Annotated in this window: 35 protein-coding genes, 3 rRNA genes, 3 pseudogenes and 1 riboswitch; of the genes and pseudogenes, 26 read left to right on the forward strand and 15 right to left on the reverse strand. The window is 69.2% G+C overall.

What is annotated here, in order from left to right:
* Positions 1-262, reverse strand: a 262-nt coding sequence (locus FRZ03_RS05075) for a DUF397 domain-containing protein (protein WP_146463925.1), incomplete at its 3' end; no start/stop codon positions are given.
* Between the two features lie 269 nt (positions 263-531).
* On the opposite strand from FRZ03_RS05075, the gene rpsO reads away from it, so the two are divergent.
* The 5 genes from rpsO to FRZ03_RS05100 all read left to right on the forward strand — a co-directional run bounded on the left by rpsO (position 532) and on the right by FRZ03_RS05100 (position 5981).
* Positions 532-819 carry a 30S ribosomal protein S15 gene (gene rpsO / locus FRZ03_RS05080; protein ID WP_003997419.1) on the forward strand — a complete coding sequence of 96 codons (288 nt, stop codon included), beginning with the start codon at positions 532-534 and terminating at the stop codon, positions 817-819.
* Positions 820-1115: 296 nt separating this feature from the next.
* Positions 1116-3332: a polyribonucleotide nucleotidyltransferase gene (locus tag FRZ03_RS05085; RefSeq protein ID WP_146463926.1), complete on the forward strand. Its 2217-nt coding sequence runs from the start codon at positions 1116-1118 to the stop codon at positions 3330-3332.
* Positions 3329-4708 (forward strand): M16 family metallopeptidase, encoded by a 1380-nt coding sequence (locus tag FRZ03_RS05090; RefSeq protein ID WP_146463927.1) that lies wholly within the window; start codon positions 3329-3331, stop codon positions 4706-4708. The genes FRZ03_RS05085 and FRZ03_RS05090 overlap by 4 nt, the downstream gene beginning before the upstream one ends.
* A 51-nt stretch (positions 4709-4759) precedes the next feature.
* Positions 4760-5512 (forward strand): 4-hydroxy-tetrahydrodipicolinate reductase, encoded by a 753-nt coding sequence (gene dapB, locus FRZ03_RS05095; protein ID WP_146463928.1) that lies wholly within the window; start codon positions 4760-4762, stop codon positions 5510-5512.
* A 13-nt stretch (positions 5513-5525) separates the two neighbouring features.
* Positions 5526-5981, forward strand: a complete 456-nt coding sequence (locus FRZ03_RS05100) for a tetratricopeptide repeat protein (RefSeq protein ID WP_146463929.1) — start codon at positions 5526-5528, stop codon at positions 5979-5981.
* A gap of 112 nt (positions 5982-6093) precedes the next feature.
* Here the strand turns inward: FRZ03_RS05100 and FRZ03_RS05105 are convergent, their stop codons facing one another.
* Positions 6094-6651, reverse strand: coding sequence for a PH domain-containing protein (locus FRZ03_RS05105; protein WP_146463930.1), 558 nt, complete (start codon positions 6649-6651; stop codon positions 6094-6096).
* Between the two features lie 90 nt (positions 6652-6741).
* Positions 6742-6981 carry a hypothetical protein gene (locus tag FRZ03_RS05110; RefSeq protein ID WP_146463931.1) on the reverse strand — a complete coding sequence of 80 codons (240 nt, stop codon included), beginning with the start codon at positions 6979-6981 and terminating at the stop codon, positions 6742-6744.
* 174 nt (positions 6982-7155) lie between these two features.
* On the opposite strand from FRZ03_RS05110, the gene thyX reads away from it, so the two are divergent.
* The 16 genes and pseudogenes from thyX to FRZ03_RS05195 all read left to right on the forward strand — a co-directional run bounded on the left by thyX (position 7156) and on the right by FRZ03_RS05195 (position 26958).
* Complete coding sequence (thyX, locus tag FRZ03_RS05115; protein WP_146463932.1) at positions 7156-7905, forward strand: FAD-dependent thymidylate synthase; 750 nt, start codon at positions 7156-7158, stop codon at positions 7903-7905.
* Between the two features lie 211 nt (positions 7906-8116).
* The gene (gene dapA / locus FRZ03_RS05120; protein WP_146463933.1) at positions 8117-9016 is read left to right on the forward strand and encodes a 4-hydroxy-tetrahydrodipicolinate synthase; all 900 of its coding nucleotides are present in this window, start codon (positions 8117-8119) and stop codon (positions 9014-9016) included.
* A gap of 194 nt (positions 9017-9210) precedes the next feature.
* Complete coding sequence (locus tag FRZ03_RS05125; RefSeq protein WP_146463934.1) at positions 9211-10896, forward strand: ribonuclease J; 1686 nt, start codon at positions 9211-9213, stop codon at positions 10894-10896.
* Positions 10897-11395: 499 nt separating this feature from the next.
* Positions 11396-12920, forward strand: a 16S ribosomal RNA gene (locus tag FRZ03_RS05135).
* A gap of 305 nt (positions 12921-13225) precedes the next feature.
* A 23S ribosomal RNA gene (locus FRZ03_RS05140) occupies positions 13226-16346 on the forward strand.
* 72 nt (positions 16347-16418) lie between these two features.
* A 5S ribosomal RNA gene (gene rrf, locus FRZ03_RS05145) occupies positions 16419-16535 on the forward strand.
* The 16S, 23S and 5S rRNA genes sit together here, the layout of an rRNA operon.
* A gap of 108 nt (positions 16536-16643) precedes the next feature.
* Complete coding sequence (locus FRZ03_RS05150) at positions 16644-17252, forward strand: CDP-alcohol phosphatidyltransferase family protein (protein WP_146463935.1); 609 nt, start codon at positions 16644-16646, stop codon at positions 17250-17252.
* A gap of 114 nt (positions 17253-17366) precedes the next feature.
* A complete protein-coding gene (locus FRZ03_RS05155) occupies positions 17367-19862 on the forward strand; it encodes a mannose-1-phosphate guanyltransferase (RefSeq protein WP_146463936.1) in 2496 nt (831 codons plus the stop codon).
* A 176-nt stretch (positions 19863-20038) separates the two neighbouring features.
* Entirely contained in the window at positions 20039-20974 is a 936-nt protein-coding gene (locus tag FRZ03_RS05160; protein ID WP_261398568.1) for a DUF881 domain-containing protein, read from the forward strand.
* Entirely contained in the window at positions 20971-21303 is a 333-nt protein-coding gene (locus FRZ03_RS05165) for a small basic family protein (RefSeq protein ID WP_003988855.1), read from the forward strand. The genes FRZ03_RS05160 and FRZ03_RS05165 overlap by 4 nt, the downstream gene beginning before the upstream one ends.
* 4 nt (positions 21304-21307) lie before the next feature.
* On the forward strand, positions 21308-22216 hold the full coding sequence (locus FRZ03_RS05170; protein ID WP_146463956.1) for a DUF881 domain-containing protein: 909 nt from the start codon (positions 21308-21310) through the stop codon (positions 22214-22216).
* A gap of 190 nt (positions 22217-22406) precedes the next feature.
* On the forward strand, positions 22407-23237 hold the full coding sequence (locus FRZ03_RS05175; RefSeq protein ID WP_186785263.1) for an FHA domain-containing protein: 831 nt from the start codon (positions 22407-22409) through the stop codon (positions 23235-23237).
* A 42-nt stretch (positions 23238-23279) separates the two neighbouring features.
* Positions 23280-24017, forward strand: a complete 738-nt coding sequence (ftsR, locus tag FRZ03_RS05180; RefSeq protein WP_146463939.1) for a transcriptional regulator FtsR — start codon at positions 23280-23282, stop codon at positions 24015-24017.
* An 85-nt stretch (positions 24018-24102) separates the two neighbouring features.
* The gene (locus FRZ03_RS05185) at positions 24103-24576 is read left to right on the forward strand and encodes a bifunctional nuclease family protein (RefSeq protein WP_070028357.1); all 474 of its coding nucleotides are present in this window, start codon (positions 24103-24105) and stop codon (positions 24574-24576) included.
* A 260-nt stretch (positions 24577-24836) separates the two neighbouring features.
* On the forward strand, positions 24837-25481 hold the full coding sequence (locus FRZ03_RS05190; RefSeq protein WP_146463940.1) for a MerR family transcriptional regulator: 645 nt from the start codon (positions 24837-24839) through the stop codon (positions 25479-25481).
* A gap of 54 nt (positions 25482-25535) precedes the next feature.
* A pseudogene (locus tag FRZ03_RS05195) lies at positions 25536-26958 on the forward strand (DNA polymerase IV).
* Between the two features lie 134 nt (positions 26959-27092).
* Here the strand turns inward: FRZ03_RS05195 and FRZ03_RS41125 are convergent.
* A pseudogene (locus tag FRZ03_RS41125) lies at positions 27093-27251 on the reverse strand (PRC-barrel domain-containing protein); the annotation flags it as partial.
* Between the two features lie 118 nt (positions 27252-27369).
* Positions 27370-27464, forward strand: a riboswitch (glycine riboswitch).
* A 173-nt stretch (positions 27465-27637) separates the two neighbouring features.
* On the opposite strand from FRZ03_RS41125, the gene gcvP reads away from it, so the two are divergent.
* A complete protein-coding gene (gene gcvP, locus FRZ03_RS05205) occupies positions 27638-30523 on the forward strand; it encodes an aminomethyl-transferring glycine dehydrogenase (RefSeq protein WP_146463942.1) in 2886 nt (961 codons plus the stop codon).
* Between the two features lie 68 nt (positions 30524-30591).
* Here the strand turns inward: gcvP and FRZ03_RS05210 are convergent, their stop codons facing one another.
* The 4 genes from FRZ03_RS05210 to modA are packed head-to-tail and all read right to left on the reverse strand — an operon-like array spanning position 30592 to position 33883.
* Positions 30592-31011, reverse strand: coding sequence for a TOBE domain-containing protein (locus tag FRZ03_RS05210; RefSeq protein ID WP_146463943.1), 420 nt, complete (start codon positions 31009-31011; stop codon positions 30592-30594).
* Positions 31012-31038: 27 nt separating this feature from the next.
* On the reverse strand, positions 31039-32118 hold the full coding sequence (locus FRZ03_RS05215; RefSeq protein WP_146463944.1) for an ABC transporter ATP-binding protein: 1080 nt from the start codon (positions 32116-32118) through the stop codon (positions 31039-31041).
* Between the two features lie 59 nt (positions 32119-32177).
* Positions 32178-33068 (reverse strand): molybdate ABC transporter permease subunit, encoded by an 891-nt coding sequence (modB, locus tag FRZ03_RS05220; RefSeq protein ID WP_146463945.1) that lies wholly within the window; start codon positions 33066-33068, stop codon positions 32178-32180.
* A complete protein-coding gene (gene modA, locus FRZ03_RS05225; protein WP_146463946.1) occupies positions 33065-33883 on the reverse strand; it encodes a molybdate ABC transporter substrate-binding protein in 819 nt (272 codons plus the stop codon). Before modA ends, modB begins: the two co-directional genes overlap by 4 nt.
* Before the next feature lie 207 nt (positions 33884-34090).
* Here modA and FRZ03_RS05230 point away from each other — a divergent pair, with 207 nt between their 5' ends.
* On the forward strand, positions 34091-34570 hold the full coding sequence (locus tag FRZ03_RS05230) for a molybdopterin-dependent oxidoreductase (protein WP_261398569.1): 480 nt from the start codon (positions 34091-34093) through the stop codon (positions 34568-34570).
* A 13-nt stretch (positions 34571-34583) separates the two neighbouring features.
* Here the strand turns inward: FRZ03_RS05230 and FRZ03_RS05235 are convergent, their stop codons facing one another.
* The 5 genes from FRZ03_RS05235 to FRZ03_RS05255 all read right to left on the reverse strand — a co-directional run bounded on the left by FRZ03_RS05235 (position 34584) and on the right by FRZ03_RS05255 (position 39017).
* Positions 34584-34979: a TOBE domain-containing protein gene (locus FRZ03_RS05235; protein ID WP_146463948.1), complete on the reverse strand. Its 396-nt coding sequence runs from the start codon at positions 34977-34979 to the stop codon at positions 34584-34586.
* A 22-nt stretch (positions 34980-35001) separates the two neighbouring features.
* Complete coding sequence (locus FRZ03_RS05240; RefSeq protein WP_146463949.1) at positions 35002-36960, reverse strand: APC family permease; 1959 nt, start codon at positions 36958-36960, stop codon at positions 35002-35004.
* Between the two features lie 270 nt (positions 36961-37230).
* Complete coding sequence (locus FRZ03_RS05245) at positions 37231-37785, reverse strand: hypothetical protein (protein WP_146463950.1); 555 nt, start codon at positions 37783-37785, stop codon at positions 37231-37233.
* 163 nt (positions 37786-37948) lie between these two features.
* Complete coding sequence (locus FRZ03_RS05250; RefSeq protein WP_070028338.1) at positions 37949-38155, reverse strand: DUF5999 family protein; 207 nt, start codon at positions 38153-38155, stop codon at positions 37949-37951.
* 274 nt (positions 38156-38429) lie between these two features.
* Positions 38430-39017 (reverse strand): hypothetical protein, encoded by a 588-nt coding sequence (locus FRZ03_RS05255; RefSeq protein ID WP_146463951.1) that lies wholly within the window; start codon positions 39015-39017, stop codon positions 38430-38432.
* Between the two features lie 559 nt (positions 39018-39576).
* On the opposite strand from FRZ03_RS05255, the gene FRZ03_RS05260 reads away from it, so the two are divergent.
* Together FRZ03_RS05260 and FRZ03_RS05265 are read left to right on the forward strand one after the other, a co-directional pair.
* Entirely contained in the window at positions 39577-41094 is a 1518-nt protein-coding gene (locus tag FRZ03_RS05260) for a glutamate-cysteine ligase family protein (protein WP_146463952.1), read from the forward strand.
* 96 nt (positions 41095-41190) lie between these two features.
* Positions 41191-41991: a CPBP family intramembrane glutamic endopeptidase gene (locus FRZ03_RS05265; protein WP_146463953.1), complete on the forward strand. Its 801-nt coding sequence runs from the start codon at positions 41191-41193 to the stop codon at positions 41989-41991.
* Between the two features lie 11 nt (positions 41992-42002).
* Here FRZ03_RS05265 and FRZ03_RS05270 read toward each other — a convergent pair whose 3' ends face one another.
* Positions 42003-42815: a PhzF family phenazine biosynthesis protein gene (locus FRZ03_RS05270; RefSeq protein ID WP_146463954.1), complete on the reverse strand. Its 813-nt coding sequence runs from the start codon at positions 42813-42815 to the stop codon at positions 42003-42005.
* 81 nt (positions 42816-42896) lie between these two features.
* Positions 42897-43286 carry a VOC family protein gene (locus FRZ03_RS05275; RefSeq protein ID WP_146463955.1) on the reverse strand — a complete coding sequence of 130 codons (390 nt, stop codon included), beginning with the start codon at positions 43284-43286 and terminating at the stop codon, positions 42897-42899.
* Between the two features lie 113 nt (positions 43287-43399).
* Here FRZ03_RS05275 and FRZ03_RS40055 point away from each other — a divergent pair.
* Positions 43400-43590: pseudogene (locus FRZ03_RS40055) on the forward strand (hypothetical protein); the annotation flags it as partial.

Consider the following 43590-nt stretch of genomic DNA (forward strand, 5'->3'; position numbering starts at 1 on the left):
GGGGCTTCAGGTCGAACTCCCCGTCCCGCGCCCCCAGCACGAACGCCCGCCACTCCGCCTCCGTGTAGCGGAGCACCGTGTCCGGGTCGAGGGAGGAACGCATCGCGACGGCCCCTTCGGGGAGGTACGCGATCTCCACGCGCTCCTCGTGCTCCTCGGTGCCCGGGGCGCAGTGCCACTCGACGTCCGAGATGTCGAGCGCGTACAGCTCGTCGCGCTCGCGCTCCTTGCGTGCCTTGATCTCCGCTTCCGTCTCCGCCATGGTGCGGCGACCCCTTCCCGACGTTTACGTACGGTCCCGGCGCTCACCCTAGTGGCCGTGGGCCGGCCCGCGGAGACGCTCGGCGACCGGGGGAAAGAGGCCTGCCGCCGCCTGGTACCCTGAGTGACGGCCGTTCGTGTACGCACCTTCCGGAGCCCTGTGCCCTGGAGGCCGCGCGCAGCGGATCCCCGCCTCCCGAGTAACGGAAGCTCTCCCGAGATGTAGACCGGGGGCACTCGGTGGCTCTCAACAGACTATGAGGAGTACGCGTGTCGCTCGACGCCGCTACGAAGAAGCAGATCATCGCCGAGTTCGGTACCAAGGAGGGTGACACCGGCTCCCCCGAGGTCCAGGTCGCTCTGCTGTCGCGTCGGATCTCCGACCTGACCGAGCACCTCAAGACCCACAAGCACGACCACCACAGCCGTCGTGGCCTGCTGATCCTGGTCGGTCAGCGCCGTCGCCTGCTGCAGTACCTGGCGAAGAAGGACATCCAGCGCTTCCGTGCGCTGGTGGACCGCCTCGGCATCCGCCGCGGTGCGGCGGGCGCCAAGTAAGGACGCCGTGAGGGGAGCGGTTCCCGGCAGGACTCGGGAGCCGCTCCCTTTGCTGTACGTGCGGAAACGTGCGCGGTGTCACTCACGCTTTGTAGTGTGGTAGCACAACGCATAACGCACGACACAGAACGAGGAGAAGCGCACCACGCCGCCGCCGGTCCTCGGTAGTGGCCCCCGGGGGGAAGCGAGCCCCGGGTGCTTCGATCGAAGACCGGCCCGCACCGCAGGCGCGCTTCTCCACCACCGTCCCCCTGCCACACGGGCAGTCCCGGGACGAAGACGAGGAGAAAACGCTAGTGGAGAACGAGACCCACTACGCCGAGGCCGTCATCGACAATGGCGCCTTCGGTACCCGCACCATCCGTTTCGAGACGGGCCGCCTGGCCAAGCAGGCCGCCGGCTCCGCCGTGGCGTACCTGGACGACGACACCATGGTGCTGTCGGCCACCACCGCCTCCAAGAACCCCAAGGACCAGCTCGACTTCTTCCCCCTCACGGTGGACGTCGAGGAGCGGATGTACGCCGCCGGCAAGATCCCCGGCAGCTTCTTCCGCCGTGAGGGCCGGCCGAGCGAGGACGCGATCCTCACCTGCCGCCTGATCGACCGTCCGCTGCGCCCGTCCTTCAAGAAGGGCCTGCGCAACGAGATCCAGGTCGTCTGCACCGTCATGGCGCTCAACCCCGACCACCTGTACGACGTCGTCGCGATCAACGCCGCGTCCGCGTCCACCCAGCTGGCCGGTCTGCCCTTCTCCGGCCCGATCGGCGGCGTCCGCGTCGCGCTGATCCGCGGTCAGTGGGTGGCCTTCCCGACGCACACCGAGCTCGAGGACGCCGTCTTCGACATGGTCGTCGCGGGCCGCGTCCTGGAGGACGGCGACGTCGCGATCATGATGGTCGAGGCCGAGGCCACCGAGAAGACCATCACGCTGGTCGAGGGTGGCGTCGAGGCGCCGACCGAGGAGGTCGTCGCCGCCGGCCTGGAGGCCGCGAAGCCGTTCATCAAGGTCCTGTGCCGCGCCCAGTCCGACCTCGCCGCCAAGGCCGCCAAGCCGACCGGCGAGTTCCCGATCTTCCTGGACTACCAGGACGACGTCCTGGAGGCGCTGACCGCCGCGGTCAAGCCCGAGCTGGCCCAGGCGCTCACCATCGCCGGCAAGCAGGAGCGCGAGGCCGAGCTGGACCGCGTCAAGGGTCTGGCCGCCGAGAAGCTGCTGCCGGAGTTCGAGGGCCGCGAGAAGGAGATCTCCGCCGCGTACCGCTCGCTGACCAAGACCCTGGTCCGTGAGCGCGTCATCAAGGAGAAGAAGCGCATCGACGGCCGCGGTGTCACCGACATCCGCACCCTGGCCGCCGAGGTCGAGGCCATCCCGCGGGTGCACGGCTCCGCGCTGTTCGAGCGTGGCGAGACCCAGATCCTGGGCGTCACCACCCTCAACATGCTCCGCATGGAGCAGCAGCTGGACACCCTCTCCCCGGTGACCCGCAAGCGCTACATGCACAACTACAACTTCCCGCCGTACTCCACCGGTGAGACCGGCCGCGTCGGCTCCCCGAAGCGGCGCGAGATCGGCCACGGCGCCCTCGCCGAGCGCGCCCTCGTGCCGGTGCTGCCGACCCGCGAGGAGTTCCCCTACGCGATCCGCCAGGTGTCCGAGGCCCTCGGCTCCAACGGCTCGACGTCCATGGGCTCGGTCTGCGCCTCCACCATGTCGCTGCTGAACGCCGGTGTCCCGCTGAAGGCCCCGGTCGCCGGTATCGCCATGGGTCTGATCTCCCAGGAGATCGACGGCGAGACGCACTACGTCACCCTCACCGACATCCTCGGTGCGGAGGACGCCTTCGGCGACATGGACTTCAAGGTCGCCGGCACCAAGGACTTCGTGACCGCCCTCCAGCTCGACACCAAGCTGGACGGCATCCCGGCCTCCGTCCTGGCCGCGGCCCTCAAGCAGGCCCGCGACGCCCGCCTGCACATCCTCGACGTGATGATGGAGGCCATCGACCGGCCCGACGAGATGAGCCCGCACGCCCCGCGGATCATCACCGTCAAGATCCCGGTCGACAAGATCGGTGAGGTCATCGGCCCCAAGGGCAAGATGATCAACCAGATCCAGGAGGACACGGGCGCCGAGATCACCATCGAGGACGATGGCACGATCTACATCGGTGCCGCCGACGGCCCCTCCGCCGAGGCCGCCCGCGCCACGATCAACGGCATCGCCAACCCGACGATGCCCGAGGTCGGGGAGCGCTACCTCGGTACGGTCGTCAAGACGACCACCTTCGGTGCGTTCGTCTCCCTGCTGCCCGGCAAGGACGGTCTGCTGCACATCTCGCAGATCCGCAAGCTCGCCGGCGGCAAGCGCGTGGAGAACGTCGAGGACGTCCTCGGCGTGGGCCAGAAGGTCCAGGTCGAGATCGCCGAGATCGACTCCCGCGGCAAGCTGTCCCTCGTCCCGGTGATCGAGGGCGAGGACGGCGACGAGGCGAAGGACGACGCCGAGCAGTGACGTCCCGTGGCTCGAAGGTGACGGCCCGCTCCTCCTCGGAGGCGCGGGCCGTCGCCCGTACCCAAACCCTGATCAAGGGCACCGGCGGCATCGGCACCGTCCGCAAGACCACCCTCCCCGGGGGCCTGCGCGTCGTCACCGAAACCCTGCCGTCGGTGCGCTCGGCCACCTTCGGCATCTGGGCGCACGTCGGCTCCCGTGACGAGACCCCCGCCCTGAACGGCGCGACGCACTACCTGGAGCACCTGCTCTTCAAGGGCACCGAGCGCCGCTCCGCGCTGGACATCTCCGCCGCCATCGACGCCGTCGGCGGCGAGATGAACGCGTTCACGGCCAAGGAGTACACGTGCTACTACGCACGGGTGCTCGACACCGACCTGCCGCTGGCCATCGACGTCGTCTGCGACATGCTGACCGGCTCGCTCATCGTCGAGGAGGACGTCGACGTCGAACGCGGCGCCATCCTCGAAGAGATCGCGATGACCGAGGACGACCCCGGCGACTGTGTGCACGACCTGTTCGCGCACACCATGTTCGGCGACAACGCCCTGGGCCGCCCCGTCCTCGGCACCGTCGACACCGTCAACGCCCTCACCGCCGACCGCATCCGCCGCTTCTACCGCAAGCACTACGACCCCACCCACCTGGTGGTCGCCTGCGCCGGCAACGTCGACCACAACAAGGTCGTACGGCAGGTCCGCGCGGCCTTCGAGAAGGCGGGCGCGCTGAAGAACCCGGAGGCGCAGCCCATCGCCCCGCGCGGCGGCAGCCGTACGATCCGGACCTTCGGCAAGGTCGAACTGCTCGGCCGCAAGACCGAGCAGGCGCACGTCGTGCTCGGCATGCCCGGCCTCGCCCGCACCGACGAGCGCCGCTGGGCCATGGGCGTCCTCAACACCGCCCTGGGCGGCGGGATGTCCTCCCGGCTCTTCCAGGAGGTCCGGGAGAAGCGCGGCCTCGCCTACAGCGTGTACTCGTACACGTCCGGCTTCGCCGACTGCGGCCTGTTCGGCGTCTACGCCGGCTGCCGGCCCAGCCAGGTGCACGACGTGCTGCGGATCTGCCGCGACGAACTCGACCACGTCGCCGCCAACGGGCTGACCGACGACGAGATCGCCCGCGCCATCGGCCAGCTGCGGGGCTCCACCGTTCTCGGCCTGGAGGACACCGGCGCGCTGATGAACCGTATCGGCAAGAGCGAGCTGTGCTGGGGCGAGCAGATGTCGGTGGACGACATGCTGGCGAAGATAGCCGCGGTCACCCCGGACGAGGTCCGCTCGGTCGCCCGCGACATCCTGGGCAGGCGTCCGTCGCTGTCGGTCATCGGCCCGCTGAAGGACAAACAGGCCGCGCGACTGCACGACGCCGTCGCCTGACCATCGGAATCGACAAGTCGGCAAGTCAGCAAGGATCGTGAGGAAGCAAGGATGAGCAAGCTGCGCGTGGCGGTCCTCGGCGCCAAGGGCCGGATCGGCTCCGAGGCGGTCAGGGCGGTCGAGGCCGCCGAGGACATGGAGCTGGTCGCCGCCCTCGGCCGGGGCGACAAGCTGGAGACGCTGGCGGAGACCGGTGCCCAGGTCGCCGTCGAACTGACCACCCCCGCCTCGGTCATGGGCAACCTCGACTTCTGCGTGCGCCACGGCATCCACGCCGTCGTCGGCACGACCGGCTGGACCGAGGACCGCCTCGCGCAGCTGACGGGCTGGCTCGGCCAGTCCCCGCAGACCGGCGTGCTCATCGCCCCGAACTTCTCCATCGGGGCCGTGCTGACCATGAAGTTCGCACAGCTCGCGGCGCCGTACTTCGAGTCGGTCGAGGTGGTCGAGCTGCACCACCCCAACAAGGTGGACGCGCCGTCCGGCACGGCCACCCGCACCGCCCAGCTCATCGCCGAGGCCCGCCGGGCGGCCGGCACGGCCCCGGCGCCGGACGCCACGGTCACCGCGCTGGACGGCGCCCGGGGCGCGAGCGTGGACGGCGTCCCCGTGCACGCCGTACGGCTGCGCGGCCTCCTGGCCCACCAGGAGGTGCTGCTCGGCGCCGAGGGCGAGACCCTCACCATCCGCCACGACTCCCTGCACCACAGCAGCTTCATGCCGGGCATCCTGCTCGGCGCCCGCCGCGTGGTGACCACTCCGGGCCTGACCTTCGGCCTGGAGCACTTCCTCGACCTGAGCTGAGACGGTCCCTGCGATGCGCGCGAAGATCAACTACCTCATCACGGCCGCCGTCCTGGTCTTCTACTTCGTCCTGGTCGGCAGCCGCGGTGTGCTGCTCATCGAGACCGGTACGGTCCTCACCGTGACCTTCGGGGTCGCGGTGCTGGTCCTGCCGGTCATCGGCCTGTGGTTCCTGTGGAAGAACACCCAGTTCGTCCGCCGGGCCAACCAGCTCGCCGCCGAACTCGACGCGGAGGGCGGCCTGCCCGTGGACGAGCTGCGGCGCACCCCCGGCGGCCGGATCGACCGGGACTCGGCCGACGAGGTCTTCGCCAGGCGCAAGGCCGAGACGGAGTCCTCCCCGGACGACTGGCGCTGCTGGTTCCGCCTGGCCGTGGCCTACCACGACGCCCGCGACACCCCCCGCGCCCGCAAGGCCATGCAACGGGCGATCACCCTGCACGCGGGCCGCACCCCCACGGACGCCTGACGCGCGACAGCCGCGGCCCGGCCGGAGATGACCGGCGGGCCGGCCGCACCGCCGCATTCCGCCGGGCCGGGGGAGCGCCCCGGCGCCCGGGCCGGCGGTCACGCCCCGGGACTCAGTGGCCCCGGCCCGCCTCCGCCGCCCACGCCTCCACTACGTCCGCCGCCCGCTCGAAGGCCGCCGGACGCCCCACGAAGTCCAGGTTGTGCGTGGTCAGCAGCGCCGGGGTCCCGGCGGCCGGACGGTCCTTGCGCGACAGCGTCAGCGCCTGGCCCTGCACCGTCCTCGGCAGCCCCAGCCACCGCACCGGCTGCTGCACCGTCCGCACGGCCACCACCCGTGCCCACGGCACCGTACGCGTCCTCAGGAAGCCCACCTGACGCAGTCCGCGCGAGCTCACCCACACGCCCATGCGCAGCAGCCGCAGCGCACCCGCGATCACCAGCAGACCCAGGCCGAGGACCACTCCGGCGGAGGACGCCGAGCCGGTCAGCGCGATCAGCACGGCCGCGAACAGCACGAACGAGGCGACCATCAGCACCAGCGCGGCCACCCCCACCCGCCAGGGGCCGGGCCGGTAGGGACGCCGCCAGCGGTCCCGGTCGTCGTACGGCAGCGCGCTCTCGGAGGCCGACTCGAAGGTGCGGTCGGCCGTCAGGAAGGGCAGGGGCACGGCTGGTCCTCACTCGGTCCTCACGGGGGCTGTGCCCGGTGAGGCTATCCGGCCCGACCTCCGCTCACCAGCCTGGAGCCGCCGTAAGGGTCAGGGGTGGCCCTGGGACGCCTGGGACTGGGGTGCCGGCGGACCCGACGGAGTGGACAGCGCCGGCATGCCGAGGAGCAGGGAGCCCACCAGTCCGGCCACGACGGTCAGACCCAGCAGCCAGCGCCCGGCTATCTCGCCGAAGGACCCCCGCTGCCGCGGCGGGGGAGTCACATTGCTGCGGAACGTGTCGCCTTCGGCGAGGAAGGCGAAGGGGACGGGCTCGCTCCGACGGGACATCGCGGTGCCACTCCTTTCCCAATTCGTGTCGAACGTGCAGGACTCACCGGTACAGACGATCGAGTACGGCAAAAGGTGCCCATGTCCGAAAAAATCGTCGGTGGGTTTTTCGGGGTGAGGTCCCGCACGGGCCCCGCCGGGTGCCCCGTAAGGTGGGCGCGAACCACTGAAGTGATGGGAAGGACCCCAACCCCCGTGACCACCCCCGAGTCGCTCACGTTCCGCAGCGATGTCACCGTCGAGCTGGTGAAGTCCAGCGCTTCGGACGCCGACGTCCTCTTCGCCGCCCGAGTCTCCACCGCGGGCGAGCAGTCCCTGGACGAGCTGAAGAAGGACCCCGAGCGCTCCAAGGGCCTGATCAACTACCTGATGCGCGACCGGCACGGCAGCCCGTTCGAGCACAACTCGATGACCTTCTTCATCAGCGCCCCGATCTTCGTCTTCCGCGAGTTCATGCGGCACCGGGTCGGCTGGTCGTACAACGAGGAGTCCGGCCGCTACCGGGAGCTCCAGCCCGTCTTCTACGTCCCGGACACCGCCCGCAAGCTCGTGCAGCAGGGTCGCCCCGGCAAGTACGTCTTCGTGGAGGGCACCCCGGAGCAGCACGCCACGGTGAGCGGCACCCTGGAGGAGTCGTACCGGCAGGCCTACGCGTCCTACCAGAAGCTGCTCGACGAGGGCGTCGCCCGCGAGGTCGCCCGCGCGGTGCTCCCCGTCGGCCTGTTCTCCTCGATGTACGCCACCTGCAACGCGCGCTCCCTGATGCACTTCCTCGGCCTGCGCACCCAGCACGAGCTGGCCAAGGTGCCGTCCTTCCCGCAGCGGGAGATCGAGATGGTGGGCGAGAAGATGGAGGCGGAGTGGGCGAAGCTCATGCCGCTGACGTACGCCGCCTACAACGCGAACGGCCGCGTGGCCCCCTGACCCGGTCCCGTTCCGGCGCGCGGAACGGATGTACGGGTCAGCCTCCTGAAGTGTCCGTATTGCGGCATTTGGAGAAGTTCATCTAGCCTGATCAAACGGACCCGGCACTGCTTGAACCCCCGAGCAGGCAGTGCCGGGTTCCATATTTGTCCTGACTTACCCGGCACCCCAAGGGCAGACCGCGCATGGCGCACCGAGTAGCGTGTTACCCATGGCTCCGACCTCGACTCCGCAGACCCCCTTCGGGCGGGTCCTCACCGCCATGGTCACGCCCTTCACGGCGGACGGCGCACTCGACCTCGACGGCGCGCAGCGGCTCGCCGCCCACCTGGTGGACGCAGGCAACGACGGCCTGATCGTCAACGGCACCACCGGCGAGTCCCCCACCACCAGCGACGCGGAGAAAGCGGACCTCGTACGAGCCGTACTGGAGGCGGTCGGCGACCGCGCCCACGTGGTGGCGGGTGTCGGCACCAACGACACCCACCACAGCGTCGAGCTGGCCCGCGAGGCCGAGCGCATCGGCGCCCACGGCCTCCTGGTCGTCACGCCGTACTACAACAAGCCCCCGCAGGAGGGCCTGTACCGGCACTTCACGGCCGTCGCCGACGCCACCGGGCTGCCGAACATGCTCTACGACATCCCCGGCCGCAGCGGCGTCCCGATCAACACCGAGACCCTCGTCCGGCTCGCCGAGCACCCGCGGATCGTCGCCAACAAGGACGCCAAGGGCGACCTCGGCCGCGCCAGCTGGGCCATCGCCCAGTCCGGACTCGCCTGGTACTCCGGCGACGACATGCTGAACCTGCCGCTGCTCTCCGTGGGCGCGGTCGGCTTCGTCTCGGTCGTCGGCCACTTGGTCACCCCCGATCTGCGTGCACTGGTCGAGGCGTACACCTCCGGCGACGTCGTCAAGGCCACCGAGATCCACCAGAAGCTGCTCCCGGTCTACACCGGCATGTTCCGCACCCAGGGCGTCATGACCACCAAGGCCGCGCTCGCCCTGCTCGGACTGCCCGGCGGCCCTCTGCGCTCGCCCATGGTCGAGTGCTCGCCCGAGGAGATCGCGCAGCTCAAGATCGATCTTGCCGCCGGCGGGGTACAGCTCTAGCAACAGACTTCGCACGACCCGGACCCAGGCGGTCCAGAAGCCTCCTGGCTTCACAACCGAAGAGACAACCGAACAGACAACCGCATACGCGGGCCACCGGTGCCCGTATTCCACAACGACAACTGCTTCGCACGAACGTCATGCGCGCCACGTGCCGTACCGGTACGTGGCGCGCATGGTTTGAGGAGAGTCTTTTGAGTCATCCGCACCCTGAACTCGGCCCGCCCCCGCCGCTCCCCGAAGGTGGCCTGCGGGTCACCCCGCTCGGCGGTCTCGGCGAGATCGGCCGGAACATGACGGTCTTCGAGTACGGCGGCCGCCTGCTGATCGTCGACTGCGGAGTGCTCTTCCCCGAGGAGGAGCAGCCCGGAATCGACCTGATCCTGCCGGACTTCTCGTCCATCCGGGACCGCCTCGACGACATCGAGGGCATCGTCCTCACCCATGGCCACGAGGACCACATCGGCGGTGTCCCCTTCCTGCTCCGCGAGAAGCCGGACATCCCGCTGATCGGCTCCAAGCTGACCCTCGCCCTGATCGAGGCCAAGCTCCAGGAGCACCGCATCCGGCCGTACACGCTGGAGGTGGCGGAGGGCAACCGCGAGCGCATCGGCCCCTTCGACTGCGAGTTCATCGCCGTCAACCACTCCATCCCGGACGCCCTGGCCGTCGCCATCCGCACCCCCGCCGGCATGGCGGTGCACACCGGCGACTTCAAGATGGACCAGCTTCCGCTGGACAACCGCCTCACCGACATGCACGCGTTCGCGCGGCTCAGCGAGGAGGGCATCGACCTCCTGCTGACCGACTCCACGAACGCCGAGGTCCCCGGCTTCACGCCGCACGAGCGCGACATCTCGAGCGTGCTGCGCCAGGTGTTCGCCGGCGCCCGCAAGCGGATCATCGTGGCGAGCTTCGCCAGCCACGTCCACCGCATCCAGCAGATCCTGGACGCCGCGCACGAGTACGGCCGCAGGGTCGCGTTCGTCGGCCGCTCCATGGTCCGCAACATGGGCATCGCCCGCGACCTCGGCTACCTGAAGGTCCCGCCGGGTCTGGTGGTCGACGTCAAGACGCTCGACGATCTGCCCGACCACGAGGTGGTCCTCGTCTGCACGGGCTCCCAGGGCGAGCCGATGGCGGCCCTGTCCCGGATGGCCAACCGCGACCACCAGATCCGCATCGTCGACGGCGACACGGTCATCCTGGCCTCGTCGCTGATCCCCGGGAACGAGAACGCGGTCTACCGCGTGATCAACGGCCTGACCCGCTGGGGCGCCCACGTCGTCCACAAGGGCAATGCCAAGGTGCACGTTTCCGGCCACGCCTCCGCGGGCGAGCTGCTGTACTTCTACAACATCTGCCGCCCCAGGAACCTGATGCCGGTGCACGGCGAGTGGCGTCATCTGCGCGCCAACGCCGAGCTGGGAGCGCTCACGGGCGTTCCGCACGACCGGATCGTCATCGCCGAGGACGGCGTGGTGGTCGACATGGTCGAGGGCAAGGCCAAGATCTCCGGCAAGGTGCAGGCGGGGTACGTCTACGTCGACGGCCTCTCCGTCGGCGACGTCGGAGAGCCGGCGCTCAAGGACCGCAAGATCCTCGGCGACGAGGGCATCATCTCGGTCTTCGTGGTGGTGGACTCCTCCACCGGCAAGATCACGGGTGGTCCGCACATCCAGGCTCGCGGTTCGGGCATCGAGGACTCGGCCTTCGCCGGCGTCGTCCCGAAGATCAACGACGCCCTGGAGCGGTCCGCCCAGGACGGCGTCGTGGAGCCCCACCAGCTCCAGCAGCTGATCCGCCGCACCCTCGGCAAGTGGGTCTCGGACACCTATCGCCGCAGGCCGATGATCCTCCCTGTGGTCGTGGAGGTCTGACGCACCGTCGGCTGTGACCTGGAGCGGGGCGCCTCGATTTGCATCGCGGCGCCCCGCTCCAGTACGTTTACGACCCCGCCCGGTTGGGAACCCCAGCACTTCACGCGCTGGACGCAGGTGCCCCGGACCGGATGGGAAAACCGACTCAGAACTTCTGATAAAGTCGGAACCGCCGGAAAGGGAAACGCGGAAGCGGGAACCTGGAAAGCACCGAGGAAATCGGATCGAGAAAAGATCTGATAGAGTCGGAAACACCGAAGGGAAGCGCCGGAGGAAAGCCCGAGAGGGTGAGTACAAAGGAAGCGACCGTTCCTTGAGAACTCAACAGCGTGCCAAAAGTCAACGCCAGATATGTTGATACCCCGTCCATCGGATCACCGATGGTCGAGGTTCCTTTGAAAAAACACAGCGAGGACGCTGTGAACGATCGGACTATTCCTCCGATCGTTCCGCTCTCGTGATGTGTCACCGGCTGAAATGTTTTTCGGCCGAGTAAACATTCACGGAGAGTTTGATCCTGGCTCAGGACGAACGCTGGCGGCGTGCTTAACACATGCAAGTCGAACGATGAAGCCCTTCGGGGTGGATTAGTGGCGAACGGGTGAGTAACACGTGGGCAATCTGCCCTGCACTCTGGGACAAGCCCTGGAAACGGGGTCTAATACCGGATATGACCATCTTGGGCATCCTTGATGGTGTAAAGCTCCGGCGGTGCAGGATGAGCCCGCGGCCTATCAGCTTGTTGGTGAGGTAATGGCTCACCAAGGCGACGACGGGTAGCCGGCCTGAGAGGGCGACCGGCCACACTGGGACTGAGACACGGCCCAGACTCCTACGGGAGGCAGCAGTGGGGAATATTGCACAATGGGCGAAAGCCTGATGCAGCGACGCCGCGTGAGGGATGACGGCCTTCGGGTTGTAAACCTCTTTCAGCAGGGAAGAAGCGAAAGTGACGGTACCTGCAGAAGAAGCGCCGGCTAACTACGTGCCAGCAGCCGCGGTAATACGTAGGGCGCAAGCGTTGTCCGGAATTATTGGGCGTAAAGAGCTCGTAGGCGGCTTGTCACGTCGGTTGTGAAAGCCCGGGGCTTAACCCCGGGTCTGCAGTCGATACGGGCAGGCTAGAGTTCGGTAGGGGAGATCGGAATTCCTGGTGTAGCGGTGAAATGCGCAGATATCAGGAGGAACACCGGTGGCGAAGGCGGATCTCTGGGCCGATACTGACGCTGAGGAGCGAAAGCGTGGGGAGCGAACAGGATTAGATACCCTGGTAGTCCACGCCGTAAACGGTGGGCACTAGGTGTGGGCAACATTCCACGTTGTCCGTGCCGCAGCTAACGCATTAAGTGCCCCGCCTGGGGAGTACGGCCGCAAGGCTAAAACTCAAAGGAATTGACGGGGGCCCGCACAAGCGGCGGAGCATGTGGCTTAATTCGACGCAACGCGAAGAACCTTACCAAGGCTTGACATACACCGGAAAGCATTAGAGATAGTGCCCCCCTTGTGGTCGGTGTACAGGTGGTGCATGGCTGTCGTCAGCTCGTGTCGTGAGATGTTGGGTTAAGTCCCGCAACGAGCGCAACCCTTGTCCCGTGTTGCCAGCAGGCCCTTGTGGTGCTGGGGACTCACGGGAGACCGCCGGGGTCAACTCGGAGGAAGGTGGGGACGACGTCAAGTCATCATGCCCCTTATGTCTTGGGCTGCACACGTGCTACAATGGCCGGTACAATGAGCTGCGATACCGTGAGGTGGAGCGAATCTCAAAAAGCCGGTCTCAGTTCGGATTGGGGTCTGCAACTCGACCCCATGAAGTCGGAGTCGCTAGTAATCGCAGATCAGCATTGCTGCGGTGAATACGTTCCCGGGCCTTGTACACACCGCCCGTCACGTCACGAAAGTCGGTAACACCCGAAGCCGGTGGCCCAACCCCTTGTGGGAGGGAGCTGTCGAAGGTGGGACTGGCGATTGGGACGAAGTCGTAACAAGGTAGCCGTACCGGAAGGTGCGGCTGGATCACCTCCTTTCTAAGGAGCACTTCTTACCGGGCTTGCCCGGTCAGAGGCCAGTACATCAGCGAATGTCTGATGCTGGTTGCTCATGGGTGGAACGTTGACTACTCGGCACGGTCCAGGATGGACCAGGCGCTAGTACTGCTCTTCGGGGCGTGGAACGCTGATCTGGTTGGCTGGTCGTGTCGGGCACGCTGTTGGGTGTCTGAGGGAATGAACTTCTCCTCAGTCGCCGGCCCCAGTGCACTCGGACCTTTGGGTTCGGGGTGATGGGTGGCTGGTCGTTGTTTGAGAACTGCACAGTGGACGCGAGCATCTGTGGCCAAGTTTTTAAGGGCGCACGGTGGATGCCTTGGCACCAGGAACCGATGAAGGACGTGGGAGGCCGCGATAGTCCCCGGGGAGTCGTCAACCAGGCTTTGATCCGGGGGTTTCCGAATGGGGAAACCCGGCAGTCGTCATGGGCTGTCACCCTTGCCTGAACACATAGGGCAAGTGGAGGGAACGAGGGGAAGTGAAACATCTCAGTACCCTCAGGAAGAGAAAACAACCGTGATTCCGGGAGTAGTGGCGAGCGAAACCGGATGAGGCCAAACCGTATGCGTGTGAGACCCGGCAGGGGTTGCGTGTGCGGGGTTGTGGGATCTCTCTTCTGCGGTCTGCCGGCCGTAGGGCGAGTCAGAAACCGTTGATGTAGACGAAGGACATGCGAAAGGTCCGGCGTAGAGGGTAAGACCCCCGTAGTCGAAATGTCAGCGGCTTGCTTGAGAGACACCCAAGTAGCACGGGGCCCGAGAAATCCCGTGTGAATCTGGCGGGACCACCCGCTAAGCCTAAATATTCCCTGGTGACCGATAGCGGATAGTACCGTGAGGGAATGGTGAAAAGTACCCCGGGAGGGGAGTGAAATAGTACCTGAAACCGTGTGCCTACAAGCCGTGGGAGCGTCGGAATGGAGCTTGCTCTGTTCTCGTGACTGCGTGCCTTTTGAAGAATGAGCCTGCGAGTTTGCGGTGTGTTGCGAGGTTAACCCGGGTGGGGAAGCCGTAGCGAAAGCGAGTCCGAATAGGGCGACTCAGTAGCACGCTCAAGACCCGAAGCGGAGTGATCTAGCCATGGGCAGGTTGAAGCGGAGGTAAGACTTCGTGGAGGACCGAACCCACCAGGGTTGAAAACCTGGGGGATGACCTGTGGTTAGGGGTGAAAGGCCAATCAAACTCCGTGATAGCTGGTTCTCCCCGAAATGCATTTAGGTGCAGCGTCGTGTGTTTCTTGCCGGAGGTAGAGCACTGGATAGGCGATGGGCCCTACCGGGTTACTGACCTTAGCCAAACTCCGAATGCCGGTAAGTGAGAGCGCGGCAGTGAGACTGTGGGGGATAAGCTCCATGGTCGAGAGGGAAACAGCCCAGAGCATCGACTAAGGCCCCTAAGCGTACGCTAAGTGGGAAAGGATGTGGAGTCGCACAGACAACCAGGAGGTTGGCTTAGAAGCAGCCACCCTTGAAAGAGTGCGTAATAGCTCACTGGTCTAGTGATTCCGCGCCGACAATGTAGCGGGGCTCAAGCGTACCGCCGAAGTCGTGTCATTGCAGCATAAGGGCCAACGCCTGTTGTGATGGGTAGGGGAGCGTCGTCTGCCGGGTGAAGCAGCACCGGAAGGTAGTTGTGGACGGTTGACGAGTGAGAATGCAGGCATGAGTAGCGATTCACACGTGAGAAACGTGTGCGCCGATTGACTAAGGGTTCCTGGGTCAAGCTGATCTGCCCAGGGTAAGTCGGGACCTAAGGCGAGGCCGACAGGCGTAGTCGATGGATAACCGGTTGATATTCCGGTACCCGCTGTGAAGCGTCAAACATCGAGCATCGTGATGCTAAGGCCGTGAAGCCGCCCTGGAGCCTTCGGGCAAAGGGGAGTGGTGGAGCCGCTGAACCAAGCGGTTAGTAGGTGAGTGATGGGGTGACGCAGGAAGGTAGTCCATCCCGGGCGGTGGTTGTCCCGGGGTAAGGGTGTAGCCCGAGTGGTAGGTAAATCCGCCACTCATGCAGGGTGAGACCTGATGCCGAGCCGATTGTGGTGAAGTGGATGATCCTATGCTGTCGAGAAAAGCCTCTAGCGAGTTTCATGGCGGCCCGTACCCTAAACCGACTCAGGTGGTCAGGTAGAGAATACCGAGGCGTTCGGGTGAACTATGGTTAAGGAACTCGGCAAAATGCCCCCGTAACTTCGGGAGAAGGGGGGCCACACCTGGTGATGATCTTTACGGTCTGAGCTGGGGGTGGCCGCAGAGACCAGCGAGAAGCGACTGTTTACTAAAAACACAGGTCCGTGCGAAGCCGTAAGGCGATGTATACGGACTGACGCCTGCCCGGTGCTGGAACGTTAAGGGGACCGGTTAGCTTCACTTCGGTGGGGCGAAGCTGAGAACTTAAGCGCCAGTAAACGGCGGTGGTAACTATAACCATCCTAAGGTAGCGAAATTCCTTGTCGGGTAAGTTCCGACCTGCACGAATGGCGTAACGACTTCTCGACTGTCTCAACCATAGGCCCGGTGAAATTGCACTACGAGTAAAGATGCTCGTTTCGCGCAGCAGGACGGAAAGACCCCGGGACCTTTACTACAGTTTGATATTGGTGTTCGGTTCGGCTTGTGTAGGATAGCTGGGAGACTTTGAAGCGGCCACGCCAGTGGTTGTGGAGTCGTCGTTGAAATACCAGTCTGGTCGTGCTGGATGTCTAACCTGGGTCCGTGATCCGGATCAGGGACAGTGTCTGATGGGTAGTTTAACTGGGGCGGTTGCCTCCTAAAGGGTAACGGAGGCGCCCAAAGGTTCCCTCAGCCTGGTTGGCAATCAGGTGTTGAGTGTAAGTGCACAAGGGAGCTTGACTGTGAGACCGACGGGTCGAGCAGGGACGAAAGTCGGGACTAGTGATCCGGCGGTGGCTTGTGGAAGCGCCGTCGCTCAACGGATAAAAGGTACCCCGGGGATAACAGGCTGATCTTCCCCAAGAGTCCATATCGACGGGATGGTTTGGCACCTCGATGTCGGCTCGTCGCATCCTGGGGCTGGAGTCGGTCCCAAGGGTTGGGCTGTTCGCCCATTAAAGCGGTACGCGAGCTGGGTTTAGAACGTCGTGAGACAGTTCGGTCCCTATCCGCTGTGCGCGTAGGAGTCTTGAGAAGGGCTGTCCCTAGTACGAGAGGACCGGGACGGACGAACCTCTGGTGTGCCAGTTGTTCTGCCAAGGGCATGGCTGGTTGGCTACGTTCGGGAGGGATAACCGCTGAAAGCATCTAAGCGGGAAGCCTGCTTCGAGATGAGGACTCCCACCCACTTGATGGGGTAAGGCTCCCAGTAGACGACTGGGTTGATAGGCCGGATCTGGAAGCCAGGTAACTGGTGGAGGTGACCGGTACTAATAGGCCGAGGGCTTGTCCTCAGTTGCTCGCGTCCACTGTGTTGGTTCTGAAACCACGAACAACCATTGTGCTGGTTGTCAGTTTCATAGTGTTTCGGTGGTTATAGCGTGAGGGAAACGCCCGGTTACATTTCGAACCCGGAAGCTAAGCCTCACAGCGCCGATGGTACTGCAGGGGGGACCCTGTGGGAGAGTAGGACGCCGCCGAACTCCTTTTGAAGCTCCGGCTCTTGGGCACCAGCCCGAGAGCCGGAGCTTTTTTGCGTTGGGGTAAAGTCAGGGAGCATCGTTGGCTCGTTTCCCACAGGAGGCCCCCGGGTGGAGGTCCAGGAGACCCGTGTCCAGACGGACCGGGTCCTCACCATCCCCAACATCCTCAGCATGGCGCGGCTCGTCGGCGTACCCCTGTTCCTGTGGTTGATCCTCAGGCCGGAGTTCGGCGGGCCCAAGAGCGATGGATGGGCTCTCCTCGTGCTGGCGCTCAGCGGAGTCAGCGACTACCTGGACGGCAAACTCGCCCGGCGCTGGAACCAGATCAGCAGCCTGGGCCGGCTCCTCGACCCGGCAGCCGACCGGCTCTACGTACTGTCCACGCTGGTCGGCCTCACCTGGCGGGAGATCCTCCCGCTCTGGCTGACCGCGCTGCTGCTGGCGCGGGAACTGATGCTCCTGGTGATGGTGGGAATCCTCCGCCGGCACGGGTACCCGCCGCCGCAGGTCAACTTCCTCGGGAAGGCCGCCACGTTCAACCTCATGTACGCCTTCCCGCTCCTGCTCCTCAGTGACGGAAGTGGTTGGATCGCGTCACTGGCCGCTGTTTTCGGATGGGCGTTCGCCGGATGGGGTACAACCCTCTATTGGTGGGCAGGAGTGCTCTACGTGGTGCAAGTCCGCCGATTGGTGCGTGCGGACACCATGGCCGATTGAGCTCGGCGATTGTCCTGACGTAACGCCTCGATGGCCCGCTGTGGAAAAGTGCGGGACAATCTGGACGGGTGAAGTCGGCTAGACCGTCGTCTCTTCAAGGAGGACGCTTCCGACATGAAGGCCGTCGTGATGGCCGGGGGCGAAGGCACGCGCCTGCGCCCCATGACCTCAAGCATGCCCAAGCCGCTCCTGCCCGTGGCGAACCGCCCGATCATGGAGCACGTGCTACGGCTGCTCAAAAGGCACGGGCTCACCGAGACCGTGGTCACCGTGCAGTTCCTTGCCTCGCTCGTCAAGAACTACTTCGGTGACGGCGAAGAGCTCGGGATGGAGCTCACCTACGCCAATGAGGAGAAGCCACTCGGTACCGCCGGAAGCGTCAAGAACGCCGAAGAGGCATTGAAGGACGATGCCTTCCTCGTCATCTCCGGTGACGCCCTGACCGACTTCGACCTCACTGAGCTGATCAATTTCCACAAGGAGAAGGGCGCGCTCGTCACGGTCTGCCTGACCCGGGTGCCCAACCCCCTCGAATTCGGCATCACCATCGTCGACGAGGAGGGCAAGGTCGAGCGCTTCCTGGAGAAGCCGACCTGGGGACAGGTCTTCTCCGACACCGTCAACACGGGCATCTACGTCATGGAGCCCGAGGTCTTCGACTACGTAGAACCCGATGTTCCGGTCGACTGGTCCGGCGATGTCTTCCCCCAGCTGATGAAGGAGGGCAAGCCGATCTACGGCTATGTGGCCGAGGGCTACTGGGAGGACGTCGGCACGCACGAGAGCTACGTCAAGGCCCAGGCCGACGTGCTCGAAGGCAAGGTCGATGTCGACATCGACGGCTTCGAGATCTCCCCGGGCGTGTGGGTGGCCGAGGGCGCCGAGGTGCACCCCGACGCCGTCCTGCGCGGGCCGCTGTACATCGGCGACTACGCGAAGGTCGAGTCCGGCGCCGAGATCCGCGAGCACACCGTGGTCGGCTCCAACGTCGTCGTCAAGAGCGGCGCCTTCCTGCACAGGGCAGTCGTCCACGACAACGTGTACGTCGGCCAGCACAGCAATCTCCGGGGCTGTGTCGTCGGCAAGAACACGGACATCATGCGGGCCGCCCGGATCGAGGACGGCGCCGTCATCGGGGACGAGTGCCTGATCGGTGAAGAATCGATCGTGCAGGGCAATGTCCGCGTCTACCCGTTCAAGACCATCGAGGCCGGCGCCTTCGTCAATACCTCGGTGATCTGGGAGTCCAGGGGCCAGGCGCACCTCTTCGGCGCCCGCGGGGTCTCCGGCATCCTGAACGTGGAGATCACGCCCGAGCTGGCCGTACGCCTCGCCGGTGCCTACGCGACCACGCTCAAGAAGGGCTCCACGGTCACCACCGCCCGCGACCACTCCCGCGGCGCCCGGGCGCTCAAGCGGGCGGTCATCTCCGCGCTCCAGGCCAGCGCGATCGACGTACGCGACCTCGAGAACGTGCCGCTGCCGGTGGCCCGGCAGCAGACCGCGCGGGGCAGCGCCGGCGGCATCATGATCCGTACCACGCCCGGTGTCCCGGACTCCGTCGACATCATGTTCTTCGACGGGCAGGGCGCCGACCTGTCGCAGGCCGGGCAGCGGAAGCTGGACCGGGTGTTCGCGCGCCAGGAGTACCGGCGGGCGTTCCCGGGCGAGATCGGCGACCTGTACTTCCCGTCCAGCGTCTTCGACTCGTACACCGGCTCCCTGCTGCGCAACGTCGACACCACCGGGATCGCCGAGTCCGGGCTGAAGGTCGTCGTGGACGCCTCCAACGGCAGCGCGGGCCTGGTGCTGCCCAGCCTGCTGGGCAAGCTCGGGGTGGACTCCCTGACCATCAACCCGGGTCTCGACGAGTCCCGGCCCACCGAGACCGCCGAGATGCGGCGCAGCGGCCTGGTACGCCTCGGGGAGATAGTCGCCTCCTCGGGTGCCGCGTTCGGCGTGCGCTTCGACCCCGTCGGCGAGCGACTGTCGCTCGTGGACGAGAAGGGCCGGATCATCGAGGACGACCGGGCGCTGCTGGTGATGCTGGACCTGGTCGCCGCGGAGCGGCGCAGCGGCCGGGTGGCGCTGCCCGTCACCACGACCCGGATCGCCGAGCAGGTGGCCGCGTACCACGGCACCCAGGTCGAGTGGACGACCACGTCGCCGGACGACCTCACGCGCGTCGGCGGCGCGGAGGGCACCATCTTCGGCGGTGACGGCAAGGGCGGGTTCATCGTCCCCGAGTTCGGCAGCGTGTTCGACGGCACGGCGGCCTTCGTCCGGCTGATCGGGCTCGTGGCGCGCACCCAGCTCACCCTGAGCCAGATCGACGCCCGGATCCCGCGGGCGCACGTCCTCAAGCGGGACCTGGCCACGCCGTGGGCCGTGAAGGGACTGGTGATGCGCCGGGTGGTCGAGGCGGCCGGGGACCGTTCCGTGGACACCACCGACGGGGTGCGGGTCGTGGAGACCGACGGGCGCTGGGTGATGGTGCTGCCCGACCCGGCCGAGGCCGTCACCCATCTGTGGGCGGAGGGACCCGACGACGCCTCCGCGCAGGCCCTCCTGGACGAGTGGTCGGCCGTCGTGGACAGCGCCGGACGGTGACGCCGGCAAGGGCCTGAGAAGGCTCTGACCTGGCCCTGACCGCGTGCCGTGCGGCGGGCGGGGCCGCAAAGGGTGCCGCACGCGTGCGTGCCGGACATGTGTCCCCAAGGGGGCCTGTCCGGCACGCCGGTGGGGCCATTCGGAGGTATCGCGCGCGACGTGCGACGATGTGCGGCATGCCGCAGCAACCCCCCGTTCGGAGCAGCCCCGCGCGGCCGCGCCGCCCGGACGCCTCCATGTCGTTGATCACCAACGTCATGGACCACAGCCTCGACGACGGCTACGCAGAGGCCGCCGCCCGGAAGAAGTCCCAGGGCGAGGGCGGCCTGCCGAAGACCCTCAGGGCGAAGCTGGGCCTCGCCGGCGGCCTGGTGCTCGCGGCGCTGGTCGTGACCGTCGGGGCGGCCCAGGCGCGCGTGGCGGCGCCCGTGGTGGCCAAGGAGCGCCAGGAGCTGATCGACCGCGTCGACAAGGAGACCGCGGACGCGGACAAGCTCCAGGGCAGCGTCGACAAACTCCGTGACGACGTCAGCGCGCGCCAGCGGGCCGCGCTGCGGTCGAGCGGCGGCAGCGCCGAGGCGGACCTGGTGGGCATGCTGTCGGGCGCCACCGAGGTGCACGGTCCGGGCGTCAAGCTGGTCGTGAACGACGCCAAGGAGGCCAGCTCCGGTGGTGACGGCTCCAACCCCAGGGAGACGGCGGGGTTCTCCGACACCGGCCGGGTGCGCGACCGTGACCTCCAGCGCGTCGTCAACGGGCTGTGGCAGGCCGGCGCCGAGGCCGTCTCCGTCAACGGGCAGCGGCTGACCGCCCTGTCGGCGATCCGGGCCGCCGGAGACGCGATACTGGTGGACAACAGGCCGCTGGTACCGCCGTACACCGTGCTGGCGGTGGGGGACGGGCCCCGGCTGAGCAGTGACTTCCAGAACGGTGCGGACGGCCTGTATCTGCATGCCCTGGAACAGAACTACGGCATCCGCGCGACCATCTCCACCCAGCGCGATGTCCGGCTGCCCGCGGCGCCGAGTGTGATCGTGCGCACGGCGAAGCCGGACACCGGGGACAGCGGCAAGACCGAGAACACCGACAAGACGAAGAAGGGCACATCGTGATCGCCGTACTGGGCCTCGTCGTGGGAGTCGTGGCCGGCCTGTTGGTCCGGCCCGAGGTTCCGGCGGTCGTCGAGCCTTACCTGCCGATCGCCGTCGTGGCGGCGCTCGACGCCGTCTTCGGTGGTCTGCGGGCCATGCTGGACGGCATCTTCGACGACAAGGTCTTCGTGGTGTCGTTCCTGTCGAACGTGGTCGTGGCGGCCCTGATCGTCTTCCTCGGCGACAAGTTGGGCGTGGGCGCGCAGCTGTCCACGGGTGTCGTGGTCGTCCTCGGCATCCGGATCTTCTCCAACGCCGCGGCGATCCGGCGGCATGTCTTCCGGGCGTGAGGCGATGAGCGACCAGTACGACCGCGAGGACGAGAACGGCCGCGGACGGCGCGGCGACCACGGGGAGCCCAACGGTCCCGAGGAACAGGGCGAGCGACCCCGGAGCCCGCTGCGCAAGGAGCTGCCGGCCGAGGTGCCCGCGCCGCCCCCCGGGGCCGGTCAGGCACCGGGCCCGCGCCCGGACGAGCCGCTGACCGGCCGTCAGCGGCTGGTCAAGGGACTGTGGCCGCCGCGCCTCACCCGGCCCCAACTCATAGTGGCGCTCCTGCTGTTCGGCCTCGGCTTCGGTCTGGCCGTCCAGGTGGCGTCCAACAGCGACACCGACAGCGCGCTGCGCGGCGCGCGCCAGGAAGATCTTGTCCGCATCCTCGATGAACTGGATTCGCGTACTCAGCGTCTTGAAGACGAGAGGCAGGGACTCGAGAAGCAGCGTCAGGAGCTCCAGAGCAGCTCCGACCAGGCCGCGGAGGCGCGCCGGCAGACCGCCGAGAAGGAGAGGCAACTCGGCATCCTGGCGGGCACCGTGGCGGCTCAGGGTCCCGGCATCACCATGACGATCGAGGACACGAAGGGGACGGTCCAGTCCGACATGCTGCTCGACGCGATCCAGGAGCTGCGCGCGGCCGGCGCGGAGGCGATCCAGGTCAACGGCGTCCGTGTGGTGGCGAACACCTACTTCGCGGACGCGGGCCGGAGCGTGAGCGTGGACGGGAACAAGATCAACGCCCCTTATCGTTTCAAGGTCATCGGCAAACCGCAGGACCTCGAGCCGGCGCTGAACATCCCGGGAGGCGTGGTGCAGACTCTGGAGAAGGAGCAGGCCACGGTCTCCGTCGCGCAGTCGGGCAAGATCGTCGTGGACGCCTTGCGGCAGGCGAAGCAGCCTGACTACGCTCGGTCGTCCTCCCAGTGAACCGGTGGTGCATGGGGGCCTTCCGGCAGGGGCATGAGGTTGCGGGGGGTCGGCGCACCGACGAGGTGGCGCGTGGTGGAAACTGTCTGGTGGGCACGGACGTTGTGAGGGTGTCCGGGTCGGCCGGTGTCGGCAATCAGGGTTCGTCCTGCCCCACGGGCGGGTCTGTTTCGGTCAAGGGGAATCGCCCGTGAAGTTGTTTGCGAAGTGGTTCGGCAAGAGCGCGCGAGAGGGCGGCGACAACGCGACCGCTCGTCATCGCGCACAGCCTGACGCACAGGGTCAGCGGCCGCTGTTCCGGGACCAGGTGGCTGGTCCGGGCGGTGACATTTCGGAAGGCCAGGGCGCGCGGTCAGTTGACCCTGCCCAGTCCGGCGGCATAGGTTTCGGGCAACCGTCAACCTCAAGTACGGGTGGAGACTTTGCTCCGGGCCCGTACGCGTCCAACGCCTCGGCAGGACAGCCGCGGCAGGAGGATCCGTCCATGTCGGCCCTGGTGTGTACGAGGTGCGGTAACCGCAACGCGGAGAACGCCCGCTTCTGTTCCAACTGCGGTGCGCCGCTGCGTCCCGGAGCCGTGCCCGAGCGCGCCTCCGAGACGACGTCCACGATCTCGATCTCCGGCCTCGAGGCGTACGACGCGGAGGCGACCGGCCAGACGCCGATCCCGATGCTGTCGCCGGAGGCGCAGGCCGCGGTGGAGGCGCTGCCGGCGGGCTCGGCCCTGCTGGTGGTGCGCCGTGGCCCGAACTCGGGCAGCCGCTTCCTGCTGGACGGCGACCTGACGACGGCCGGCCGTCACCCGCAGAGCGACATCTTCCTGGACGACGTGACCGTCTCGCGTCGCCACGTGGAGTTCCGCCGCTCTCCGGACGGCTCGTTCACCGTCGCCGACGTGGGCAGCCTGAACGGGACCTACGTCAACCGCGAGCCGATCGACCAGGTCGCCCTGCAGAGCGGTGACGAGGTGCAGATCGGCAAGTACCGGCTGGTGTTCTACGCGAGCCGGCAGGGCATCTGACCCGCCCCCGGACACGTTCCGGGGGTAACCCAGGGAAGGTCCATGCTTCAAACACCGAGCGGCGGTGCCGGAAGCGGTACCGCCGCCAGGGACAGTGGGCTGATGAGCATCGGCACGGTGCTGAACGTGCTGCGCGAGGAGTTCCCCGAAGTCACCATCTCCAAGATTCGTTTCCTGGAGGCGGAGGGGCTCATCGAGCCGCAGCGGACCCCTTCGGGGTACCGCAAGTTCAGCGCCGGTGACGTCGAGCGCCTCGGACACGTCCTGAGAATGCAGCGGGACCACTACCTGCCGCTCAAGGTGATCCGTGAGCACCTGGACGCCATGGAGCGGGGCGAGGCCGTCCCGCTGCCCGTCGTCGGGCGCCAGCGCGGCGGGGAGGACGCCCTGGAGGTGCTGGAGGGGCCCACGGTGGCCAGGGTCGGCCGGGCGGAGTTGCTGGCGGCCGCGGACATCGGCGAGGCCGAGCTGGCGGAGTGGGAGTCGTACGGGCTCCTGGTGCCGCTGGCGGACGGGTCGTACGACGCGGAGGCCGTCACCGTGGCGACCCTCGTCGCCGAGCTGGGGCGCTTCGGGATCGAGCCCCGCCATCTGCGGGTGATGAAGGCGGCCGCCGACCGGGAGGCCGGGCTGGTCGACCAGGTGGTGGCCCCGCTCAAGCGCCACCGCAACCCGCAGACCAGGGCGCTCGCCGAGGCCCGCACGAAGGAGCTGGCGGCGCTCACCATGAAGCTGCACGCATCCCTGGTGAAGGCCGCCCTCGGGCTGCGTCTGCCCTGATCCGGGGGTGTCCGAGGGGGCCGGATCGGGCTGCTGTGCCCGGCCCGACTACCCAAACGTCCCGGGCACGGCCTAGGGTTGCTGTGTGAACGAGCTCGATGTCGTAGGTGTCCGGGTCGAAATGCCCTCCAACCAACCGATCGTGCTCCTGCGCGAAGTGGGGGGCGACCGTTACCTCCCCATCTGGATCGGGCCGGGGGAGGCGACGGCGATCGCCTTCGCCCAGCAGGGCATGGCCCCGGCCAGGCCGCTGACCCATGACCTGTTCAAGGACGTGCTGGAGGCCCTCGGTCAGGAGCTGACCGAGGTACGCATCACCGACCTGCGGGAAGGTGTCTTCTACGCGGAGCTGGTCTTCGCCAGCGGAGTCGAGGTCAGCGCCCGCCCCTCCGATGCCATAGCGCTGGCCCTGCGCACCGGGACGCCGATCTACGGCAGTGACACGGTGCTGGACGACGCGGGCATCGCCATTCCGGACGAGCAGGAGGACGAGGTGGAGAAGTTCCGCGAGTTCCTCGACCAGATCTCGCCCGAGGACTTCGGCACCAGCAACCAGTGAGGGGTTCCGGGGCCGGGCGGCCGGGGCGATCCGGCGGCCGGTCCGGGGCCCGTCGCCGTCCGCTCCCGCGGCAATTGCCACCGGCGTTTGAGAGCGTCCTACGGGTCCCCGCGAGGGCATTCGGCTAGCCTTTCCCCGCGGTGGGACACGGGAAACCACTCCTTGGGTGATTATCACTCGGCGTGCCGAGTGTGGCGATCGTTGACGCACCCCTGGTGACTGCCTACCGTCGAGAAGGCAGGTCAAGGACGGAGGTCGGCGTGAGAACCAGCGGCGACGGTACGGCTGGGGGTGCTCCCGTGCGCGGTTTCGGGGAGAGCGGTCCGTACCCGGTTCACAGCAGCGCGGTGGATCACGCTCCGCAGCGGCCGACGGCGGTGCCGAGCGGCGGAGGGGCGGCGTCCATGACGTCCGAAGAGATCGGCTACCGGGGGCCCACGGCCTGTGCGGCGGCCGGCATCACCTATCGACAGCTCGACTACTGGGCGCGCACCGGCCTGGTCGAGCCGAGCGTGCGGCCCGCGTACGGGTCGGGCACGCAGCGTCTGTACAGCTTCCGGGACGTCGTCGTCCTGAAGATCGTCAAGCGGTTCCTGGACACCGGGGTCTCGCTGCAGAACATCCGCTCGGCGGTGCAGCACCTCAGGGAGCGCGGTTTCCGCGACCTGGAGCGGATGACGCTGATGAGCGACGGCGCCACCGTCTACGAGTGCGGCTCGCCGGACGAGGTCCACGCCCTGCTCCAGGGCGGCCAGGGCATCTTCGGGATCGCGGTCGGCGTGGTGTGGCGGGACGTGGAGAGCGCCCTGTCCCAGCTGCACGGCGAGCGCATCGACACCGGCGAGACGCTGGTCGGGCACAACCCGGCGGACGAACTGGCGCGGCGCCGCAACCGGGCGGTCTGACCGGCCCCTTGCGGCACATGGGCATTGTCAGTGCCGTGGTGCAGCATCGGAGATGTGAGAAACGCGCCCACGATCCTGCATCTCGACATGGATGCCTTCTACGCCTCGGTGGAGCAGGCGTCCAAGCCGAGCCTGCGCGGGAAGGCGGTCGTGGTGGGCGGGCTCGGGCCGCGCGGAGTGGTGGCCACCGCCTCCTACGAGGCACGGGTCTTCGGGGTGCACTCGGCGATGCCGATGGCGCAGGCGCGCCGGCTGGCGCCCAACGCCGCGTACCTGGTGCCGCGCTTCTCCCTCTACCGGGCGGTCAGCGACCAGGTGATGGCGCTGCTGCGGGAGCTGTCGCCGCTGGTGGAACCGCTGAGCCTGGACGAGGCGTTCGTGGACCTGGCGGCCGGGGGGACGGCGTGGGACGCGGAGTCGGCGCGGCAGACCGGCCTCAGACTGCGCGAGGACATCCGCGCGGCCACCGGGCTCGCCGGATCGGTGGGGCTCGCCGCCTCCAAGATGCTCGCGAAGATCGCGTCCGAGGAGGCCAAGCCGGACGGCCTGGTGCTCATCGAGCCGGGCACCGAGCGGGCGCTGCTGGGGCCCATGCCGGTGCGCACCCTGCCGGGGGTGGGTCCGGCCACCGGGGACCATCTGCGGCGGGCCGGGATCACCACGGTCGAGGAGCTGGCCGAGGCGGGCGAGGCCGAACTCGTACGGCTGCTCGGCAAGGCGCACGGACAGGCCCTGTACGCCATGGCCCTGGCCCGGGACGAGCGGCCGGTGGTGGCCGAGCGGGAGGCCAAGTCGGTGTCGGTCGAGGACACCTACGACGTGGACATCCACGACCGGCCGCGGATCGGGTTCGAGGTGCGGCGGCTCGCCGACCGCTGTGTGCGGCGGCTGCGCGAGGCGGGCCTGTCCGGGCGGACGATCGTCCTGAAGGTGCGGCGGTACGACTTCTCGACGCTGACCCGCTCCGAGACGCTGCGGGGCCCCACGGACGATCCGGAGGTCGTGCGGGAGGCCGCCGGACGGCTGCTGGACTCCGTGGACACCACGGGCGGGGTGCGACTGCTCGGTGTGGGCGTCTCCGGGCTCGCCGACTACACCCAGGAGGACCTGTTCGCGCAGGCGGCGAAGCCCTCGCGGGAGGAGTCGCCCGAGGAGCCGGTGGCCGAGTCGGCGGCGGCGCCCGAGCCCGCCGCACCGCACTGGCGGGCCGGCCAGGACGTACGGCATGACGAGTTCGGCCACGGGTGGGTGCAGGGCAGCGGCGTGGGCCGGGTGACGGTGCGGTTCGAGACCCCGCAGTCGGGCCCCGGCCGGGTGCGGACCTTTCTCGTCACCGACCCCGCGCTGCGGCCGGCCGATCCCTTGCCCCTGGTGCCGGTGCCCGCCGGGCAGCCGGGGTCAGGTCTCCTCTGAGCCGGCCAGTTTGCCGAAGTCGTGGTCCGGGGCCGCCGTCGGCGGGGGCACGTCCAGGCCGTAGTGGTGGTAGAGCTGGAGTTCCTGTTCGGGGGAGAGGTGGCGGCCCACGCCGAAGTCGGGGGCGTCCTTGATCAGGGACCGGTCGAAGGGGACGTGCAGGGTGCCGTCGACGAGTTCGCTGGGTTCCAGGGGGACGAAGGCGTCCCGGGAGAAGAGGCCGGTGCGTATGGCCGCCCACTCGGGCACGCCGGTCGCATCGTCCAGATACACCTCGTCGATCGTGCCGATCTTCGTGCCGGTGCGGTCGAACGCCTTGCGGCCGATCAGGTTGCGTGGATCGATGTCGGTCTGCACGGTCCCTCTCCCTTCACTGGTCGCAACTCATCCGTAAGCACTACGAAAGAGCACTTTCACCGCGGCGGCCACTTGAGGAACCGGCCGTTGACCTCGCTGGTAGGCTGATTGCGGCTGCTGACCCCGTGCGGGAGAGTCCTCCGACCACCTCGGAGGCGCCGAAGGAGCAAATCCTCCCCGGAATCTCTCAGGCTCACGTACCGCACGGACGAGGTCACTCTGGAAAGCAGGGCGGGTGTCGACGGCTTCCGCTCTCACCGACGGTGAAAGCCGGCGCCCTGGGCGTCCGGTGAAGCTCTCAGGTCGAGATGACAGAGGGGGAGGCCGTTGGGGCACCCGCGCCGTGGTGCCCTTCGAAGGTCGCGTCAGACCAGGAGGCCTCCGCAATGACCGCCCATCGCATTCCGCTCTCCGAGCTCGAAGCGGGCATCCCCTTCGAACAGCGCCACATCGGCCCCGATCACGAGGCGCGGGCCAAGATGCTCGCGCAGGTCGGTTACGGCTCCCTGGACGAGCTGACCGCCGCCGCGGTCCCGGATGTGATCAAGAACGCCGACGCGCTCGACCTGCCCGGCGCCCGCACCGAGGCCGAGGTGCTGGCCGAACTGCGCTCGCTCGCCGACCGCAACCAGGTCCTCGGCTCCATGATCGGCCTCGGCTACTACGGCACCTTCACCCCGCCGGTCATCCTGCGCAACGTCATGGAGAACCCGTCCTGGTACACGGCCTACACGCCGTACCAGCCGGAGATCTCCCAGGGCCGCCTGGAGGCCCTGCTGAACTTCCAGACCATGGTCGCCGACCTCACCGGCCTGCCCACCTCCGGCGCCTCCCTGCTGGACGAGGGCACGGCCGCCGCCGAGGCCATGGCGCTGTCCCGGCGCATGGGCAAGAACAAGAAGGGCCTGTTCCTGGTCGACGCGGACGCCCTGCCGCAGACCGTCGCCGTGATCCAGACCCGCGCCGAGCCGACCGGTGTCGAGGTCGTCGTCGCCGACCTGAGCGAGGGCATCCCGGCCGACATCGCCGCCCGGGACATCAACGGCGTGCTGGTCCAGTACCCGGGCGCCTCCGGTGCCGTACGCGACCTCAAGCCGCTGATCGAGCAGGCCCACGAGCTGGGTGCCCTGGTCACCGTCGCCGCCGACCTGCTCGCCCTCACCCTGCTGACTTCTCCGGGCGAGCTGGGCGCGGACATCGCCGTCGGCACCACCCAGCGCTTCGGCGTCCCGATGGGCTTCGGCGGGCCGCACGCGGGCTACATGGCGGTGCACGAGAAGTTCGCCCGCAGCCTGCCCGGCCGACTGGTCGGCGTCTCCGTCGACGCCGACGGCAACAAGGCCTACCGGCTGGCCCTCCAGACCCGCGAGCAGCACATCCGCCGCGAGAAGGCCACCAGCAACATCTGTACCGCGCAGGTGCTGCTCGCCGTCATGGCCGGCATGTACGCCGTCTACCACGGCCCGGAGGGCCTGCGCACGATCGCCCGGCGCACCCACCGGTACGCCGCGATCCTCGCCGAGGGCCTGCGGGCCGGCGGCGTGGAGCCGGCGCACGACGCGTTCTTCGACACCGTCACCGCGCGGGTGCCCGGCAAGGCCGCCGAGATCGTCGCCGCCGCCCGGGACAACGGCGTCAACCTGCGCCTGGTCGACGCGGACCACGTCTCCGTGGCCTGCGACGAGACCACCACGCGGGCGCACCTGGCCACCGTCTGGTCCGCCTTCGGCGTCGAGGCCGACATCGAGGCGCTGGACGCGAGCGCCGCCGACGCGCTGCCCGAGGCGCTGCTGCGCGACGCCGACTACCTCACCCACCCGGTCTTCCACCAGCACCGCTCCGAGACCGCGATGCTGCGCTACCTGCGCAGGCTGGCCGACCGCGACTACGCGCTCGACCGCGGCATGATCCCGCTGGGCTCCTGCACCATGAAGCTCAACGCGACCACCGAGATGGAGCCGGTCACCTGGCCCGAGTTCGGCGCGCTGCACCCCTTCGCGCCCGCCGAGCAGGCCGAGGGCTACCTCACGCTCATCCGCGAGCTGGAGGACCGGCTCGCCGAGGTCACCGGCTACGACAAGGTCTCCCTCCAGCCGAACGCCGGCTCCCAGGGCGAGCTGGCCGGTCTGCTGGCGGTCCGCGGCTACCACCGCGCCAACGGCGACGAGGGCCGCACGGTCTGCCTCATCCCGTCCTCCGCGCACGGCACCAACGCCGCCAGCGCCACGATGGCCGGCATGAAGGTCGTCGTCGTCAAGACCGCCGAGGACGGCGAGATCGACGTCGAGGACCTGCGCGCCAAGATCGAGCAGTACCGCGACGAGCTGGCGGTGCTGATGATCACCTACCCGTCCACCCACGGGGTGTTCGAGGAGCACGTCGCCGACATCTGCGCCCGGGTGCACGAGGCCGGCGGCCAGGTGTACGTCGACGGTGCCAACCTCAACGCCCTGGTGGGCCTCGCCAAGCCGGGCCACTTCGGCGGCGACGTCTCGCACCTCAACCTGCACAAGACCTTCTGCATCCCGCACGGCGGCGGCGGTCCCGGTGTCGGCCCGGTGGCGGTCCGCTCGCACCTGGCGCCGTACCTGCCCAACCACCCGTTGCAGCCGGCGGCGGGCCCGGAGACGGGCGTCGGTCCCATCTCGGCGGCGCCGTGGGGCTCGGCGGGCATCCTGCCGATCTCCTGGGCCTACGTCCGCCTGATGGGCGGCGAGGGCCTCAAGCGGGCCACCCAGGTGGCCGTGCTGTCCGCGAACTACATCGCCAAGCGCCTGGAGCCGCACTACCCGGTGCTCTACACCGGCCCGGGCGGCCTGGTCGCGCACGAGTGCATCATCGACCTGCGCCCGCTGACCAAGGCGACCGGCGTGAGCGTGGACGACGTGGCCAAGCGCCTGATCGACTACGGCTTCCACGCGCCGACCATGTCCTTCCCGGTGGCCGGCACGCTGATGATCGAGCCCACCGAGTCCGAGGACATCACCGAGCTGGACCGGTTCTGCGACGCGATGATCGCGATCCGCGCGGAGATCGACAAGGTCGGCTCCGGCGTCTGGCCGGCGGAGGACAACCCGCTGCACAACGCGCCGCACACCGCGGGCGCGCTCGGCGGCGAGTGGACGCACGCCTACAGCCGCGAGGAGGCCGTCTTCCCGGCCGGTGTGTCGGTGGCCGACAAGTACTGGCCGCCGGTGCGCCGCATCGACCAGGCCTTCGGCGACCGCAACCTGGTCTGCTCCTGCCCGCCGCTGGACGCGTACGAGGACTGACCGGTCCGCGGTGAACCGCGCCCCGAGGGCCCCGTCCGGACGTTCGGACGGGGCCCTCGCCCTGTGCCCTACGTGGTCGCCAGTGCCACTTCGGTCGCCTTGACCAGCGCCACCACGTCCGAGCCCACGAACAGGCCGAGGTCGGCGGCCGCCTCCTTGGTCACGGCCGCGGTCAGCTCGCCGCCGGGGACGGCGATCCGCACGGTGGCCATGACGGCGCCGGTGGTCAGCCGGGTGATGGCGCCGGGGAGCTGGTTGCGGATCGACAGGCCCTCCACGCGGTGCGTGGCGAGGGAGACCTCGGTCGACTTCACCAGGGCGCGCACCGGCGTGCCGGGCGCGAGGGCCAGGTCCTCGGCGGCGTCCCGGGTGATCGCCGCGGTCAGGTCCTGCCCGCCGTCCAGACGGACCTCGACGATGGCCATCGCCTCGCCGGGGTGCACCGCCGTGACGGTGCCGGGGAGCTGGTTGCGGATGCTCAGGGTCATGGTCACCCACCGTAGGCGCCCGGGGGATCAGGCCGGGTACGCGTGGGTCTGCGTCGCCTCGACTGTCGCCCAGACCGGTGCACCGGGGCGCAGCTCCAGCTCGGCGGCGGCCATCGTGGTGAGGTCGGCGGCGAGGGGGAGTTCACCGGTGAGGCCGGCGCGGATCCGGTCGCCGTGGGTTTCGAGGCCGGCCACCTCGCAGCGCCACAGATTGCGGGCGCCGGCGCCGGTGGGCCGGTCCCGGTGGAGGGTCACGGCGGACGGCGGGAAGGCGACGAAGGCCGGGCCGGACAGCTCCTCGGTGGTGGTGATCTCCGGCCCGGCGTCCAGTCGTACGGTGTGGCCCCCCGCCTCGCCCCGGTAGAGGTTCAGGCCGACGAGCTGGGCGATGTAGTCCGTGCGCGGGCGGCGGGCGATGTCGGCGGGGGCGCCCTCCTGGACGACCCGGCCGTGCTCCACGACCACCAGCCGGTCCGCGAGCACCATGGCGTCCAGCGGGTCGTGCGTGACGAGGACGGCGACCGCCTCGAACTCGGCGAGATGGTGCCGCAGCCGGGCCCTGACCTCCAGCCGGGTGCGGGCGTCGAGGGCGGCCAGCGGCTCGTCCAGCAGGAGCAGCCGGGGCCGGGTGGCGAGCGCGCGGGCGAGGGCCACGCGCTGGGCCTGGCCGCCCGAGAGCCGGCGCGGCTTGGCGCCCGCGTGTTCGGCGAGCCCCATGCGCTCCAGCCAGGCCGCGGCCACCGCCCGGGCCTCCGCCTTGCCCAGGCCCTGGCAGCGCGGCCCGAACGCCACGTTGTCCAGCGCGGACAGGTGCGGGAAGAGCAGATAGTCCTGGAAGACCACGCCGACCGGCCGCGACTCCGGCGGGACGCGTTCCAGGGGGGCGCCGTCCAGCCGCAGATGGCCCTCGGTCAGGGGGACCAGACCGGCCAGCACGCGCAGCGCGGTGGTCTTGCCCGCGCCATTGGGGCCCAGCAGCGCGATCACGTCCCCGGGCGCGGCGCTCAGCGCCATGTCGAGGCGGAAGGAGCCGCGGTCCACGACGAGCCGCGCGTCGAGCCCCTGCCGGTCCGTCCGCGGCAGCCGCGGGGCGTCGGCGCCGGTCATCGGTGCGGCGTCCTCCGCCGCGGGGTTCGTGGGTGCCGTCCGCCGTCCTGTCGGCATGATCACACCCCTGTCAGCCATCGGTCGCGCAGCCCCGCCAGCACCGCGACGGAGACGGCCAGCAGCACCAGGCTCAGCGCGATCGCGGCCTCGGGGTCGTTCTGCAGGGCGAGGTAGACCGCGAGGGGCATGGTCTGGGTACGGCCGGGGAAGTTGCCCGCGAAGGTGATCGTGGCGCCGAACTCGCCGAGGGCGCGCGCCCAGGCCAGCACCGCGCCCGCCGCGATGCCGGGCGCGATCAGCGGCAGCGTGACCCGGCGGAACGCGGTGAAGCGGGAGGCGCCCAGGGTGGTCGCGGCCTCCTCGAAGCGGGGGTCCGCGGCGCGCAGGGTGCCCTCGACGCTGATGACGAGGAACGGCATCGCGACGAACGCCTCCGCGAGCACCACCCCGGCGGTGGTGAACGGCAGCGTGATCCCGAACCAGGAGTCCAGCCACTGGCCGACGACGCCGTTGCGGCCCAGGGCGAGCAGCAGGGCCACACCGCCGACGACCGGCGGCAGTACGAGCGGCAGGGTCACCAGCGCCCGTACGAAGCCGCGTCCCGGGAAGTCGGTGCGGGCCAGCAGCCAGGCCAGCGGAACGCCGAGGACCAGGCTGACGGCGGTCGCCGCGGTGGCGCTGACCAGTGACAGCTGGAGCGCCTGCCACACCTCGGCGCTGGTCAGCCGGTCCGGCAGGGAGCGCCAGGGCGCGCGCACCAGCAGCGCGAGCAGCGGCACCAGCAGGAAGGCCAGGGCCAGCACGCCGGGGAGCAGAAGGGGCAGCGGCGCGCCGTGGCGGCCCGGTGTGCCGGTGCGGCGGACGCTCGCGCTCCCCGCGGGGGTACGGCGGCGCCGCGGCCGGCCCGTGCGGGGGCCGGTCGCGGCGCCGGGCTCACGGGGCGGGGTCACGGCGTGAGGAACCCGGCCCGGCCCAGCACCTTCTGGCCCTCGGCGGAGCGCACGAGGGCGATGAACGCCTTGGCGGCCTCGGGGTTCCCGGCGTTCTTCAGCAGGGCGATCGGGTAGTCGTTGACGGCCTTGGCGGACTCGGGGAACTCCACGCCCTCCACCTTGTCACCCGCGGTGTGCACATCGGTCTTGTACACCACCGCCGCGTCGGCCTCCTTCAGCTCCACCTTGTTCAGGGCGCTCTTGACGTCCTGCTCGTAGGAGACGGGGGTGAGCTCGAGGTGGCCCGCGGCCAGGGCCTTCTGCGCGGCGGCGCCGCAGGGCACGGTCCTGTCGCACAGGACGACCTTGAGGCCGGGCCTGGTGAGGTCCTTGAGGGAGGCGATCTTGTCGGGATTGCCGGGGAGGGTGGCGATCTCCAGCTGGTTGCGGACGAAGGTGGCCGGGGCGCCGGCCGCGTCCTCGGCGTCCGTGACGGTCGCCATGGTCTTGGGGCTGGCGGCGGCGAACACGTCGGCCGGGGCGCCGCCGGTGATGCTCGCGGCGAGGGTGTCGCTGCCGCCGAAGCTGAACCTGACCTTGGTGCCGGGGTGCTGCTGCTCGAACTCCTTGCCCAGGGCGGTGAAGCTCTCCTGGAGCGAGGCAGCGGCGAACACGGTGACCGTGCCGGACAGCTTCGGGGAGGCCTTGCCGGACGTGTCCGAGGCGGCAGCCGACGAGTCCGACGAGGAGGAGCAGGCGGCGAGGGCCAGCAGGGCGGCGGCTCCCGTGCCGGCCAGCAGCACTCGCCGGGTCCGGCGCACGGAACGGGTCATCACGGATCTACTCCTCGGATCGACGGAACGACGGTCGCGCCCTGGCACGGCCGCGACGATCAGGCCGTGCCGTGATGATACTGCCGCATCTGCCAGGTGTAAGTCCCTTGTTGCTTCGCATGAGCCATGATCTTTCACGGAGTGGCTTGCATGTGCGTTTGTACGGCGCTCCGTGGCGGGTACCGTCCAGCCGGGAGGTGGTCGCAGGTGACGCTCGCCCGGCTCGCCCTGACCGGCGATCTCGTACGACCCGCCCGGCTGACCGTGCCGGACCTGCTGTCCTGGCCGCAGCACCGGGTGGCCGTCCGCTTCGAGTGCGCGACCAGCGGCCTGCGGCACCACCGGTTCACCGGGCCGCGGCTGTACGACGTCCTGGCCGACGCGGGGCCCGGCTTCGACCCGGGCCGCCGCAAGGACCGGCTGCGCTTCCTGATCGCCGTCACCGGCACCGACGGCCACCACGCGCTGCTGTCCTGGGCCGAGATCGATCCGGACTTCGCCGACGCGCCGGTGCTGCTCGGCGTGAGCATCGACGACACCCCGCTGGACGCCGCCGGACCCCAGCTGGTGCTGCCCCAGGACCGCTGCGGCGCCCGGCACATCAGCGGGATCACGGCGATCCGGGTGGACGGGGGGTACGGGGGCGCCGGCCCGGCACCGGCCGCCGCGCACGCTCCGGCGCGGTGAGGGGCGGGGTGGGTCAGGCGCGGTCGATGTGCACGTTGGTCGACTTCACCCGGGCCGTGGCCTCCATGCCGACCTCCAGGCCCAGTTCCTCGACGGCCTCGCGGGTCAGCAGGGACACCAGCCGGTGCGGGCCCGCCTGGATCTCCACCTGGGCGGCCACGTCGCCGAGCTTGATCGCGGTGACGATGCCGGGGAAGGCGTTGCGCACGGAGGTGTAGGAGGTCTCCTCCTCGCCGCTGCCGCCCTTGGCCAGTTCCACGGAGAACGCGGCCAGGTCCCGGCCGTCGATGAGCCGCCGCCCCGCCTCGTCGCGGTGGGTGGCCACCCGGCCCGCGTCGGCCCAGCGGCGGGCGGTGTCCGGGCTGACGCCGAGCAGCCGTGCCGCCTGGCCGATGGTGTAGTCCTGCATGGCGATCACGATAGGGCCGGGCTCAGCCCGTGTGCACCCGCGGCCGGCGGGTCCGGTCCGGCTCCGCCTCGCGCAGCACCTCGCGGGTGACCGGGGCGACCTCGCCCTGCCCGAAGAGGAAGAAGCGCAGGAAGTTGGCGAACGGGCTGCCCTCGGTCCACTCGAAGTAGATGTGCGGGGTGCAGCCGGTGACGTCGCGGACGTGCAGCAGCAGCGCCGCCAGGGCGTTGGGGATGGAGGCCGACTCCAGGGTCAGCACCCGGTAGCGCTCGTGCAGGACCTCGCCGCGCACGGTCAGGCTCGCCTCGAACTCCGACGGGTCGGTGACCGTGACCTCGACGAAGACGAAGTCCTCCTGCTCCGGCATGTCGTTGTCGGCGCGGATCTGCTCGATCTTGTCCCGGTACTCGGCCTTGTCGCGATGGCCCGGTTCGTTGGCGATGAACCGCATCTTCCGGCTGGCCATGTCCCGGATGAAACGTTCCGCCAGTGGATCGAGCGTCACGCTGGTCACGCGCAGCTCGAAGGCGCGGGCCAGCCGGGACAGCAGCGAGACCAGGATGATGCCGACGATGAAGCAGGCACCGATCTTCACGCCGTCCGGCCGCTCGATCACGTTGACCACCGTGGTGTACAGGAACACCACCGAGATCACCGCGAAGCCGATCGTCCAGCGGCGCTGGCGCGCCTTGCGGGCGGCGATGGTCACCGCGATCGCGGCGGAGCTGATCAGCACCAGCACACCGGTGGCGTAGGCACCGCCCTGTTTGTCGACGTTGGCGTCGAAGATCCACGTCACCAGGAACGCGATCAGCGTGAAGACGATGACCATCGGGCGCACCGCCCGCGCCCAGTGCGGGGCCATGCCGTACCGGGGCAGATAGCGCGGCATCAGGTTGAGCAGGCCCGCCATGGCGGACGCGCCGGCGAACCACAGGATGGCGATGGTCGAGACGTCGTAGACCGTGCCGAAGGCGCCGCCGAGGTACTGGTGCGCGAGGTAGGCGAGGGCACGGCCGTTGGCCTGACCGCCCGGCTTGAACTCCTTCTCCGGGATCAGCAGGGTGGTGATGAAGCTGCTGGTGATCAGGAAGCAGCTCATGATGACGGCGGCGGTGGTCAGCAGCTTCTTGGCGTCCCGGATCCGCCCGGTCGGGCGCTCCTCGGTGTCGCCCGGGTCGCCCTTGACGTGCGGCATGACGGCCACACCGGTCTCGAAGCCGGACAGGCCGAGGGCGAGTTTCGGGAAGACGATCAGCGCCACGCCGATCATCACGAAGACGTTGCCGTGTTGCGTGGTGAGGGCGTTGGTCCAGTCGGTGACCACGTGCTCGGCGGTGAGGACGTGCCACAGGCCCACGATCACGACGACCAGGTTGAGCGCCAGATAGACGCCCACCAGGGTGACCGCGACCCCGATCGCCTCCAGGAAGCCCTTGAGGAACACCGCGCCGAGCAGCGCCACCAGCAGCAGGGTGATCAGCATCTGCCGGCCGTGCAGGGCGTGGGTCAGATGCGGGTTCTCCACCAGGTGGGTGGAGGCGTCGGCGGCGGACAGGGTGATGGTGATCAGGAAATCCGTGGCCGCGAATCCCAGCAGCGTGAGGACGAACAGCTTGCCCTTCCAGAAGGAGAGCAGCCGCTCCAGCATCGCGATGGAGCCCTCGCCGTGCGGGCTCTCCTCGGCCACCCGGCGGTAGACCGGCAGGGCGCCGGCCAGGGTGACCAGCACCAGCACGATGGTCGCCAGCGGGGAGACCAGACCGGCGGCCAGGGCCGCGATGCCCGGCTGATAGCCGAGGGTGGAGAAGTAGTCGACACCGGTCAGGCACATCACACGCCACCAGCGCTGGCCCTTGTGCGGGGGCTCGGGCTGGGCGTGCGGTCCGGTGTGGCCACCGCTCTTGCCCATGTCGGACAGGCCCTCCAGCATCCAGGCGCGCAGGCGTCCGGTACTGGGAGGGCGCTCGGTCGTGGCCATTCGGTGTGCTCCTGAGGTGGGGCTCAGCTCTTTTCGGCCATCCCACGGACGGCGGGCACCAGCGTAAGCAGAGAGTGACGCCGTGGCCCCCGGATCAAGGGCCGGGAGGGCGTCAATCTTGCGTTAAGAATGGCCCGGTGACGCGCGAGGCGCATCAAGAGGGAGCGGAGCCGGGGCTGGGGCGAGGGGCGCCTCCGAGAGTGGGGAGCGGATGCCGAGTGTCATCCGGGGGAGCGGGAAGCGGCCGTTCGGGACGCTTGTCCGGCGGGCTCACTCCAGACCGGACGCCCGGAACACGGCCAGGGCGGTCTCCCGGTCCATGCGGCGGGCGAGCCGGTGCAGCGCGGGCGCGCCGCAGCGCAGGGTGCCGGAGGCCTCGGCCCGCCGGGCGCCCTCGTCGAGCCGGTACCACAGACCGGGATTGCGGACGAGTACCTCCGGGTCGATCTCCATCCGGTTCCCCAGGGCATCGCGCAGCATCAGCCGCCGGGTGACGCCGTCCAGCGGTTGCACCACCGCGAGCAGATCGGTGCGGACCCGGCGGGTGCGCAGCAGCCGCCTGCTGGCCAGCCAGCCGTCACCGGCGGTGATCCTGGCCGGGTGGAGGACGAGGCCCAGCAGCGCGGCCAGCGCGCCCCACAGCAGACCGCGCCACCAGGTGAGGGAGCCGGCGGCGGCGTCGATGCACAGCAGCAGCACGAGCAGGGCGAGGGCACAGCGCACCGCGGTGCGCACCTCACCGGCCCAGCCCCGGTCGTACGCGATCGGTCCGGCGGGCGGGGCGGGGCTCGTCACCCGGGGCCGGAGGTCGTCGCTGCGCTTCATGACTCAAACGGTAGACAGCCCCGGGCCCGACGGCACAACGCCTTGACGACGCCCTGACGGCGGGAGCGGGTTTCTTGACGGGGCGCGAACGCGGACCCCACGTCGGGGCCGGTCGCACCGGGTGGGTGCGGCCGGCCCCGCCGTCCTCGGGTCGGCGCCCTGTTCAGGCGGCCGTCATCACCTCGCCCGCGCCGAGCGGGCGGTGCGGGGCGATGACGCGGCCGTCGGGCAGCAGCTCACCGGTGTCCTCGAAGAGCAGGACGCCGTTGCACAGCAGGCTCCAGCCCTGTTCCGGGTGGTGCGCCACGAGACGGGCGGACTCCCGGTCGGCGGACTCGGCCGGCGGGCACGGTGGCTGGTGCTTGCACATGGGTGGGATCTCTCGCTCTGTGGTGGTCATGGCCGTCCCCCCGTGAGTAGTCGGTCGGAACCCAGTGTTGCCCTCGGGGCGTGGTTCCGCAGGGATTTCGAGGCAGCGCTTCCCACAGGTTGAGGACGCTTCACCCGGGCGGGCGGTTCAGCCCAACTGCACTGTCAATTCGGGTGGTTCGCTGTGGCCGAGGCGGACTAGTCCGTCGGTGGCCCGGGCGCGGTCACCACCGTACCCCGCCGCCTCGGGGCCGCGGGGTACGAGTGGGCGGGGGTCAGGCCGCGGGAGAGCCGAGCAGCGGAAGGCGGCTGGCGCGCAGGGCCAGCACCGGGAGCAGATCGGCCACCCGGTGCGGCAGATGGGCCGCTATGCCGGGCGGTGCCGGGGCGAGCGGTACCAGCAGATCGGTGTCGGCGGGGCGTCCCTCGGTGCCGTCGCAGGTGGTGTCGCCGTGCAGCCACAAGGCGAGCATGTAGAGGCCGGGTATCGACAACAGTCTCGGCTGGAAGGGCTGTTGAAGCGTCTCCGCCTGCTGGAGGGCGAGTTCGGTGGAGGCGACGTAGGGACCCTCGAAGAAGTGCGAGAAGGTCCAGCCGTCGGGGGTGAGCATGGTCTCCGCCGCGGCCACCGCACGGTCGCCGCAGCGGATCAGAAAGCGCCAGCCGGTCAGCCGAGTGGTGGCCGGGCCCGGTGCGGTGAGTCCTTCCAACACGTGGACGGGCAAAGGGAGTTCGGGCGTGGTGGGGCCCTGCGCGGCACGCAGGGCCGGCGTGCGTGCCTCACGGACCGCGGTGGGCGAACCGAGGGCGGCGAGGACGGAACGCAGGGCGGGCGCGGGGGCAGGAGGGACGTGCAGCGGCATGGTGGGTCGCCTCTCGTTCGACAGGCGCGGCGGCGCGAGGGAGGTGGGGCGGACGGCGCTGTCTGCTCACGGAAGGCCGGAGAGGTGGGGGCCGGGTCGGTGAAGAACGAGGGTGCGGCTCGCCCCGCCGTCCGTCAGGAATGCGGCAGGACCAGGACCGAGGGCGCCACCCTCCCGCCTTGTGGACGAAGTTTATACGACCTGTGTTCAAGCGGAGTTTCAGCTATCGGATTCCGGCGGAGGCCGCAAGGCGAAATCAGGCCGTCGATATGCGGAAATTCTCCCGTTTTCCGGGCCGGTCACACACCGTTGACCTCGGCGTACGCTCCGGTAGCGGACGGCCGAATGGCATCGGCGTTTTTCACCAGGCGTTCGGGGCACCCGGAGGTGCGGGCTGCGGCATGCCCCGTGAATGTGCCGCGGGGAACATTCCGACAGCGTAGCGGGGGTCCGGGTCGCGTGTGACGTTATCGATCGCTTTCACTGGGCATTACTCCACCTGACCCGCCAGCCCCGGCGGCCGGAACGCCGGCCCGCCCATTCGAGGAGGGAAACTTCGATGGGGGAGAAGGTCGTGGCAGGGCAGTTCGACCTGTCCGATCGCCAGCGCTACCGCGAAAAGCTCCAGAAGTGCCTGACGGGGCTGGAGCGGCTACTGGTCGAGAAGCGATTCGACCGCCCGAAGAACCTCATGGGCGTCGAGATCGAATTGAATCTCGCCGGTCCGGACGGCATGCCGAAAATGTTGAACGGCCAAGTGCTCGAACGGATCGCGAGCCGTGACTTCCAGACGGAACTCGCGATGTTCAACCTGGAGGTGAACATCGCGCCGCACCGGCTGGGCGGCCGGGTCTTCGACCGGCTCGCCGAGGAGTTGCGCACCTCGCTCGCCTATGCCGACCGCAAGGCCGCGGAGGTCGACGCGGGCATCGTGATGATCGGCATCCTGCCCACCCTGGACCGGGACGACCTGGTCTCCTCGAACCTCTCCGAGGTCGACCGCTACACCCTGCTCAACGACCAGATCGTGGCCGCGCGCGGGGAGGACTTCCGGCTCGACATAGAGGGCGTGGAGCATCTGCTCTGCACCTCCAAGTCGATCGTCCCGGAGGCCGCGTGCACCTCGGTGCAACTGCACCTCCAGGTCACTCCGGACCGGTTCGCCGACGTGTGGAACGCGGCGCAGGCGGCGAGCGCCGCGCAGATCGCCGTGGGCGCGAACTCGCCGTTCCTGTTCGGGCACGAGCTGTGGCGCGAGTCCCGGCCCCCGCTGTTCCTCCAGTCCACCGACACCCGGCCGCCCGAACTCCAGGCGCAGGGCGTACGGCCGCGCACCTGGTTCGGCGAGCGGTGGATCTCCTCGGCGTACGACCTGTTCGAGGAGAACCTGCGCTACTTCCCGGCGCTGCTGCCGCTGCGCGACGACGAGGAGCCGCTGGAGGTCGTCGAGGCCGGGGGTACCCCGAAGCTCGCGGAGCTGGTCCTGCACAACGGCACGATCTACCGGTGGAACCGGCCGGTGTACGGCATCGCGGACGGCGTACCGCACCTGCGCGTGGAGAACCGGGTGCTGCCGGCCGGGCCGACCATCACCGACGTGATCGCCAACGCGGCGTTCTACTACGGCCTGGTGCGCGCTCTCGCCGAGGAGCCCCGGCCGGTGTGGACACGGCTGCCGTTCGCCGCGGCCGAGGCCAACTTCGACGCGGCGTGCCGGTACGGCATCGACGCGCGCTTCGTCTGGCCGCGCCGCGGGCGGTACGGCGGCACGGGCGAGGTCGACGCGGTCACCCTGGTCCGCGACGAGCTGCTGCCGCTGGCCGCCGCGGGGCTGGACGCGTGGGGCGTCGAGCCCGCCGACCGCGACCTCTATCTCGGCGCCATCGAGGAACGCTGCCGGCGCCGGGTCAACGGCGCGTCCTGGCAGGCGGCCACCTTCCACCGCGCGCTGGAGCAGGGGATGACCCGCGACGCCGCCCTCGCCGCGACGACGCGCCGCTACGCCGAGCTGATGCACGTGGGCGAGCCGGTGCACATGTGGCCGGTGGGGCTGCCGGAGCCGGTGCCGCTGGGGTAGCGGGGACCGCGGCGGGCGGGCGGGTGGCCCGGTGCGGTGTTCTCCCAGGTGCTTCTGCGATCCTTGCGGACAAGGTCGCGAGGTCGGGAGGCAGGGGTGCAGGTGGAGGCTGAGCCGGGGATCGACCACGGGGTGCCGCAGCGCGGGACCCGGCGGATCCTGCGGGACGAGACGATTCTGGTGCTCGCGCTGTCGCTCGGCGCGAGCGGGGTCTCCGCGCTGATCAGCTTCATCGGATCGGTCACCAAGCCGGGCGGCCTGAAGGACCAGGCCGCCACCCTCAACGCCTCGGCCGCGCCCGGCCGCCCCTGGCTCGACCTCGCCTGGCAGCTGTTCGGCATCGCCACCGCCCTGGTCCCGGTGGCCATGGTCGCCCATCTGCTGATCCGCGAGGGCAGGAGCCTGCGCACCCTGGGCTTCGACCGCACCCGCCCCGCCTTCGACCTCTCCCGGGGCGCGGCGGTCGCGGCCGTGATCGGCAGTACCGGCATCGCCTTCTACCTGGCCGCCCGGGGCCTCGGCTTCAACCTCACCGTCGTGCCCGAGGCCCTGCCGTCCGTGTGGTGGAAGTACCCGGTGCTGATCCTGTCCGCCGTGCAGAACGCCGTACTCGAAGAGGTCATCGTCGTCGGCTATCTGCTGCGCCGGCTCAGCCAGTTGGGCTGGACCCCCGGGACCGCGCTGGTGGCCGGCGCGGTCCTGCGCGGCTCGTACCACCTCTACCAGGGCATCGGCGGCTTCCTCGGCAACCTGGTGATGGGCGTGGTGTTCGTCTGGCTGTACCGCCGCTGGGGCCGGGTCGGCCCGCTGGTCGTCGCGCATTCGCTGCTCGACATCGGCGCGTTCGTCGGTTACGCCCTCCTCGCGGGCAAGGTGGACTGGCTGCCGACGGCCTGAGGGCCGGCCGGTCAGGCGTGCAGGTCGCCCTCGATGACGGTGACCGCGCGGCCGGTGAGCAGCGTACGGTCGCCGCGCAGGCCGGTGCGCACCAATCCGGTGCGGTGGGAGGCCTGGAGGCCGGTGAGGTCGTCGCGCCCGAGGCGGGCGGACCAGTGCGGGGCGAGCGCGGTGTGCGCGCTGCCGGTGACCGGGTCCTCGGCGATGCCGACGTTGGGGAAGAAGCAGCGGGAGACGAAGTCGTAGCCCAGTGACGGGTCTTCGGCGCGCGCGGTGGCGATGATTCCGCGGCTGGAGTAGGTGCCGAGCGCCTTGTGGTCGGGGGCGAGGCCGAGGACCGTCTTCTCGTCGGCCAGCTCCACCAGCAGGTCGCCGACGTTCGCCCCGGTGTCGAACGCGGCGACCGGCTCCGCGCCCAGCGCCCCGGCGACCCCGGGCGGCACCTCGACCGGGGTGAGCGGGGCGGTGGGGAAGTCGAGGGTGATCGAACCGTCCGCGGCCGGCGTGGCGATCAGCACCCCGCTGCGGGTGGCGAACCGCACCGGCCCCTCGTGGGCGCCCGTGGTGTGCAGCACGTGTGCCGTGGCCAGCGTGGCGTGCCCGCACATCGCGACCTCGGTGGCCGGCGTGAACCAGCGCAGCGCCCAGTCCGCCTCGCCGCCCGCGGGGAGCCGGTGGGCGAACGCCGTCTCGGCGTGATTGACCTCCATGGCGACGTTCTGGAGCCAGTCGTCGGCCGGGAAGACGTCGTCCAGGAGCAGTACGCCCGCGGGGTTGCCCGTGAAGGGCCGGTCGGTGAAGGCGTCCACGATTCGAATGCGCATGTCGTGAAGCTAGCGGCTCCGCCGGACCCTCGCCCAAGGCCAATTCGCGGGTCCTGGCCTGCTTTCGGGCCGACGGGCCGGTCAGCGGAGGTAGTCCGTGCGCCCCTCGTCGTCGAGCTCGAAGGGGCCGTCGGGGATGATGCAGAACTCGTTGCCCTCGGGGTCCGCCATCACCAGGAACCCGCCGTCGTCGTACTCGTGCAGCCGGCGGCCGCCGAGCGCCTCGACACGTTCCTGTTCCGCCTTCGGGTCGGGTGAGGTGACGTCGAAGTGCATGCGGTTCTTCACCGACTTGGGCTCGCCGGTCCGCTGGAAGCCCAGGCCCAGGCCGTTCTCGCGCCGCAGCCACACATAGGGGCCCGTGCGGCCCACGACGGGCCGGCCGAGCAGCTCGGACCAGAACACGGCAAGCCGCTCCGGGTCGGCGGCGTCGACGATGAGGGCATTGATCCGTACCGGTGAGTCAGCCATGCCCTGATCCTCTCAGGCGGCACAGGGCCGCACGGCGTTCCACGGCAAGGGCCTTGGCAAGCGATCGGTTCCGATATATCGTTGAGGCATCGCGAACGATACGCGATGCAGACGTGACAGATCAGCGATGGAATGGAGTGATCGCGATGCGTACGCATGGATACGAGCACGGCGGCCATCGGCACGAAGGCTTCGGCCGGCGCGGCGGACCGGGGATGGGCGGCTTCGAGGCGCGGCGTGCCGCGTTCGGACCGTTCGGTCCCGGCGGCCCCGGGGGTCCCGGTGGCCCGGGGTTCGGCGGGCC

The organism is Streptomyces misionensis (genome assembly GCF_007896895.1).
Lineage (GTDB): Bacteria > Actinomycetota > Actinomycetes > Streptomycetales > Streptomycetaceae > Streptomyces > Streptomyces misionensis_A.

Excerpts from the sequence above, each read along its gene's own strand:
- modA (WP_146463946.1), bottom strand. The coding sequence starts at position 33,883 with ATGACCCGTTCCGTGCGCCGGACCCGGCGAGTGCTGCTGGCCGGCACG.
- FRZ03_RS05270 (WP_146463954.1), bottom strand. The coding sequence starts at position 42,815 with ATGCGCATTCGAATCGTGGACGCCTTCACCGACCGGCCCTTCACGGGC.
- gcvP (WP_146463942.1), top strand. The coding sequence starts at position 27,638 with ATGACCGCCCATCGCATTCCGCTCTCCGAGCTCGAAGCGGGCATCCCC.
- FRZ03_RS05245 (WP_146463950.1), bottom strand. The coding sequence starts at position 37,785 with ATGAAGCGCAGCGACGACCTCCGGCCCCGGGTGACGAGCCCCGCCCCG.
- FRZ03_RS05235 (WP_146463948.1), bottom strand. The coding sequence starts at position 34,979 with ATGCAGGACTACACCATCGGCCAGGCGGCACGGCTGCTCGGCGTCAGC.
- FRZ03_RS05100 (WP_146463929.1), top strand. The coding sequence starts at position 5,526 with ATGCGCGCGAAGATCAACTACCTCATCACGGCCGCCGTCCTGGTCTTC.
- FRZ03_RS05250 (WP_070028338.1), bottom strand. The coding sequence starts at position 38,155 with ATGTGCAAGCACCAGCCACCGTGCCCGCCGGCCGAGTCCGCCGACCGG.
- FRZ03_RS05275 (WP_146463955.1), bottom strand. The coding sequence starts at position 43,286 with ATGGCTGACTCACCGGTACGGATCAATGCCCTCATCGTCGACGCCGCC.
- dapA (WP_146463933.1), top strand. The coding sequence starts at position 8,117 with ATGGCTCCGACCTCGACTCCGCAGACCCCCTTCGGGCGGGTCCTCACC.
- FRZ03_RS05215 (WP_146463944.1), bottom strand. The coding sequence starts at position 32,118 with ATGACCGGCGCCGACGCCCCGCGGCTGCCGCGGACGGACCGGCAGGGG.
- FRZ03_RS05110 (WP_146463931.1), bottom strand. The coding sequence starts at position 6,981 with ATGTCCCGTCGGAGCGAGCCCGTCCCCTTCGCCTTCCTCGCCGAAGGC.
- thyX (WP_146463932.1), top strand. The coding sequence starts at position 7,156 with ATGGGAAGGACCCCAACCCCCGTGACCACCCCCGAGTCGCTCACGTTC.
- dapB (WP_146463928.1), top strand. The coding sequence starts at position 4,760 with ATGAGCAAGCTGCGCGTGGCGGTCCTCGGCGCCAAGGGCCGGATCGGC.
- ftsR (WP_146463939.1), top strand. The coding sequence starts at position 23,280 with ATGCTTCAAACACCGAGCGGCGGTGCCGGAAGCGGTACCGCCGCCAGG.
- FRZ03_RS05260 (WP_146463952.1), top strand. The coding sequence starts at position 39,577 with ATGGGGGAGAAGGTCGTGGCAGGGCAGTTCGACCTGTCCGATCGCCAG.
- FRZ03_RS05155 (WP_146463936.1), top strand. The coding sequence starts at position 17,367 with ATGAAGGCCGTCGTGATGGCCGGGGGCGAAGGCACGCGCCTGCGCCCC.
- FRZ03_RS05240 (WP_146463949.1), bottom strand. The coding sequence starts at position 36,960 with ATGGCCACGACCGAGCGCCCTCCCAGTACCGGACGCCTGCGCGCCTGG.
- FRZ03_RS05160 (WP_261398568.1), top strand. The coding sequence starts at position 20,039 with ATGCCGCAGCAACCCCCCGTTCGGAGCAGCCCCGCGCGGCCGCGCCGC.
- FRZ03_RS05170 (WP_146463956.1), top strand. The coding sequence starts at position 21,308 with ATGAGCGACCAGTACGACCGCGAGGACGAGAACGGCCGCGGACGGCGC.
- FRZ03_RS05210 (WP_146463943.1), bottom strand. The coding sequence starts at position 31,011 with ATGACCCTGAGCATCCGCAACCAGCTCCCCGGCACCGTCACGGCGGTG.
- FRZ03_RS05255 (WP_146463951.1), bottom strand. The coding sequence starts at position 39,017 with ATGCCGCTGCACGTCCCTCCTGCCCCCGCGCCCGCCCTGCGTTCCGTC.